Source organism: Amycolatopsis sp. NPDC051903 (assembly GCF_044452505.1).
Lineage (GTDB): Bacteria > Actinomycetota > Actinomycetes > Mycobacteriales > Pseudonocardiaceae > Amycolatopsis.
In genome coordinates this window covers 113,822-170,974 of the sequence record NZ_JBITBT010000002.1, presented here as the reverse complement: position 1 = coordinate 170,974, position 57,153 = coordinate 113,822, and the positions used below count along the sequence as shown (strand labels likewise).

Here is a 57,153-nt window from a genome sequence, read left to right as displayed (position 1 = left end):
CACCGGCTCGTGTTCGACCTGCCCGCGGACTGGCCGGACGAGCCGGCGGTGCTGCGGTTCGACGGCATCGACTCCTGCGGGCGCGTGTGGCTCAACGGCGAAGAGCTCGGCGTGACGCGCGGGAGCCGGCTGCCGGCCGAGTTCGCGGCCGGGCACCTGCTGCGCCCGCGCGGCAACGTGCTCGCGGTCCGGGTGCACCAGTGGTCGTCGGGCAGCTACCTCGAAGACCAGGACATGTGGTGGCTGTCGGGGATCTTCCGCGGCGTGACGCTGCTGGCGCGCCCCGCCGGCGGCGTCGAGGACTACCAGCTGCACGCGGACTACGACCACCGCAGCGGGCTCGGCACGCTCTCGGTCACCGCGGCCGAAGGCGTGCTGCTCACCGTGCCCGAGCTCGGCGTCGCGGACCTGCCCGCGGGGGAATCCGTCGCCGCGGCGGTGGAGCCGTGGAGTGCCGAGTCGCCGCGGCTCTACGACGGCGAGGTGCACACCGCGGCCGAACGCGTCCCGGTGCGGATCGGCTTCCGGACCGTGGTCGTCGAGGACGGCCTCGTCAAGGTCAACGGCCGGCGCGTGGCCTTCCGCGGCGTCAACCGCCACGAGCACCACCCGCGGTTCGGGCGGGCGCTGCCGCGCGAGTTCGCGCTGGCGGACGTGCTGCTGATGAAGCGGCACAACGTGAACGCCGTGCGCACCAGCCACTACCCGCCCGACCCGTACTTCCTGGAACTGTGTGACGTCCACGGGCTGTGGGTGATCGACGAGTGCGACCTGGAGACCCACGGCTTCGGCGTGCTCGGCTGGGCCGGCAACCCGAGCGACGACCCGCAGTGGGCCGAGGCGTACCTCGACCGCATGCGCCGCACGGTCGAACGGGACAAGAACCACCCGTCGATCGTGCTGTGGTCGCTGGGCAACGAGGCCTACACCGGCCGCAACCTCGCGGCGACGGCGGCGTGGACCCGGGAACGCGATCCGTCCCGTCCGGTGCACTACGAGGGCGACTTCGAGTGCGAGTACGTGGATGTCTACAGCCGGATGTACGCCGACCACGCCGAAGTCGACCGCATCGGACGGCGCGACGACGGCAACGAGCGCCGCCGGTCGCTGCCGTTCCTGCTGTGCGAATTCGCCCACGCGATGGGCAACGGCCCGGGCGGGCTGCTGGAGTACCGCGAGCTGTTCGAGCGGTACCCGCACGTGCAGGGCGGGTTCGTGTGGGAGTGGCTCGACCACGGCCTCGCCCGGCGCGACGCGCGGGGCCGCGAATACTTCGCCTACGGCGGCGACTTCGGCGAGCCCATCCACGACGGCAACTTCGTGATCGACGGCGTGGTCCACCCCGACCGGACGCCTTCGCCCGCGCTGGCGGAGTTCGCCAAGGTCTTCGAGCCGGTGCGGATCGGGCCGAGCGCCGGCGGCCTGCGGATCGAGAACCACTACGACGTGGTCGATCTGGCGCAGCTCGCCTTCCACTGGGTGTACGAGGACGACGGCGTCGAAGTCGCGGCCGGGGACCTGGCCGTGCCCGAAGTCCACTCCGGACGGAGTGCCGAAGTGGCGCTCCCGGCGTTGCCCGGCGTGCGCGGTGAAGGCGTGCTGACCGTGCGGGCGGTGCTGCCGGCCGGCACCGCGTGGGCGCCCGCGGGGCACGTCGTGGCGTGGGGACAGCTTCCCGTCACCCCGGCGGCCGAGCCCCCGCCGCCGGCCGCCGGCGCTCCCCTGGTTCGCGACGGCACGGTGCTGCGGCTCGGGCCGGGGGTCTTCGACGCCGGGTCCGGGCGGCTCGTCGCGCTCGGCGACCACCGCGTCGACGGGCCGCGGCTCGACCTCTGGCGCGCGCCGACCGACAACGACCGGGGCTCCGACCAGCCCGAGGAGGCGCAGTGGCGGGCGGCGGGCCTGCACCGGCTGCAGCACCGCGCGGCCGAGGTCGTCGAACGGGCGGCCGGGCTCGTGGTGCACACGCGCGTCGCGCCGCCCGGCCTCGGCTTCGGCATGCGCGCCGACTACCACTGGACCGCGGACGGCGACCGGCTGCGGCTGCGCGTCGACGTCGAACCCGAGGGCGAGTGGCCGTGCACGCTCCCCCGGCTCGGGGTCCGGATGGCCGTGCCGGGAGCGCTCGGGTCCGTCGAGTGGTTCGGCGCCGGTCCCGGAGAGGCCTACGCCGACAGCTGCCAAGCCGCCCGGCTCGGCCGGTTCTCCTCCACTGTGGACGGTTTGCAGACGCCGTACGTGTTCCCGCAGGAGAACGGCAACCGCGCCGACGCCCGCTGGTTGCGCCTGACGGCGGCCGGCGGCGCCGGGCTCCGCATCGACGGCGAGCCGGTGTTCGACTTCACGGCGCGGCGCTGGACCAGCGAGGACCTCGACGAGGCGCGCCACACCGTCGACCTGGTGCCGGGTGAACTCGTGCACCTCACCCTCGACCTGGCCCAGCACGGGCTCGGCACCGCCTCGTGCGGGCCCGGGGTGCTGCCCCGGTACCGGCTGCACGCCCAGAAGGCGACCCTCACCCTGACCTTCACCCCGCTGGTCCCTTGAGCGAAGGCGAGGAACCCGGCCGATGACCCGTGTGCCCGAAATCCGGCTCGTCCCCCACACGCACTGGGACCGCGAGTGGTACGAGCCGTTCCAGCGGTTCCGCCTGCGCCTGGTCGACCTGCTCGACGAGGTCCTCGACCGCGCCGAGGCCGACCCGCGGTTCAAGTTCACGCTCGACGGGCAGGTGGCCGCCGTCGACGACTACCTCGAAGTCCGCGGCGAGAACCGCGAGCGGGTGGCCGCGCTCGTCGCGTCCGGGCAGCTCGCGGTCGGACCGTGGCAGATCCTGCTCGACGAGTTCCTGGTGTCGGGCGAGAACATCGTCCGCAACCTGGAGCTCGGCTGGGTGCGGGCGACGGAGCTCGGCGAGGCGATGCGCGTGGGCTACCTGCCCGACGAATTCGGCCACTGTGCCCAGATGCCGCAGATCCTCGCGGCCGCGGGGTTCGAGCACGCGTGCCTGTGGCGCGGGGTGCCGTCCGGAGTGGACGGTCACGCGTTCCGCTGGACGGCGCCCGACGGCAGCTCCGTGCGCGTCGAGTACCTCGCGCACGGCTACGGCAACGCGGCCTACGTGTTCTCCGACCCGGGCTTCTTCGCCGCGCGCATGGCGGACCTGGGCCGCCGTTCGCAGCCGGATTTCGGCGCCGATCCGGTGCTCGCGATGTACGGCACGGACCACTCCGCACCCGTCGGGTCGCTGGTGAAGCTCGTCGCGGGCCTGGATCCCGCGCTGGTGGACGTGCGGATCAGCACGCTCGCGGAGTACGTCGGCGCGCGCGACGCCGCGGACCCGGATCTGCCCGTCGTGCGCGGTGAGCTCCGCAGCCACGCCGCGGCGAACATCCTGCCGGGCGTGCTGTCGGTGCGCCCGCACCTGAAGCAGGCGATGGCGCGCGCGGAACGGCTCGTAGAGCGCTACGCCGAGCCGTTCGCGGCGCTCTTCTCGGCCGAGTCGCCCCAGCGGTTCCTGGACCTGGCGTGGTGGCGGCTCGTCGACGCGTCGGGCCACGACTCCGTGACCGGCTGCGGAGTCGACGAGACCGCGACGCAGGTGTTCGCGCGGATCAGCGAAGCGGGTCACCTCGGGCAGGCCGTGCGGGACCGGGTCGCCGGGCGGCTCGCGCGGTCGGTCGCCCGGGACGCGCTACTGGTGCTGAACCCGACGCCCGCGCCGCGGCGCGATCTGGTGACCGTGGACGTCGAGGTGCCGGCCGAGTGGCCCGGGGTGGCGTTCGAGCTGCCCGGCGGTGCGCGCCTGCCGGCGCAGGTCGAAGCCCGCAGCGGGCAGTTGCTGCACGAGGAAGCCACTGCGGGCGCCGATCTGCCGTTGTTCCTGCCACGCATCCACGGACGGGAGCTCTTCGGCAGTGAGATCACGGGCTGGCGGTGTGACCGTTCCGCCCGGCGGCTGGAGTTCTCCGTCGCGCGGCACGGGGGCGACGAGCCGTTCGACGTCGAGGCCGTGCGGACCGCGCTCACCGGGGCGACGGGCGACTGGACCGTCCGCATCGTCCAGGCCGAGCGCCGCACGGTCACAGGGCTGGTGGACGTGCCGGCGCTGGGCTGGACCTCGGCGCGGGTGGTCCAGGGCGAGGTGCCGGTCGAGTCGCCCGTCCGGCCAGGATCGTTGGTGAGCAACGGACTGGTGAGTGTCGAAGTGCGTGACGACGGCACGCTGCGCATCGCCTCGGCCGGCGGCACGGTGCTCGACGGCGTCGGCCGCATCGTCGACGGCGGCGACCGCGGCGATTCGTACAACTACGCGCCGCCCGGCGCGGACACCGTGGTGGCGGAACCGGAGTCGGTGCGGGTGGTGCCGGGCGTCGAAGGCCCGCTGCGGACCACGTTCACCGTCGAGCGGACCTACGCTTGGCCGGCCGAAATGGACTGGACCCGCGACCGCCGTAGCGCCGAAACCGCCCGCGGCACCGTGACGATGGCCGTAGAGGTCCGCTCGGGCGAACCGTTCGTGCGGCTGGATCTCACGATCGACAACGCTTCGCGCGACCACCGCGTGCGCTGCCACGTGCCGCTCGCCCGCCCGGCGGAGACGTCCCACGCCGAAGGGCAGTTCGCCGTCGTGGCGCGCGGGCGCACGGCCGAGGGCGGGTGCGGCGAGTACCCGATCCCGACGTTCCCGGCCCACGGGTTCGCCGACGCGGGCGGCGCCGGGCTGCTGCTCACGCAGGCGTGCGAGTACGAGCTGCTCGACGACGCGCTGGCCCTGACCGTGCTGCGCACGAGCGGGCGGCTGAGCCGCAACGTCCACCCGTACCGCGAAGAGCCCGCCGGGCCGCAGATCCCGACGCCGCTCGCGCAGCGGATCGGGACCACGACGGTGCAGTTCGCCGTGGTGCCGCACGCGGGCGACTGGCGCGCCGGCGGGCTGCTCGAGGCCGCCGAGCGGTATCGGCACGGCCTGCACGCCACACTGGGCGCCGGTCCGCTCGACGCGCCCGCGGCCGCCCGCTTCGGGCTGGCGGTCGACGGCGCCGTCCTGACGAGCGTGCGGCGGCGCGAGGGTGAACTGGAGATCCGGCTCGTCGCCCAGACTCCCGACGCGACTACGGCGGTGGTGCGCGGGTCGTTCACCTCGGCGCGCCGGACCGACCTCCTCGGGCGGCCGGGTGAAGCGGTCGCCGTGGCCGAGGGCACCGCGCGGCTTTCCTTGCGCCCGTGGGAGATCGCGACGCTGCGGCTCGGGTGACCGTCAGCCGCGGGTGCGCAGCATCGGCGGCGACAGCAGTTCGGCCGGCCCCCGCCGGTACAGGCGCGCGGGCCGGCCGCCGTCGCGGGTCGTGGTGGTGCCGACGGGGTCGAGCAGGCCGTCCGCGCCCGTGACCTTGCGGTGGAAGTTGCGCGGGTCCAGCCGGGTGTCCCACACGAGCTCGTAGACGCGGCGCAGTTCGGCGACGGTGAACTCCGGCGGGCAGAACGCCGTGGCGAGCGGGGTGTACTCGAGTTTCGCCCTGGCGCGCTCGAGCCCGTCGGCGAGGATCTTCGCGTGGTCGAAGGCCAGCGTCGCCGGGTCGAACCCGGCGAGCGGCGTCCACCGGGCTTCGGCCGCGTCCGTGCCGGCCCGCGGCACGGGGAGGTCGGGTGCGAGCGCCAGGTAGGCGATGGTGACCACGCGCAGCCGCGGGTCGCGGCCCGGGTCGCCGTAGCCCGCGAGCTGTTCGATGTGGACGGTGCCCGCCGGGAGGCCCGTCTCCTCCGCCAGCTCGCGCCGCGCCGCCGTGTCGAGGTCCTCGTCGGCGAGCACGAAGCCGCCGGGCAGCGCCCAGGAGCCGCGGAACGGCTCCACCCCCCGGCGCACCAGCAGCACGCACAGCTGCTCGCCGGTGATCGTGAGCACCACGAGGTCGACGGTGACGGCGCTGGGCGGGAACTCTTCCATGTGCTTCACGCTACACCTTAATCGTCAGCTTGACGAAAAGAGTCCGGCGCCCATATCGTCACAGCGACGATAAGGAGGTCCCCATGGCGGACATCAAGCGGCTGTTCGGTTTCCGGCACCTGCGGGGCGTGCCGACCGCCCACATCCGGCACCTGCGCGGGGGCAAGCTCGGGCACGACGGCACCGGGCTGTCGTTCTGGTACCGGCCGCTCACCGCGGCGCTGTCGGAGATCCCGGTGGACGACCGCGAGCTGCCGCTGCTGTGCCACGCCCGCACGGCCGACTACCAGAACGTGACGGTGCAGCTCGCGCTCACCTTCCGCATCGTCGACCCGGCGCTCGCGGCGCAGCGGATCGACTTCTCCGTGCACCCGGACACGGGCCGCTGGCGGGGTGACCCGCTCGCGCAGATCAGCGGGCTGCTCACCGAGAACGTGCAGCAGTACGCCCTCGAGGTGCTCGCGCGCACGCAGCTCGAGCACGCGCTGGTCGACGGCGTGAGCGCCGTGCGCGACCGCATCCGCGCCGGGCTCGCGGAGGAGGACACGCGGCTGGCGCAGACGGGTTCGGCGGTGCTCGACGTGCGCGTGGTCGCGATCCGGGCCGAGCCGGAGGTGGAGAAGGCGCTGCAGACGACCGCACGCGAGAAGGTGCAGCAGGAGGCCGACCGCGCGACGTACGAACGGCGCGCGCTGGCCGTCGAACGCGAACGCGCGATCGGCGAGAACGAGCTGCAGAACAAGATCGCGCTGGCCCGCCGGGAGGAGGAGCTGCTGGCCCAGCGGGGCGCCAACACCCGACGGCAGGCCGAGGAAGCCGCCGCGGCGGACCACATCGAGACCGAGGCGAAGGCGAGCCGCGAGCAACGGCTGGCCCAGGTCAAGGCGGAGGCCACCCGCACGTTCGGCGAAGCGGAAGCGGCGGGCGAGGCCGCGCGCCTGGCGGCGTACCGCGACCTGCCGGAGCCGGTGCTGCAGGCGCTCGCGCTCAAGGAGCTCGCGGGCAACTTGCCGAAGATCGACAACCTCGTGCTCACGCCCGATCTGCTCGCGCCGCTGCTGACCCGGCTGGGGATCGGGTCGTGAGCCTCGCCCCGCGCGCCGTGCTCGTGCACCGGCGCACCGAGCTCACGGAACTGCTGGCGCGGCACGGCACGCTCGGCCAGGCGGAGTTCTTCCTCGCGACGCGCGGCCGGTCGCTCGACGACGTGGTCGAGCAGGACGCCGCCGTCCGGCGGGCGCTGGCCGAGGTGTCGGCCGCCGTGCCGTGGGACTGGCGCCGCGGCAGCGTGGAGCGGGCGGACCTGGCGCGGTTCCTGTTCACCCCGGAGGACGTCGTCCTGGTCGTCGGGCAGGACGGGCTGGTGGCGAACGTCGCGAAGTACCTCACCGGCCAGCCGGTCGTCGGCATCACGCCCGGATCCCCGGGGGTGCTGGTCCGCCACCCGGCCTCGGCGACGCCCGATCTGGTGCGGTCACTGGACTCCGTCGAGCGGCGCACGATGGTGCGGCTCTCGGCCGACGACGGTCAGACCCTGCTCGCGCTCAACGAGATCTACCTCGGCCACCCGGGTCACCAGACCGCCCGCTACCGCCTGGGCCCGGAACGCCAGGCGTCGTCGGGGATCCTCGTCGGCACGGGTACCGGCGCGACCGGCTGGTGCCGGTCGGTGTGGCAGGAACGGCACAGCGCCCTGCGGCTCCCGGCCGCCGGCGAGCGGCGGCTGGTGTGGTTCGTGCGCGAGGCGTGGCCGTCTCCGGACACCGGCACCTCGCTGACCGAAGGCGAGCTCACCACGGCGCCGCTGACGGTGACCGTCGAATCCGACCACCTCACCGCGTTCGGCGACGGGCTGGAGTCCGACGCCGTCACCCTCACGCGGGGGCAGTCGGTGACGTTCCGCCCGGCCGAGCGGGCGTTCCACCTCGTGCGCTGAGCCGGGCCAGCGCTTCGGCCGACGGCGTGCCCGGTTCGGCGTGGTAGATCACCATCAGCTGGTCCTCGGCGCCGGTGACGGCGAACTTGTCGTAGTGCAGGGCGAGCTCGCCGACGCGGGGGTGGCACACGTGGTGCACCCCGTCCCCGGGCTGCGGGCGCACGTCGTGGCGGGCCCACAGCTCGCGGAACAGCTCGCTGCCGGCCGAAAGTTCGCTCACGAGCTCGGTCAGGCGCGGATCGTCCACTTCGGCCCCCACCGCCGCGCGCAGGCTCGCGACGAGCCCGCCGACGCGGGATTCCCAGCCGGTGAAGAAGCTCTGCGCGTGCGGTTGCGTCAGGATCGCCCGCAGCAGGTTGGTGCCCGGCGTGTACACGGGCGAGAGCGCGACCGCGATGTCGTTGGACGCGAGGACGTCGAGGTAGCGGCCCTGGACGTACGCCGGGGTCAGCTCCCACGACCCGATCAGGCGGGCGACGCTCGGGCGCACCTGCTCGCTGCGGCCGGGGTCGCGGCGCCGGCGCGGGGCGGGGTCGGCGAGGTCGTGCAGGTGCGCGGTGGCTTCCCGGTCGAGGCCGAGCGCGCGGGCCACCGCGTCGAGCACCTGCGCCGACGGGTTGCGGTCACGGCCCTGTTCCAGCCGCGTGTAGTACTCCGTGCTGATGCCGGCCCGCAGCGCCAGCTCGTCACGGCGCAGCCCGGGCACGCGCCGGTGGCTGTTCACGACGATCCCGGCGTCCTCGGGCCGCACCTGCTCACGCCGGGCGCGCAGGTACTCGCCGATCAGGTTTCCCGCCATGCCCCCACGATAATTCGGCGAAGGTGGCCCTGGCGGCACCCCTCTCACGGGGAGCCTGGCCGCTCCGGCCCGGCCGGGTGATCGTTGCGGCATGACACGAACCTGGCTCATCACGGGCGTGAGCACCGGCTTCGGCCGGCACCTCACCGAAGCACTGCTGGCGGCCGGCGAGCAGGTGGCGGGCACCGTCCGCCACCTCGACGCCGTGGCCGACCTGACCGAGAAGTACGGCTCGGCGTTCCACGTCGCGCTCCTGGAGATGACCGACACCGCGCGCATCCGCGAAGTCGTCGACGCCACGCACGCGCGCTTCGGCCGGCTCGACGTGGTCGTGAGCAACGCCGGCTACGGCCTGATGGGCGCGGCCGAAGAACTCACCGACGAGCAGGTGCGCCACCAGCTGGACACCAACCTCCTCGGCTCGATCCAGCTGATCCGCGCGGCGCTGCCGCACCTGCGCGCGGCCGGCGGTGGGCGCATCCTGCAGCTCTCCTCGGTCGGCGGCCAGGTCGCCTGGCCGGGCGGCTCGCTCTACCACGCCACCAAGTGGGGCGTCGAAGGCTTCGCCGACGCCCTCGCCGACGAAGTGGCCCCCCTCGGCATCGGCGTCACGATCGTCGAACCGGGCGGCGCCCGCACGGAATTCCGCTACGACGGCTCCCGCCTCGCCCCGAAGATCGACGCCTACTCGATCTCCCCCGCGGCCCGCATCCGCCGCGTACTGGAAGAACGCACCTCCCTCGCCCTCGGCGACCCGGTCCGCATGGCGCAGCTCATGATCGCGACCGCGGACCAGTCCCCGGCCCCCCGCCGCCTCGTCCTGGGCAGCGACGCGTGGACCGCCATGACCGCGGCGCTGGAAGCCCGCTTGGAGGACGTGCGGGGGCAGAAGGAGGTCGCCTTCTCCACCGACCTCCCCTGACGGCACCGGGGCTCCGCCTCCCTCCCGGCGCGCCCCGGGCACATCGCTGCGGTCGCCCGCCCGGTCTCGCGGGCCGCGCGGGCGGCGCACCCAGCACTCAGGCAGCGGCGCCGACGGCCTCGAACGACAACCGAGCGGGCTCCACGGCGCGACGTGGAACGCGATCGCCACGGGGCACCTCGTTGCCACCGCCCCATCCGGTTCACCGAGCATGACTCCAGTCAGCGCTCCGAGCTCTCGGGCCACCGGCCTCGAACGACGGCGAAGGGGCCTGCTGTGTGGGGCGAACGGCGATTGCCGCGCCGGGTGCCGCATCGTCGCGAACGCCTGCGCAGGCCACCTGCGCGAGAACGGGCAAATGCCAAGCCATCGGACCGTGAAGGCCACCGGCCTCGAACGGCGAAGCGGCGTCTTTCCACGCGAACCGCGATCACCGCCGCGGTGCCGCATCACCGCGACCGACGGTGCCGTCCACTGCACGGGAATAGGCAGAAGCGCCAAACTCGTGGGCCGCGAAGGCCACCGGCCTCGAACGACGGCGAAGCGGGCCCTGATTCCGGTGGCGGTCTGCCGTTGCCGCCCCGGTGCCGCATCGCGGCGATCGTCCGTCCGGTTCCGCCGCCGAGACCGGGCGGCGCGCAGGCCGCGAGAACAGCTTGCGTCGAAGTCACCCGCTACGGTCGAACCGGCAGTTTCCGCGCACCGAGGTGGCGCGGACCGACCACAGCCGGGAGGGGCGAGGTGAACTGGTCGACGGGCGTGCTGGCGTTCGCCGCGGGGTTGGTCATCTCCGTGGTGACGACGCCCGTCGGGGTGTCCGGCGCGGTTTTCCTGCTTCCCGTGCAGGTCAGCGTCCTCGGTGTGCCCAGCCCCGCGGTCACGCCGACCAACCTGCTGTTCAACGTCGTGGCGGTGCCCGGCGCGCTGCTGCGGCACCGCCGCGACGGGAACCTGCGCGGCCCGCTGACCCGGCTGATGCTCGCGGGCACCGTGCCCGGGGTGGTGATCGGCGCGGTCATCCGCGTGTTCGCCGTGCCGAGCCCCAGCGTGTTCCGGCTCCTCGTCGCGGCCTTCCTGCTGCCGCTCGGTGGCTGGCTGTGCGTCCGGGCGCGGCGTCCTGGCCGGCCCCACACCGGCGCGGAGCCGGCGCCACGCTCGATCGTCGCGCTGGCGCTCACCGTCGGGGTGGTCGGCGGGATCTACGGGATCGGTGGCGGTTCGCTGCTGAGCCCGATCCTGGTCAACCGCGGACTGCCCGTCGCCACCGTCACTCCGGCCGCGCTGGCGTCCACGTTCGTCACCTCCCTCGCGGGCGCCGCTTCCTTCGCCCTGCTGGCGATGACCGCGCCCGGCGACATCGCGCCCGACTGGTTCGTCGGGCTGGCCTGTGGTCTCGGCGGGCTCTGCGGCGGCTACCTCGGCACCCGCCTCCAGCCCCGGCTGCCCGAAGCCGGCCTGCGGCTGCTGCTCGGTCTCCTGGCCATCGGGGTCGGCTCGCTGTACGTCGTCCAAGCCGCGCTGGCCTGAGCCCTCAGCTGCCGTAGCGGTCCTTCACCACCGAAGGCGTGTCGAGGTCGTGCCCGGCGTCCATGCTCTGCGCCAGCCGCAGGTACTGCCCCTCCGCCCACATCAGCGGCCCGGCGCTGCCGGTCGGCCGGCCGAGGCCGAAGCAGCCGCTCGAGTGGTCCCACACCTGTTCGGGGATGAAGTACCCGGCGTTGGCGGCGTCGGCCATGGACTTGAGGTAGACCGCGGCCGAGCGGCCGTTCGCGAGTTCGTACTCACCCCGCTCCCCCGACAGCACCGGCCACAGCCGCCCGAAGCGTTGCGGGCCGCCGGCGGGCCAGCCGGTGCAGGCCGAAGTGCTTTCGCCGTAGTTGTCGTGCGGGTAGCGGTGGAAGTAGACGTCCCCGTTCGGCAGTGTGACCTGCACGGGCGAGTTGCCGTCGGCCGCGGCCGCCGTCGGGGCCAGCGAGGCCGCGATCGTCGGGTCAGCGGGTCCCCGCACCCCAAGGCGGGCGAGGTCGAGGAACCCGAAGTCGGTCACGTCGTGTTCGTAGAAACAACCTTCGTCGAAGCAGATCTGGCCGCCGTCGTTCGGGTCGGTGCCCTTGTCCAGCCGCTCGAAGTACGTGTGGCCGCCCCAGTAGCCGGACGTCGTGACCGTCCACGAGTCCAGCGACGCGCGCCACGAGTCCGCTGTGGACTCCCACGCCGCCGCACTCGCGGTGTCGCCGTTCGCGCGGGCGATCACGCCGGCCGTCACCAGCCCCGCGATCTCGGCGGCGATCGACGACGGCGACCGGCCGTACTGCTCCTCCCAGCGTTCGGTCGTCGCGGGACCACTCGTGCGGAGGTGCTCGGCCGTGACCTTGATCTTCGCGTACGTCGCGGAGTCGGTCAGACCGGTGAGCCACGCGAGGACGATCGCGTCGGCGTCCTGGTCGAGCTGTTCGCAGCACCCGAGCAGCTGGGCGCTCGCGCCGGCGACGCCGCTCACCGGGCTGTAGCGCGGGAACGCGCCGGCCGGGTACGTCGTGCCGTCGCCCGGCGTCGGCGATCCGATCCACTGCGAGTTCCACAGGAACTGCGCCATCCGCTTCGGCTGCGCGATGTCGCCGGCGGCGAGGAGACCGGTGGCCTGCTGGTAGAGGTCGCGGCCCCAGACGCGGTGGTAACCGTCGTTGAGCGCGTCGCCGTTGACGACGTCACCCCACGGGGTCGCCAGACTCGCCACGCTCGCGCCGCGGAACGTCTTGTCCTCCGCGGCGTGCAGCGCCATCGCGGCGACGTAATACGCGCGGCGCCGCTGCACGTCACCCGAAACGCTGGCGGGCACGGGTTTCAGGCTGCCGGCGTAGGAGTTCCAGCCGGTGCGGTAAGAGCTCTCCAGCGCGCTGAAGCCGCTGCCCAGTGACCCGGTCGCCGCGCCGGTCGCCGCCGCGGCCGTGGCGCCGTACCCGAGGGCGACGGTGAACGTGGTGTCCCCGGCGACCGGGATCTGTCCACACTGGACAACGTTGCCGGCTCCCGAGATGGTGTCGAACCCGCTGTCGAGCCGGTGATCGGCGCGCAGGTCGGTGAGACAATCGCTGCCCGCTCCGGAGTAGCCGTTGTCGTGCGCGGAAAACCCGGTCGAGGCCCGCAGCGAGGACACCACGGTGGTCGCCTTGCCGAACAGGTTCTCGGTGCCGCTCGCGACCAGCCCGGTGCCGTCCCAGGACGCCGTGTCGTTCGCGGCACCACCGGCCATCGACGGGTTGGCCAGCAGGTACAGCCGGTACGAACCGCCGTCGAGCGACTGGAACCGGGTGCGGGTGACGAGCGACGCGCGGGAAGGATCGGTGACGTACGTGGTGGTGATGCGGTAGCGGCCGTTCTTCGCGGTGTTCGTGACGGTGTACTCGAGCGACTTCTCGTCGGGCATGGTGACGACGTGGTTCGTCGCGTCCCGCTCGAGGTCGGTGAAGGACGACCCGTCGGTCACGACGTACTGCAGGTCCTGCATCTCCGGGGTGTCCGCGCGCGGGTAGAAGACCTCCGACGTCACGCCGTTCGCGACGGTGAACCACACCGGGCTCGCCGTCGCCGCGGCCGTGCCGAGCGCGTCCTTGTTCCCGGTGGTCCACGACGACGGGCCGCCGCAGCAGTCGGTGGCCGTGCCGCTCGCGGGTGCGCCGGCGCTCACCACCGCGCCCGCGGCCATGATTGCCGGCAGGACCGCGCGGGCCTTCCTCCACGTCCTCATCCGCTCCCCCTTCGTCCGGCCGCCCATGGTGCCGCCTCGGCGGGCGCGCGGATACGGCCGAAGGAAGGGTTCACGCCCGCCACCCGATGGAGTGACGGCCTTCGCCGGCGAAACTGTCGTACCCGGATGGTCTCCTGAAACCCGGAAGCGGCCCCACCCCGGAGCCGCCCGGAACAGAGGAGAACCACCGTGGCCGGAGATACCGTCGTGACCGTCGTCGGCAACCTCACCGCCGACCCCGAATTGCGCTTCACCGCCAACGGCGCCGCGGTCGCCAACTTCACCGTCGCGTCCACCCCGCGCACGTTCGACCGCGAATCGGGTGAGTGGAAGGACGGCGAGGCGCTTTTCCTGCGCTGCAGCGTGTGGCGCCAGCCCGCGGAGAACGTCGCCGAGTCGCTGGCGAGAGGCGCCCGCGTCATCGTGCAGGGCCGGCTGGTGCAGCGCTCGTTCGAAACCAAGGAGGGCGAACGCCGGACGGTCGTGGAACTCCAGGTCGACGAGATCGGCCCGTCACTGCGCTACGCCACCGCGAAGGTCAACCGCGCCAACCGTTCGGGGCCGCCGCCCGCGGATTCCTCAGACGGGCCGTGGTCACCCGCGCCGTCGCCGGTCGCCGCAGGCGCGGGTGATCCGCCGTTCTGACGTGCGGATCCGTCCACATCGGACGGTTCTTCGCGGGCGACAGCCGAGCGAAGTCGCCGGTGTGCCTTGGCGTTCCGGCGGCGCTGGGTGGCCCGCGGCCGTTGCCGGCTCTGGCTCAGCGCGGCCGAGGGATCGCCGGGGATCGGGTGCCCTGTCGCACCGCTGTCCGGATCCGCGGGCGGCACGGATCCGCCGGCTGCGTTGAGGTTCCGGCGGCCCCGGCCGGGCCGCGGGCGCGCGCGGTTCCCGGTCAGCTCAGCTCGGCCAGCATGTCCTTGAGGATGCGGCTCAACGTCGCCGCGTCTTCCGGCACCGTCGCGGACGAAAGGAGGGTCGCGAGGCCGGCCGCGTGGTCGGTCAGGGTGGCGTCGATGACGTCGCGGCCCGCGGTGGTGAGCGTGATGCGGAAGCTGCGGCGGTCGGCCGGGTCCAGGCTGCGCTCGACGTACCCCGCGGTCTCCAGGCGGTCGAGCCGGTTCGTCATGCCCGCGCGCGACGTCATCAGCACCGCGGACAGCTCCGACGGTGTCAGCGCGTAGGGCGGGCCGGTGCGGCGCAGGGCCGCGAGCACGTCGAATTCACCGGGCCGCAGGCCGTGCTCGGTGAAAACCTGCTCGACGGCCGCCTCGACCACGCGGGTCAACCGGGCGAGGCGCCCGAAGACGTCCATCGCGGACACGTCCAGGTCCGGTCGTTCCTGCCGCCATTGCGCGATGACCTCGTCGACGGCATCGCAAGACTCACTCACACCCCGGATTCTAGGCGAACGAAAGGAGTTCCGTTTCGCCCGAGACGTCCGCCGCCCGCGGCGCGGCCCTTCGCCCGGCCGGCGGACGACGTCAACGTCGGCGGCGTGGCCGTCAAGGAAGCGTGAGAACCGGCGGCGCGCGCGGCGCCGAGATCGCACTCTGACGGGGTCGGGGATCCCCATCGGAAGAAGGCACGTGGTGAGTGATCTAGGCGGTTCGGTGCTGCTGATCGGTGTGTTCGTCGCGCTGGCGGTGGTGCTGCGCAGCCTGCAGTGGTGGCTCGGTCGCGACCGCGGGCTCGTGCGCGCCCAGCACCAGTGCGCACGGCAGGAGCCGCGGCGCTCCTCCGGCGCGACGGCGGCGATGACGGGCGCGGCGACCGGGCCGGCCCCGTACGGGCCGAACGACGTGGTGAGCAGCAGCCCGGCCAACCGCGTCGCTGAGCGGTAACCGCGTCGGCTTCGGGCCGGCCCACGCGCTCACGGCCGGTCCTGCGCGGTGTCGTCGGGACGACGGCACCGACCACCTTCGTGAGCTCAGCCCGCGCGTGCCAGCTCCGGCTCAGCGCGGGCCGGCGACGACTCGCGAGGAGTTCGGGTCAGGATCAGCCGAACAATTCAGTCGACACTGAGCTGTCCGGCAAAAAGCCGGTCCGAGATGCCCGGCACCCGCCCCGACGCCCACCGGTACGGTTTCGCCGAAGCGGTTCTGCCCGGCGGACACCCGGGCGGAACCACCGCACGAGCGGGGGGAGCGCTGCCCGATGTCGTCGACCGTGGTGCCGTCCGGTGGGGTCCGCCGGAAAGCGGCGAGGGCCGCCACCGAGGTGCTCGCGCCGTGGGTGTGGGTGCTCGGCCTGCCGCTCGCCGTGGCGTGGCAGGTCACCGGCCACCGGCCCGGGGCGACGGTGTTGTGGGGGCTGGTCGTCGGCGTCACGGGGTCGCTCATCCCGATGGCGGTGATCGTGCGCGGGGCGAAGCGCGGCAAGTGGGACGGGCACCACGTGACCAACCGCGCCGGGCGCCTCGTGCCGTTCACGGTGTGCTTGCTCTCGCTGGCCGCGGGCTTCCTCGTGCTCATCTTCGGCGGTGCGCCACGGGAGCTGATCGCGCTCACCGCGACGGAGCTGGCGTGCCTGGTGGTGGCGCTGGCCGTGACGTTCGGCCTCAAGTTCAAGATCTCGATCCACACCGAGGTCGCCGCGGGTGCCACGGTGATGCTCATCTGGGTGTACGGGCCGTGGCTGCTCCTGCTGGTGCCGTTCGTCGGGTGGGTGGCGTGGTCGCGCGTCGAACTCGGCGACCACACGGCCCGGGAGGTCGTCAGCGGCGCGTTCGCCGGCGCGGTGGTCGGCGGCGCCGTCTACTTCGGACTGCTGGCGCTGCTCTCGTAGACTGGCCCGCGTGGAGAACCTCCTCGGCGACTACCTGCGGGCGCGGCGCGAGCTCGTCGCGCCCGAGGACGTCGGCCTGCCCGCCGGCGGCCGGCGGCGCGTGCGCGGCCTGCGGCGCGAAGAACTGGCTCTGCTGGCGGGTATCAGCAGCGACTACTACATGCGCCTCGAACAGGGCCGCGACCAGAACCCGTCCGCGCAGGTGCTCGACGCGCTGGCCCGCGTGCTCGGCCTCGACGCCGCCGCCACGGCCCACCTCCACAGCCTCGCCGCTCCCCCGCCGGCCGTCGCGGTCGGGCCGGTGCCGGCGGTGCCCCCAAGCATCGCAGAGCTGATCGGCACGTGGCCGACGACGCCCGCGTACGTTCAGGACCGGCTCACCAACGTCCTCGCCGCCAACGCCATCGCCACCGCCGTCTCACCCAAGTACGCGCCGGGCCACAACCTGCTCCGCGAGGTCTTCCTCGACCCCGCCGAACGCGACTTCCGCGTCGAGTGGGAACAGACCACGGCCGACGGCGTGGGCGGCCTGCGCGCTTCCCTCGGCGCGAACGTCGGCGACCCCGCCGCGACCGAGCTCGTCACCGAACTCGCCGCGAAGAGCGAGCGCTTCCGCGAACTCTGGGCCCGCCACGACATCAAGCCGCGCACCGCCCACCTCGCCCACTTCCGCCACCCCGTCGCCGGCCCGCTCGGCCTCCACAGCGACAAGCTCACCCTTCCCGGCGCCGACGCCCTGCAGCTCGTGGTCTTCCACGCCGCCCCCGGCACCCGCGACGCCGAAGCGCTCGCCTCGCTCGCGAACCTCGTCCGCTCCGAGTAGCGCCGTGGCCCGCGGCGAAACCCGGCGGACGCCACCCACGCGTGCGCCGGTGGGCGGGTCCCGCACTCCCGGACCCGCCCACCGGTACCTTCACCACCACCGCGAAGCGGAACTCAGCTCGCGCTCTCGAACTCCTTCACCGCGTCCAGCGCCGCACCCATCGCCGCGTTGGCTTCGCGTTCGATCATGATCTCGACGAGGACCGGGCGGCGCGTGCGTTCGGCTTCCTTGCGCGCCCACTCGAGCGACGAGCGGATCTCGCCCGGCTCGACGACCCGCGTGCCCGAGCAGCCGTAGGCCTCCATGATCTTCACGTTGTCCGCGCCGTGGTCGTCGTAGTGGATGTCGACCTGGTAGTTCATGTCGTAGCCGGTCTCGGCCTGCCGGATCAGGCCCAGGTACTCGTTGTTGAGCATGATCAGCACGAACCCGACGTCGTACTGGGCCGCGACCGCGAGCTCCTCCACGAGGAACTGGAACGAGTAGTCGCCGACGACACCGACGACCTCCGCGTCCGGGCGGGCCTTCTTGACGCCGATGGCCGCGGGGATCTCCCAGCCGAGCGGGCCGGCCTGACCGCAGACCTGGTAGTGGCGCGGCAGGTGCGCGCGCTGGAACTGGCCCGACCAGATCTGGTACAGCCCGATCGCCGTGACGAAGTACGTCTCGGGGCCGTAGAACTCGTTGATCTCCTTGAACACCCGGGGCGCCTTGATCGGCAGGTCGTCGAAGTCCTCCCGCCGCGGCAGTTCCGCCTTGAGGTCACCGAGGCGCTTGACCCACGCCCGGTCGCGCGCCGCGACCTCTCGCCGGTCCAGTGCCGCCGTCAGCGCGTCGAGGAACGCGCCGGTGTCGGAGACGACGCCGAGGTCCGGGCCGAACACCTTGCCCAGCTGCGTCGGTTCGATGTCGACGTGGATGAACTTGCGCTCGCCCCGGTACACCGACAGCTCGCCGGTGTGCCGGTCGCCGAAGCGCGCGCCCAGCGCCAGCACCAGGTCGGCTTCCAGGAACGCCGCGTTGGCCCACCGCTGCGACGTCTGGATGCCCGCCATGCCGGCGAACAGCTCGTGGTCCTCGGGGAAGCTGCCCTTGCCCATGAGCGTGACGCCGACCGGGACGCCGAGCCGCTCGGCGACGGCGCGCAGCCGGTCGCTCGCCTCGCCGAGCACGACCCCGCCACCGGCGAGGATCAGCGGGCGTTCGGCGGCCAGCAGCAGGTCGAGGGCCCGCTCGACGCGCGCGGGCGCGGGTGTGACCGCCGCGACCGGCAGCGCCGAGTCGATGCTCGAATCCCACTCGATCTCCTGCTTCTGCACGTCGATCGGCAGGTCGATCAGCACGGGTCCGGGCCGGCCGGAACGCGCGATGCGGAAGGCCTCGCGGAACACCCACGGCAGCTGCGCCGCCTCCTTCACCTGCACCGCCCACTTCGTGACCGGCTTGGCGATTTCGACGATGTCGACGGCCTGGAACGCCTCCTGGTGCAGCTTCGACGACGCCGCCTGCCCGGTGATGCACAGGATCGGGATCGAGTCGGCGTGCGCGGTGTAGAGGCCGGTGATCATGTTGGTGCCCGCGGGACCGGAGGTGCCGATCGCGACGCCGACCTTGCCGGTCGTCCGCGACCAGCCGTCGGCCATGTGCGTGGCGCCCTCTTCGTGGCGGACGACCAGGTGGTCGATGCCGCGGCCCTGCATGGCCTGGTACAGCGGCAGGATCGCCGCGCCGGGGCAGCCGAAGGCGACGTCGACGCCCTCGTCGGCCAGCACGTCGACGACCGCCTGCATGGCGGGGACTCGGGCCACGGTCAGACCTCCTCAGACGGGCGTCCGGAGACGCCTTCGACGACCTTGAGCAGCGCGGAGTGGTCGAGGGAGCCGTAGCCCATCGCCCGGCCCGCGGCCACGAGCTGGGCGACCAGCCCGGTCAGCGGCAGCGCCACGTCGGCCTGCCGCGCCGCGGCCAGCGCGATGCCCATGTCCTTGTGGTGCAGGTCGATCCGGAAGCCCGGCGCGAACTGCCGCTCGACCATCGACTTGCGCTTGAGCTCGAGGATCCGGCTGCCGGCGAGCCCGCCCGCGAGCACGTCGAGCCCGACGCCGGCGTCCACACCGGACGCTTCCAGCAGCACGATCGCCTCGGCGACCAGCCCGTAGATCCCGCCGACCACGAGCTGGTTGGCCGCCTTCACGACCTGGCCCGCGCCGTGGGGTCCCACGTGGACGATCGTCTTGCCCAGCAGCTCGAAGATCGGCTTCGCCGCTTCGAAGTCCTCGGCCGGGCCGCCGACCATGATGGACAGCGACGCCTGCTCGGCGCCGGCCTGACCACCGGAGACCGGCGCGTCGAGCACCCGGATCCCCTTCTCCGCCCCGGCCCGCGCCACGGCGATCGAGGTCTCCGGCCGGATGGTGCTCATGTCCGCCAGGAGCGTGCCCGGCCCGGCGACGTCCAGCACGCCCCCCGGCGCCAGCACGACCTGCTCGACCTGCGGGTGGTTCGGCAGCATCGTGATCACGACGTCCGCCCCGGCCACCGCGTCGGCCACGTCCGCGGCCGCGCGCCCGCCGGCGGCGGCGAGCTTCTCCAGCGCGTCCGGGTTCAGGTCGAACCCGCTCACCTCGTGTCCCGCACCGGCCAGGTGCGCGGCCATCGGCGTGCCCATCACGCCGAGCCCGATGAATCCGATCCTGCTCATCACTTGCCCCTTCGCTCTTCCGGCAGCCAGGCCAGGGACTCGAGCGTGGAACCGTCCGGTTTGTACTCGATCCCCACGTGCCCGCGGTAGCCCGCCGCCTGCAGCTTCTCCAGGTGTCCCTCGAGGTCCAGCTCCCCCGTGCCCGGCTGGTGCCGGCCCGGCGCGTCGGCGATCTGCACGTGACCGGTGCGCGGGGTGTACTCGGCGATCACGGAGTCGAGGTCGTCGCCGTTCACCGCCAGGTGGTAGAGGTCGGCGAGCAGCCGCACGTCGTCCAGCCCGAGCCGGTCGAGCACCGCGATGGCGTCGGCCGCCGTCTTGAGCGGGTAGGCCGGGGTGCCCGACAACGGCTCCAGCACCAGCTGCGCGCCGATCTTCGCCGCGGCCTCCGCGGCCGTGGCGAGGTGCTCGAGCGCCAGCGCGTCCTGTTCGGACGGCGTGACGCCCTCGATCCGGTTGCCGTACAGCGCGTTGAAGCTGCGGCAGCCGAGCCGCTCCGCGATCCCGATCGCGATGGTCAGGCTCACCGCGAACTCGGCCTCGCGGCCGACCCACGACACGAGCCCGCGCTCACCCGCGGCCATGTCGCCGGCGAACAGGTTCAGCCCGGTCAGCTGCACCCCGGCCCGTTCGATCGACCGGACGAACTTCTCCACCTCGACCGGCCGCGGGTCGGCACCGTCGAACGGCCACCAGTACTCGACCGCGGTGAAGCCCGCTGCCCGAGCGGCCTGCGCGCGCTCGAGCAGCGGGAGCTCGGTGAACAGGATCGACAGGTTGGCGGTGTAGGGCAGCGCGTGCCGCACCCCGGCGGGACCGGTCATCGGATACCTCGGCTCATCGGATCGCTCGTACCTCTGATTTCGCATTGCGGAAGCTTTCTTCCGTAGTTCGAGAATAGCGACCCAACCTGGACTCGGTCAACGGGCGAGCGGCAGTTCGCCGAACGCCGGACCGGCGGCGGCTTCCGTGCCGGAGCGGGCCGCAAGATCGACCACGGTGTCCACGGTCGGCTCCAGCGAGCAGTGCGCCCGCGCGTCGCGGAAGCAGCGTTCGAGCGCCGTGTCACCCGCGAACGCCGCGCCCGCGCACAGCCGCAGCGACTGCTCGGTGATCGCGGTGACGGCCTCCGCGGAGGCCAGCCAGAGGTGGAACAGCTTCGGCAGCGCGTGCGCCGGATCCCAGCTGTAGGTGGCGAACGCGTCGCCGGTCAGCACTCGCACGGCCGCCGCGCGCAGCCGCATCCGCGCCAGCTCAGCCCGCGGATCCCCGGACGCGCAGGCGCCCGCCGCCGCGTGGGCCGCCGTCCGCTCGATCGCCGATTCCGCGATGCCCAGCGCGACGGCCGCGCCGAGCCCGAGGAACCACGGCAGCGCCAGATCGAGCACCACGTCGGCGCCCGCGCCGTCACCGCCGAGGACGGTGTTTTCGGGCAGCTGCACGGGATCCGCCCGTACGGTCGTGGCCGCGCACGCCCGCAGCCCCAGGCCGCCGGGCGGCAGCGCCGGCACGAACAGGCCCGGCGCGTGACCGGGCACGAACCACAGCGTCGCGGCCCCGCGGCCACCCGCGGGCCGGCTCGAGAACACGTAGCTGTCGGCCTCACCCGCCGCGACCACACCCGCCTTGTCGCCGCGCAAGTCGACCACGCCGTCGTGCGCGCACGCCACGCTGTCCGGCGCGAGCAGGCGAGAGCCCGGTCCGGCGTCGAACAACGCCAGCGTGCTCAGGTGCCGGCCGGCCGCGAGCTCCGCGCGCACCGCCTGGTCCCCGTGCGCCTCCAGCACGGCGGCGGCGGCGAAGTGCGACCGCAGCACGGTCGCGGTGCTCGCGCACGCCCGCGCGACCAGTTCGACGACCCGCGCCGCTTCGGCGAGCCCGTGGCCGCCTCCGCCGAGCCGCCGCGATGAGGTCAAGGCGAGCACCCCCTTGCGGCTCAACGTGGTCAGCGCCGCGCGCGGGAAGCGGGCCAGCCGGTCGGCGTCGGCGGCGGCCGGGGCCACCGCGGAGGCCACCACCCGGGACAGTTCTTCGACGGAAGGCACCGTTGCCCCCTTGGATTCGGTTGTTCTCCTGGTTCCTGAACGGAAGAAGAGCGCACGGGACCCGCCGTCCGGCACGTCGGCGGCCGGGGGCGGGGACGGCGGGTCCGCTCGGGCGAGGCGGGCCGGGGCCGCCGTCAGGTGTTCTGCACGTGCTGCCAGCCGAAGCGGCCCTTGATGCAGAGGTTGCCGTGGGTCACGGAGCTCTCGTGCGGGCTGGTGACTTTCACGATCTCGTTGTCCTGCACGTGAAGCGTCAGGTTGCAGCCCACGCCGCAGAACGTGCACACGGTCGTGGTCTGCGTCTGGCGGGCTTCGTCCCAGGTGCCGTCTTCGCGCTTGTCGTGCTCGCGCTTGAAGCTCAGCGCCCCCGTGGGGCACACCTCGACGCAGTTTCCACAGTAGACACACGCGCTGTCCGGCAGCGGCGTCGCGAACTCCGTGGAGATGCGGGCGTCGAACCCGCGCCCCGCCACCGAGATGGCGAAGGAGTTCTGCCACTGGTCACCGCACGCGTCGACGCATTTGTAACACAGGATGCACTTGCCGTAATCGCGCACGTAGAGCGCGTTGTCCACTTTGACCGGCTGCCGCACGGTCGCCGCGGTGAGGCCGTCGACCGGTTCGTGCTCGCCCGCAAGGGCGTCATCCCGTTCGGAAGACGGCGGCGCCGGCGGACCGAACCGCTCCGGATCGGCGCCCGTCTCGGCCATCCACTCCGCGACACCCGGCGTGGTCGACAGGTCCGTGGCCGAGCCCAGCAGCTCCAGCACGACCTTGCGGCTCGTGCGCGTCCGTTCGGAGTCGGTGTGCACCACCATGCCCGCTTCCGCCTTGCGCGAGCACGACGGCACCAGCGTCCGCGAGCCCTCGACCTCCACCATGCACACCCGGCACGCGTTGGCGGGCTTGAGGGTGTCGCCGTAGCAGAGCGTCGGGATCGCTTTCCCGGCCGCCGTGCACGCGTCCAGGATGGTCGCACCTTCCGGCACCAGCACCGGCTCGCCGTCCAGGGTGAACTCGACGAGCCGCTTCGGCAGTCCGATGTCGACGATCGTCATTCCTGTCCTCCGTTCAACGCGCCCAGCCGGGTCACGGCCGATTCGATGGCGTTCCAGGCGGTCTGGCCGAGGCCGCAGATCGACGAATCGCGCATCACCTGCCCGACCTCGCGCAGCAGCGCCAGGTCGTCGGCCCCGGTACCGAGCTTGCGGCCGCCGACGATGCGGCTCACCGCCTCCTCCTGCCGCACCGTGCCGATGCGGCAGGGCACGCACTGCCCGCACGACTCGTCGCGGAAGAACGACGCGATGCGCAGCAGGAACTTCCCCAGGTCGGCCTGGTCGTCGAGGGCCAGCACCACGCCGGAGCCGAGCGTGGTGCCGGCCGCGCGGGCGTCTTCGAGCGTGAGCGGCAGGTCCAGTTCGTCCGGCCGGACGAACCCGCCCGCCGCCCCGCCGAGGAGCACGGCCCGCAGCTCACGGCCCTCACCGACTCCCCCGGCCAGCTCGAGCAGCTCGCGCAAGGTGGTGCCGAACGGCACCTCGTACACCCCGGGCTTGCGCACGTTGCCCGACAGGCAGAACAGCTTGGGCCCCGTGGACTTCTCCGTGCCGATCGCCCGGAACGCGGCGTGCCCGGCCGTGAGGATGAGCGGCACGTTGTAGAGGGTCTCGACGTTGTTCACCACCGTCGGCTTGCCGAAGAGCCCCTGCTCGGTCGGGAACGGCGGCTTCGACCGGGGTTCGCCGCGGAACCCCTCGATCGAGTTGAAGATCGCCGTCTCCTCGCCGCAGATGTAGGCGCCGGCGCCGCGCCGGATCTCGAGGTCGAAGCAGAACCCCTCGTGACCCATGATGTCCACGCCGAGGAACCCGCGTTCGCGAGCGGCGTCGATCGCGTTCTGCACCAGCCGCCGCGCCCGCGGGTACTCACCGCGCAGGTACAGGAACCCGTGCGTCGCACCGATCGCGTAGGCGGCGATCGTCATCGACTCGACCATGGCGAACGGGTCGCCCTCCAGCAGCACCCGGTCCTTGAACGTGCCGGGCTCGCTCTCGTCCGCGTTGCACACCAGGTAGTGCGGCAGCTCGGGCTGGCGCGCCGCGCCGTCCCACTTGCGCCCGGTCGGGAACGCGGCGCCGCCGCGGCCCATCAGCCCGGAGTCGGTGACCTCGCGGATGACCCCCGCGGGCCCGAGCTGCAACGCGTTGCGCAGCGCCGCGTACCCACCGGTGGCGCGGTAGTCGTCGAGGCTCTCCGGGTCGACCGCCCCGACCCGGCGCAGCAGCCGCAGCGACTCGCGGTCCGGTTGGTGCAGCACCGGCGCGGCACCGTCCGCCGTGGACGGTGACCGCCGCGCCGCCAGCACCACCGACGCGCCGGTGGCCGGCGCGACCAGTTCGGTGCCCGGCGGGTCGCCGGCCTCGAACGCCAGCGCCGCCGGCGCCTTCTCGCACACGCCCAGGCACGGGCTGCGCAGCCACGTCACGCCTCCGCGCGCCTTGCCCGCGGGCCCGAGGTGCTCGGTGAGCGTCTCGCACACCGTGTCGGCGCCGTTGACCCGGCACGCGAGGTCGGTGCACACGTGCACCACGCGCTCGGGCCGCTCGGTGAGCGAGAACAGCGAGTAGAAGCTCGCGACGCCGTACGCGTCGGCCGGCGGCACGTGCAGCTTCTCGCAGATGTAGTTCAGCGCGCCCTGGCTGATCCAGCCGACGCGGTCGTTCACCGCGTGCAGCGCCGGCAGCAGCTGATCGCGGCCCGCGCCGGCCGGCAGCGCGTCGACCGCCGCGCGTTCTTCCGCCGAGGCGGCGAGGTCCAGGAACTGGAGGTCCATGCCCGCCCCCCTCAGCCCGCGACCGCGCGCTCTTGAACCTGGGACCGAGCCCCAGACCCCAGCCGGGGGGCGAGCCCCCCTGGACCCCCCGGTGGGAGCTTGTCCACCCGGATCGCCGCGGCCTTGTACTCGGCCGTGCCCGCGACCGGGTCCGTCGCCTCGATGGTGATCACGTTGACGTCGACCTCGTCCGGGAAGTGGAACGTCATGAACGCCAGGCCGGGCCGCAGCCCCTCGTCGATCCGGACCGGGGCGACGATCGCGCCGCGCCGGGACGAGATCTGCACCAGCTCGTCTTCCACGACGCCCAGCTGCGCCGCGTCGGCCGCGCAGAGGTCGAGCGTCTCACCGCGCCGCCGCGGCGACGGGAACCCGCCGGACTGCACGCCGGTGTTGTACGAGTCGAGCCGGCGACCCGTGGTGAGGCGCAGCGGGAACTCCTCGTCGAGGACGTCGACCGGCGGACTGTGGCGCAGCACCGTGAACGGTGCCGGCCGGCCGCGTTCGGCCGGGTCCTCGGCCCACAGCCGGGCGTGGAGGAACGACGGCTCCAGCGCATCTTCGCGGTAGCACGGCCACTGGATCCCGCCGAGCTCCTCGAGCCGCTGGTAGCTCATCCCGGCGTGGATCGGCGACAGGGAGCGCAGCTCGTCCCACACCTCGCTCCCGTCGGCGCCGCTGTAGTGCCAGTCGTGACCGAGGCGGCGGGCCAGCTCGCAGATCAGCTCGATGTCGTCGCGCGCGCCGGCCGGCGGGTCCACCGCCTTGCGCACGCGCTGCACCCGCCGCTCGCTGTTGGTGAAGGTGCCGTCGCTCTCGCACCACGCGGCGGAGGCGGGCAGGACGACGTCGGCCAGCTGCGCCGTCTTCGTGAGGAAGATGTCCTGCACCACCAGGTGGTCGACGTTGGACAGCCGCTTGATCGTGTGCTCGCAGTCCGCTTCGGACTGCACGGGGTTCTCCCCCACCACGTACACGCAGGTGAGCGTGCCGTCCTCCATCGCGTCGAGCATCTGCGTGAGGTTCTTGCCCTTGTACGGCGGGATGTGCGAGCCGTAGACGGCGTCGAACTTCTCCCGCACCGCCGGGTCCAGCACGTCCTGGAAACCGGGCAGCCGGTCCGGGATCGCGCCCATGTCGCCGCCGCCCTGCACGTTGTTCTGCCCGCGCAACGGGTTCAGCCCGGCGCCGTAGCGCCCGACCTGCCCGGCCAGCAGCGACAGGTTGATCAGCGACAGCACGTTGTCGGTGCCGTTGTGGTGCTCGGTGATCCCGAGCGTCCACGACATCTGCCCGCGGTCGGCGCGCGCGTAGGCGTGCGCCAGCTCCTTGATCAGCTCGGCCGGCACCTTCGTCACCTGCTCGGCGACCTCGAGCGTCCACGGCTCGACCGACGCCGCGAACTCCTCGTAGCCCTCGGTGGCGCGCTCGATGAACGTGGTGTTGGCGAGTCCGGAGTGGATGATCTCGCGGGCGATCGCGTTGGCCAGCGGGATGTCGGTGCCGACCTCCAGCTGCAGCAGCCGGTGCGCCCACTCCGCCGTGCTCGTGCGCCGCGGGTCCACGACGAACAGCTTCGCTCCCTTGTGGACCGCCTTGAGCACGTGCTGGAAGAAGATCGGGTGGGCCTCGCGCGGGTTGCCACCCCAGATCACGATGACGTCGGCGTCTTCGATCTCCTGGTACGACGACGTTCCGCCGCCGCTGTCGAACACGCGCGCCAGGCCCGCCACGCTCGGGGCGTGGCAGGTCCGGTTGCACGAGTCCACGTTGTTGGTGCCCATCACGGCGCGGGTGAACTTCTGGGCCACGTAGTTCATCTCGTTGGTGGCCCGGGCGCAGGAGAACATGCCGAAGGCCTCGGGGCCCTTCGTCTCCAGCGTGCGCCGGAATCCCTCCGCGGCGCGGTCGAGCGCCTCTTCCCAGGTCGCCGGTCGCAGCACGCCCGAGTCCCGCACGAGGGGTTCGGTCAGCCGGGCGTACGGCGTCGTGCTCTGCCTGCGCTTCATCCTCTTGCCTCCGGGTGGTGGGTGGTGGTTCTAGCCGACCGGCACGGCGGTGGCCGTGCGGTTCAGCAAGCCGATGGCCGCGTGCACGTGCCGCAACGCGGGCGCGGGCACCCCGGTGAGCTCGGCCAGCTCGACGACGGCGCCGATGATGGCGTCGATCTCCAGCGGCTTGCCGGCTTCCAGGTCTTGCAGCATCGACGTCTTGTGGTGACCGACGCGCCAGGCGCCGTCGATCCGCTTCTCCACGGAGACCCGCGGATCCGCCCCGGCCGCGCGGGCGATCGCGAGGGTTTCGGTCATCATCGTGGCGACGAGGTCGCGCGTCTCGTCGTGCTCGCAGATCTCGGCCATCGTCGCCCGCGTCAGCGCGCTCAGCGGGTTGAAGGCGACGTTGCCCATGAGCTTGACCCAGATGTCGTCGCGCAGGTTCGGTTCCACGGGGGCCTTGAGCCCGCCGGTGATCATCGCCTCGGACAGCGCGCCGCAGCGGGGCGAAATCCCGCCCGCGGGCTCGCCGAGGGAGAAGCGCGTGCCCTCCAGGTGCCGGATCACGCCCGGCTCCTCGATCACGGTCGAGCAGTAGACGACGCAGCCGATGGCGCGCTCGACGGCCATGACCCGGCTCGTCGCGCCGCCGGGGTCCACGGTCTCGACGCGGTGGCCCTCCAGGGGGTGCCCGGCCAGGCCGTGGAAGTACCACCACGGGATGCCGTTCTGCGCCGCGACGAGCGCGGTGTCCGGTCCCAGCAGCGGTTCGAGCAGCTCACCGCTGCTCGGGTAGGAGTGGGCCTTGAGCCCGAGGAAGACGAAGTCGACCGGGCCGACCTCGGCCGGGTCGTCGGTGACGTGGGGACGTGCGGTGAAGTCGCCCCGGGGGCTCAGCACCCGCACTCCGTGTTCGCGCATCGCCTCGAGGTGGGCTTTGCGCGCGACCAGATGGACCTCGGTGCCGCCTCGGTGCAACGCCGCACCCACGTAGGCGCCGATCGCGCCCGCGCCCAGAACAGCAACCCGCATGGTGTGCCTCCCGCTCGGTCGAACACAGCGATTGCATACAGTATCCCGTGATGTGCCCCAGCGCCAGGCTCCGGTCATGGAATCCGCCGATGACACCCGGCCGGAGCAGGGATTCGAGCCGAAACGCCAGGTCGGGCGATCCGCTCGGGCTGAGATCCAGCCCACAGAGTGAAGAGTTGGGATTTTGCATACCAAAACCTGTATCCTCGAATTCGCAGGGCATCGGACCCCGCCTTCCCACTCCCTTTTTCCACATCCGAGCCGAGGTGCACCGTGAGCCAGACCGCCTCTCCCCTGCCCGATCGCGGACCTACCGGCCGCCGGGCCAAGGGTTCCCTCGCGGACGCCTCCGCCAAGCGCGTCGAACGCCCGGCCCCGTTGCGCCAGGTCGTGTACGAAGCACTCGCCGAGCTGATCATCAACCGCACGCTCGAACCGGGACAGCACCTGGTCGAAGCCGACCTCGCCGAATACCTCGGCGTCAGCCGCCAGCCGGTGCGCGAAGCACTGCAGCGCCTCCAGACCGAGGGCTGGGTCGACCTGCGGCCCGCGCAGGGCGCGTTCGTGCACCTGCCCACCGACGAGGAAGCCGACCAGCTGCTCGGAGTCCGTGCCGTGCTGGAAACGCACTCCGCGCGCCTGGCCGCCACCTGCGCGTCCGACGAGCACATCGCCCGGCTGTGGGAGCTGCAGAACGCCGGCCTCGCCGCCCTCGCCGACGACGACAGCGAAGCGCTCGTCTCGGCCAACGCCGACCTGCACTCCTACATCACCGAGCTCACCGGCAACGCCGTGCTCTCCGAGCTGATCGGGCTCGTCGACCGCCGGGTGCGCTGGTACTACACGCCGATCGCCCGCCCGCGCGGGCGCGACGCGTGGCACGAGCACGCCGAGCTGATCGAATCCATCGCCGCCCACGACGCCGAGAAGGCGGAGAAGATCATGGCCCAGCACACGGAGCGCACGCGGCAGGCGTTCCACGAGCGGCCCGAAGCAGCCCGGGAGTGAAGGGGGCGGGCGTCAGCCGCCCCCTTCACTCCCGGGCCCCGTTCCCGGATCCCCGGCAGGCGTCAGCTGCCGGCGGTTCCGGTGGCCGGTGAGGCCTGCGCGATGACGTCGGACTCGCTCTGTTCCGACGCGTTCGGCCCGTGGCGACGGCCCGGCTGGCGCAGGAACAGCACCATCACGGCCGAGAGCAGCGCGATGCAGCCGGCCAGCACGTAGGCGCCGGTGTAGCCCCACGCCACGATCACGCCCGCGGCGAGACCACCACCGCCGACACCGCCGATGAGCTTGGCGCTGTAGACGATGCCGTAGTTCGTCGCGTTGTGGTTCTCACCGAAGTAGTCCGGCACGAGCGCGGCGAACATCGGGTAGAACGCACCACTGCCGAATCCGGTCACGATCGCGAACACCATGAACCAGAACAGGCTGTGGGAGTTGCCCGACCACATCACGCCGAACTGCGCGATACCCGCGATCACGAGCACCCAGAACAGCGTCTGCTTCCGGCCGATGCGGTCCGACGCCCAGCCGACGAGCGCCCGGCCGGTGCCGTTCACGATGGCCAGCAGACCCGCCGACGACGCGACGACGAACGCGCCGAAGCCGCTTTCCTTGGCGAAGTCCACCTGGAAGTTGATGCCGAACAGCGAGACACCGCCGATCACGATCAGCGTGACCCACATCAGCGGGAGCATGCCGGTCCTGATCGCTTCCATCGGGGTGAACTGCCGGACGGCCGGCGGGTTCTTCTCGAGGCTCTTGGCCTTGCCCGAGGACTTGCCCTTCAGCCACGCGATCGGGTCGACCTCCGACGGCCACCAGTTCTTCGGCGGGTCCTTGAAGAGGAACCCGCAGATCCCGACGACGAGCAGCATGTAGAGGCCGATCGCGTCGAGGGTGATCGTCAGGTTCTCGTGCCCGAGAAACGCGCTGAACAGGTAGATGAACGGCACCGAACCGTAGGCGAAGCCGCCGTTCACGAAACCGGTGCGCGCACCGCGCTTCTCCGGGTACCACTTGCCGACCATGTTGATACAGGTGGCGTAGACCAGACCGGCACCGGTGCCGCCGAGCACCGAGTACCCGATGAAGGCCAGCACCAGGTTCCCGCTGTGGGCGATGGTGAAGTAGCCGATCCCGGCACAGACCGCACCCACGAGCATGGCGGTCTTCGCCGAGACGATGTTCTTCTCACGCAGGCGCCCGGCCGGAAAGGCCACCGCGGCCTGGAAAACGGCCCAGATGCTGGCCAGCCAGAACGCGTCCGTGAGCGACCAGCCGTATTTTTCCTCCAGTGTTCCTTCGACGGCTCCCCAGCCGTACTCGAACACACTCACCGCCATCATGGCGACCCACGGCAACCAGACCATGAAAGCCCGGGAGCGGCCCATGATGTCGTGGGGGCTTTCACCGATGCGGTAGGTGCGTCCGTTGGCGTCGACGATCTCCTGGTACGTCGGTTGGGCTGCGGTCATGAGAGTTCTCTTTCGTCAACAGTGACTTCGGTTCCCTCTGAGTGGGGTTGGCTCCTGTCCCCCGCCGGGCGCGACCGCGCGCGCCCGGCGCTTCTTGTGCTGGTGTCCCGTCCCCCGCTTCACCGACGGCTAGGTGTCCGGCAAGATACGCCTCCTTCCCTCTCGCCGGAAGTGATCAGCCGAGCAGACCGGCCGACCGCGCCCAGCGGTACTTGGCACCGAGTACCGCCACCGGCTTCTCGGTCGTGTACGGGTAGGCGACGACGCCGTGGGCGTAGAGGTGGTCGCTCGCCTGCTCCACCTCGACGTCCCCGGACAGCGACGCCACCACGGGCTTGTGGATCCCCTTCTTGCGGTACTCCTCGACGACGTCGACCACGAGCTCCGCGAAGACCATCGGCGGCGTGACGATCGTGTGCCAGTAGCCGAGAATCAGGGAGTGGATGCGGTCGTCCTCGAGCCCGAGGGCGATCGTGTTCCGGTACGTCGACGGCGGCTCGCCACCCGTGATGTCCACCGGGTTGCCGGCCGCGCCGAACGGCGGGATGAACTTCCGGAACGCCTCGTCGAGGTCACCGGGGATCTCCATGAGCGTGAGGCCGTTGTCCACGCAGGCGTCCGACAGCAGCACGCCCGAGCCGCCGGCACCGGTGATGATCACGACGTTCTCGCCCTTCGGCGTGGGCAGCAGCGGGATGCCGCGGGCGTACTCGAGCATGTCGTTGAGCCCCGGCGCCCGGATCACGCCGCTCTGGCGCAGGATGTCGTCGTAGACCTTGTCGTTGCCGGCCAGCGCGCCGGTGTGCGAGCTCGCCGCCTTGGCGCCCTGCGAGGTGCGCCCGGCCTTGAGCACGACCACCGGCTTCTTCGCCGAGACACGCTTGGCGGTCTCCGCGAAGGAGCGGCCGTCCTTGAGGTCTTCGAGGTGCATCGCGACGAGCTGGGTGTTGTCGTCGTGCTCGAAGAACGTGAGCAGGTCGTCCTCGTCGATGTCCGCCTTGTTGCCCACGCCCACGATGGACGACACGCCCATGCCGGCCGACCGGCTGAAGCCCAGGATCGCCATGCCGATGCCACCGCTCTGCGAGGAGAGCGCGACACCGCCCTTGACGTCGTACGGGGTGCAGAACGTCGCCGAGAGGTTCTCCGGGGTGTAGTAGTAGCCGTAGATGTTGGGGCCGAGGATGCGCACGCCGTGCTTGCGCGCGATCGCGACGACCTCGTTCTGCAGCTCGATGTTCCCGGTCTCGCCGAACCCCGACGGGATCAGGATCGCCCCGGCCACGCCCTTCTTGCCGGCCTCTTCCAGCGCCGCGGGCACGAACTTCGCCGGGATCGCGAACACCGCCACGTCCACGTCACCGGGCACGTCGCTGATGCTCGCGTACGCCTTGCGGTCCAGGATCTCCGTTGCCTTGGGGTTGATCGGGTGGATCTCCCCCGCGTAGCCACCGTTGACGAGGTTCTTCATCACCGAGTTGCCGATCTTGCCGGTCTCGGCCGAAGCCCCGATCACCGCGATCGCGGCCGGCTTCATGATCCGGTTCATCGCCGCGAGGATCTCCTCCTGCGTGAACCGCAGTGGCTCCTTCGCCGCCTCGGGGTCGACGAGGATGCGCACGTCGACGGCGGTCGCGCCCTCGGCCGTGGCGAGCACCGGGTTGAGGTCGACCTCCGCCAGCTGCGGGAAGTCGGTGACCAGGCGCGAGAGGTCGTGCACGACGGTGGCGAGCGCCTTCTTGTCCACCGCCTCACCACCGCGGACGCCGTTGAGCACCTCGGCCGCCGCGATACCGTCCACCATGGACAGTGCCTCGTCCTCCGACGTCGGCGCCAGGCGGAAGGTCACGTCCTTCAGCACCTCGACGAGCACCCCGCCGAGGCCGAAGGCGACGATCTTGCCGAAGGTCTGGTCGGTGACCGACCCGATGATGACCTCCTGGCCGCTGGTCAGCATCTGCTGCACCTGAACGCCGACGATCGCCGCGTTCTCGTCGTAGGCCTTGGCGTTGGCCAGGATCGTGGCGTAGCCCTCGGCGACCTCCTTCGGGGTGCGCAGGCCGACGAGCACGCCGCCGGCCTCGGTTTTGTGCAGGATGTCGGGCGACACGATCTTCAGCACCACCGGCAGGCCGATCTCCTGCGCCTGCGCGACCGCCTCGTCGGCCGAGGTCGCCAGCCGCTCCTGCGGGGTGGGGATGCCGTAGGCCTCGCACACGGCGCGGCCTTCGGGGGCGGTCAGGGACGAGCGTCCCTCCGCCGCCGCCTTCGCCAGGATCTGCTCGACCGCTTCGCGGCCGGTTTCCGTGGTCATCCGGTCCTCTCCTCAGATCACGCCGGCGGTGCGCAGCCGCTCGAGTTCGTCGGTGCCGTAGCCGAGTTCGCCCAGCACCTGGTCGTTGTGCTCGCCCAGCAGCGGGGAACGGCCCACCTCGACCGGGGAGTCGGACAGCTTGAGCGGGCAGCCCACCGTCTTGAACTTCCCGCGCTCGGGGTGGTCGACCTCGACCACGGAGCCCAGCGTGGCGAGCGTCTCGTCCTCGATGAGTTCCTTCGTGGACAGGATCGGTCCGCACGGGATGTTGTGGGCGTTGAGCTTCTCCATGACCTCCCACTTGGTGTGGCGCTCGGTCCACTGCTCCACGAGCGCGAACACCTTGTCCAATTTGGACAGCCGGGCCTCGGGCGTGGCCCACTCCGGGTCCTCGGAAAGCTCGGGCTGCCCGATCAGCTGGGTCAGCGGAGCCCAGCCCACCGGCTGGACGATCACGTAGATGTAGTCGTTCGGACCGCCGGGTGCGCAGCGCACCGCCCAGCCGGGCTGGCCGCCACCGGAGGCGTTGCCCGAGCGCGGGACCTCTTCGCCGAACACGTCGTTGGGGTACTCGCCGAGCGGCCCGTGGGCCAGCCGCTGCTGGTCGCGCAGCTTGACGCGGCAGAGGTTGAGCACCGCGTCCTGCATGGCGACCTGCACCCGCTGCCCGCGGCCGGTGTTCGTGCGCTGGTACAGCGCGGCGAGCATCGCGGCGACGAGGTGGATGCCGGTGCCGGAGTCGCCGATCTGCGCGCCGGTGGCGGTGGGCGGGCCCTCTTCGAAACCGGTGGTGCTCATGGAGCCGCCCATGGCCTGCGCGATCACCTCGTAGGCCTTGAAGTCGGCGTAGCGGCCCGGGCCGAAGCCCTTGATCGAGGCGTAGATCAGCCGCTCGTTGATCTCCTGCAGCTTCTCCCACGAGAACCCGAAGCGGTCCACCACACCGGGGCCGAAGTTCTCGACCAGGATGTCCACTGAGGACACCAGCTTGGTGAAGATCTCCTTGCCCTCGTCGCTCTTCATGTTCAGCGTGATGCTGCGCTTGTTGCCGTTGAGCATCGTGAAGTAGAGACTGTCCACTCCGGGCAGGTCGCGCAGCTGGCCGCGGGTGATGTCACCGCGCCCCGGGGTCTCCAGCTTGATCACGTCCGCGCCCAGCCAGGCGAGGATCTGGGTCGACGACGGTCCCGACTGGACGTGGGTCATGTCGAGGACGCGGACGCCATCGAGTGCCTTTCCCATTTCTCGTGCCTCCCGACTACTTGTACATCGTCTGGTTCATGGTTCCGGGGGCGTACGCGTCCGGGTCGACCCAGACGTTGATCAGCGACGGCTTGCCCGACTCTCGGGCGCGCTGCAGCGCCGGCGCGATGTCGGCGGGGTCGCGGACCTCTTCGCCGTAGCCGCCCAGCATGCGGGCGAACTCGTCGTAGCGGACGTCGCCGAGCGTGTTGCCGATGCGCTCGCGCGCCAGGCCGTACTTCTGCGCCTGGCCGTAGCGGATCTGGTTCATCGACGAGTTGTTGCCGACGATCCCGACGAAGGGCAGGTTGAACCGCACCAGCGTCTCGAAGTCCCAGCCGGTCAGCGAGAACGCGCCGTCGCCGAAGAGCGCGACGACTTCCTTGTCCGGGCGGGCGTGCTTGGCAGCCATCACGAACGGGATGCCGACGCCGAGCGTGCCGAGCGGACCCGGGTCCATCCAGTGCCCCGGCGACTTCGGCTGCACGACCTGACCGGAGAAGGTGACGATGTCGCCGCCGTCGCCGATGTAGATCGAGTCCTCGGTGAGGAACTCGTTGATCTCGTGCACCAGCCGGTACGGGTGGATCGGGTTCGCGTCGGAGTGCTGCTGCGGCAGCCGCTTCTCCTTGGCCTGCTCCTCCACCGCGCGCAGTTCCTCGAGCCACGGCTTGCGCGCCACCGCGCCGTTGTCGACGCGCCCGGAAGCCGCCGCCGACACCGCGGCGAGGATCTGGCCGGCGTCGCCGACGATGCCGAGGTCGATGTCGCGGTTCTTGCCGACGGTGCGGTAGTCCAGGTCGATCTGCACCACCGTGGCGTCGGGCGAGAGGCGCTTGCCGTAGCCCATGCGGAAGTCGAACGGCGTGCCGACGATCACGATCAGGTCCGCGTTGTTGAACGCGTACCTGCGCGCCAGCTGGAAGTGGTGCGGGTCGCCCGGCGGCAGCGTGCCGCGGCCCGCGCCGTTCATGAACGCGGGGACGTTCAGCGAGCGCACGAGTTCCGTCGCCGGTTCGGTCGCCCGCGTGGTCCAGACCTGACTGCCGAGCAGGATCGCCGGCTTCTTGGCGTGCACGAGCAGATCGGCGAGACGCTCGATGTCGGCGGGATCGCCGGCGTTGCGCGTCGAAGCGCGGTAGCGGCCGGCTTCGGGGATGCGGGCCGCGGACAGCGGGACCCGCGCGTCGAGTACGTCGCGCGGGATCTCGAGGAACGACGGCCCGGGGGCGCCGGCGAAGGCCTCGCGGAACGCCATCGACACCAGGTCGGCCGCGCGGGCGGTCGACGGCACGGTCGCGGCGAACTTGGTGATCGGGCTCATCATGTCGACGTGCGGGAGGTCCTGCAGCGACCCCATCTTGTGCTGGCTCAGCGCGCCCTGGCCGCCGATCAGCAGCATCGGGCTCTCCGCGCGCAGCGCGTTGGCGACGCCGGTGACCGCGTCCGTCGTGCCCGGGCCGGCGGTGACGACCGCGCAGCCGGGACGGCCGGTGATGCGCGCGTAGCCGTCGGCCGCGTGCGCGGCCACCTGCTCGTGGCGTACGTCGATGACGTTGATGCCCTCGTCGACGCAGCCGTCGTAGATGTCGATGATGTGCCCGCCGCACAGGGTGAAGATCGTGTCGACGCCCTCGGCCTTGAGCGCCTTGGCCACCAGGTGCCCACCGGAGATCGTGTCCGGAGCCGGCTCGCCGCCGTTCGTCGAAGGGGCGGCCCGGTCCTTGTCGACGTTCTGGCCGGTCGTGGTTGGCGCCATTGCTCAACTCCTCTTGTCTCACGCCGGACCTCTCTGATCCGCGCGCTCGTTCCGGTGCGCTTGCCGTCGGTCCACAGCCCGCGGCGAAGGACATCTCTCCAGGTCAGCGGCACCTTCGTCGGAAACTGTAGATTGCATACCGTATGAGGTAGGCATTAGGATTACTCTCCGAGCGACCCGCTGTCCAGGGCCATCCGCAGGTTTTGCCGAAGGTTTTTCACCTCGCGCGGCGCGCGATCACCGCGTGCCCGGCGCCGGGTGGCCCTGTCGTCCCACGTCCCGTTCGTGGCCGGAAAAGGCCCAGCAGGAAGGACTCCGATGGATCTGTTCGAACACGAAGCGCGTGAGCTGTTCTCCGCGCACGGCGTCCCGGTCCCCCGCGGCCGCGTCGCCACGAGTCCGGAGGAAGCCCGCGCCGCGGCGGTGCTCGTCGGCGGGCCCGTGGTGGTCAAGGCCCAGGTGAAGACCGGCGGGCGCGGCAAGGCGGGCGGCGTGAAGCTCGCCAAGACGCCCGACGACGCCGAGCAGGTCGCCGACGACATCCTCGGCATGGACATCAAGGGCCACACCGTGCACAAGGTGCTGGTGACCGAGGCCAGCGACATCGCCGAGGAGTACTACGTCTCCTACCTGCTCGACCGCGCCGGCCGCACGTTCCTCGCCATGGCGTCGGTCGCCGGCGGCGTGGAGATCGAGGAGGTCGCGGCGACGCGGCCCGAGGCCTTGGCGAAGGTGCCGGTCGACGCGCTCACCGGCGTGGACCCGGCCAAGGCGCGCGAGATCGTTGCGGCGGCGCGGTTCCCCGCCGAGGTCGCGGACGAGATCGCGGGCGTGCTGGTGCGCCTGTGGGAGGTGTTCGTCGCCGAGGACGCCACGCTCGTGGAGGTGAACCCGCTGGCGCGCACGGGCGACGGCTCGGTGATCGCGCTCGACGGCAAGGTCACCCTCGACGCCAACGCCGAGTTCCGCCACCCCGCCCACGCCGACTTCGCCGACCCGAGTGCGGGCGACCCGCTCGAGCGCACCGCGAAGGAGCTCGGGCTCAACTACGTGAAGCTCGACGGCGACATCGGCGTCATCGGGAACGGCGCCGGACTCGTCATGTCCACTTTGGACGTCGTCGCCGCCGCGGCCGCCGAGGTCGGCGCGCGGGGCCCGGCGAACTTCCTCGACATCGGCGGCGGCGCGTCGGCGGCCGTGATGTCGGCCGGGCTCGGCGTGATCCTCGGCGACCCGGCCGTGCGCAGCGTGTTCGTGAACGTCTTCGGCGGCATCACCGCGTGCGACGCCGTGGCCGACGGCATCGTGCAGGCGCTGGGCATCCTGGGCGACGCGGCGGCGAAACCGCTGGTGGTCCGGCTCGACGGCAACAACGTGGCCGAGGGCAGGCGGATCCTCGCCGAAGCCGCCCACCCGCTCGTGACCGTGGTCGAGACCATGGACGACGCCGCCCGCGAGGCGGCCAAGCTCGCGACCGTCCCAGCTAGCACGGAGGCCTGAGAAGTGGCGATCTTCCTGGACCAGACCAGCCGTGTCGTCGTGTCGGGCATGACCGGCGCCGAGGGCACCAAGCACACCGGGCGGATGCTCGCCGCCGGCACGAACGTCGTCGGCGGGGTGAACCCGCGCAAGGCGGGGACGAAGGTGGCGATCGGCGAGCACGAGCTGCCGGTGTTCGGCAGCGTCGCCGACGCGATGACCGCGACCGGCGCCGACGTCGTGGTGCTGTTCGTGCCGCCGCCGTTCGTCAAGGACGCCGTGCTCGAAGCGATCGACGCGGAGATCGATCTGGCCGTGGTGATCACCGAGGGCGTGCCGGTGCACGACTCCGCGGTCTTCTGGGCGCACGCGGTGGCCAAGGGCGGCAAAACGCGCATCGTCGGGCCGAACTGCCCCGGGCTCATCTCCCCCGGGCTGTCCAACGCGGGCATCATCCCCGCGGACATCACCGGCCCCGGCCGGATCGGGCTCGTGTCCAAGTCGGGCACGCTGACCTACCAGCTGATGCACGAACTGCGGGACATCGGGTTCTCCACGTGCGTCGGCATCGGCGGCGATCCGGTCATCGGGACCACGCACATCGACGCGATCGAGGCGTTCGAGAAGGACCCCGACACCGACGTGATCGTGCTGATCGGCGAGATCGGCGGCGACGCGGAGGAACGCGCGGCCGCCTACGTCCGGGCGAACGTGAGCAAGCCCGTCGTCGGCTACGTCGCCGGGTTCACCGCGCCGGAGGGCAAGACGATGGGCCACGCCGGCGCGATCGTCTCCGGCTCGGCCGGCACCGCCGCCGCGAAGAAGGAAGCGCTGGAGGCGGCGGGCATCCGGGTCGGCCGGACCCCGAGCGAGACCGCGCGGCTGGTGCGCGAGGTCCTGGCGGGGACGGCGTAGCCGTGGGCGACATCGACGAACTCGTCGCGAACGCCCGGCGCTACCACCGCGGTCTCGACCACAGCCGGCTGGCGAAGCGGCCGCGGCGGCGCGTGGCGGTGGTGGCGTGCATGGACGCGCGCATCAGCGTGTACCGCCTGCTGGGACTGGAAGAAGGCGACGCTCACGTGATCCGCAACGCCGGCGGCGCAGTGACCGAGGACGCGATCCGCTCGCTCGCGGTGAGCCAGCGGCTGCTGGGTACCCGGGAGATCGTCCTGGTCCACCACGAGGACTGCGGCATGCGAACCTTCACGGACACGGAGTTCGCGCGGCAGGTCGAGGAAGGCACCGGCATCCGGCCGCCCTGGTCGGCCGAAGCGTTCACCGACGCGGAGCAGGACGTGCGGCAGTGCCTGAGACGGGTGCGCAGCAGCCCGTTCCTGCCCCACACTTCGTCCGTGCGAGGGTTCGTGTACGACGAGCGGACCGGGGCGATGACGGAGGTCGGGGCCGCGATCCGGCCGGATTAGGAGGGACGCCATGCACCGGGGATGGGCCGAAGCCCGCCGGATCGCCCGCGACGCGGTGAAGCCGCTCGAGGCGGTGGAGCTGCCGCTGGCCGAAGCGCTGGGCGGGGCTTTGGCGAGCCCGGTCCGGGCCCTCACGGCGATGCCGGCGTATGACAACTCCGCGATGGACGGGTACGCCGTCGCCGGGCCCGGGCCGTGGACCGTGGTGGGCGCGGTCCGGGCCGGCGGCGAGCCGTACCCGCGGACGCTCGCGCCCGGCACGGCGATCGAGATCGCCACGGGCGCTCCCGTGCCGCCGGGCACGCGGGCGGTGCTGCCGGTCGAGCTCGCCGTCCACAGTGGACGGCGAGTGTCCGGCGAAGCGGTGACCGGCAAGCACGTGCGGCGCCGCGGCGAGGACTGTCCCGAAGGTGAGGAGCTGCTGGCCACCTCGACGACGGTGACCGCCGCCGTGCTGGGCGCGGCGGCGGCCGCCGGGCACGACACGCTGCTGGTGCACCGCCGGCCGCGCGTGGCGGTGGTCGTGACCGGCGACGAGGTCCAGACCTCGGGCGTGCCCGCGCCGGGACGGGTGCGGGACGCCATCGGCCCGATGCTGCCCGGCCTGCTGGCGGCCGCGGGCGCCGACGAACACGGGCTGGTACGGCTGGCCGATCAGCCCTCGGCGCTCACCGCCGCCCTGACCGAGGGCGACGCCGACGTGGTGGTGGTGTGCGGGGCGACGTCGAAGGGCCCGGCGGACCACCTGCGCGGCGTGCTGCGGGCGTTGCTGGCCGACGTGCGCGTGGACGGCGTCGCGTGCCGGCCGGGGCACCCGCAGCTGCTCGCGGTCCTGCCGGACGGGCGGTGCGTGGCGGGGCTGCCCGGCAACCCGTTCGCGGCGCTGGCGGCGGGGCTGACGCTGCTGTCGCCGTTGCTGCTGCGGCTGGGCGGGCACCGCGCACCACCGCCGGTGACGGCGCGAGCCGCCGCGGCGCTGCCGGTGCACGAGAAGGACACGCGGCTCGTGCCGGTCGCGTGGTCAGGCGGGTCGGTGACGCCGGTGGGCCACGATCGGCCCGGGTCGCTGTGGGGCGCGGCGCTCGCCGACGCGCTCGCGGTGGTGCCGCCGGGGTTCACGGGCGGCGCCGTCGAACTGCTGCCGCTGCCGGGCGGGCGGCGCTGAGACTGGAGGGTGCATGGACCTGCGTCAGCTGGAGATCGTCGTCGCGGTCGCCGAGGAGGGCGGTTTCACCGCCGCGGCGCACCGGTTGCACACCGTGCAGTCGACGGTGTCGACGGTGGTCCGCGCCCTCGAACGCGATCTCGGCACGTCGCTGTTCGAACGCACCACGCACCGCGTCGCGCTCACCCCGGCCGGGCGCGCGTTCCTGCCCGCCGCGCGTGCGGCGCTGCAAGCCGCGGAGTACGCCCGTGCCACCGTCGACGGTGCGCGCTGGAAGCTCGGCGGGCGCGTCCGCATCGGCGTGATGCCCGGCGCGTGGCCCGATCCGCACCGCGCCCTGGCCGCGCTGCGGCGCGAGCACCCGGGCGTGCAGGTCCAGGTGCGGATGGCCCCTCCGCGGCAGCTGCTCGCCGCGCTCCGGGAGTCCGCAGTGGACGTTCTGGTGGCGGTCGAGAACTGCGTGGTGGCCGAAGGCCTGGTCGCGCGGCCGCTGCGCCGCGAGGCGATGCTGTTCGTGAGCGGCTCGGACGACCGGGCCGCCGACCGCCCGATCACCGCCGCCGACGCGGCGACGGCAGCGGTGGTGGACTTCGCGCCCGGCTGGGCCAACCGCGAGGCCACCGACCGCGCCTTCCAGACGGCTCAGGTGCGCCGCGTCGTCGCCCACGAGGTGACGGACGCGGAGGCGGCCGCCGAACTCGTCCGCCACGATCTGGGCGCCTGCATCCTGCCCGCGTCGGTCGCCGCGCGGTTCCCGGATCTCACCACCCGCCCGTTCACCCGCGGCGGGCCGACCTGGCACATCTGCGTGACGCGTCCAGCGGGTGATCCCGCGCCGGCGGTCGCCGCGGTGCTGCGGCACCTGACCTGACCCGGCTAGCCGCGGCGCACCGAATACCGCAGGTGCAGCACCCCGTCGCCGCGCACGACGACGTCCGGATCCCCGAGCAGCAGGTGGCCGCCGGCGACCGCGCCGAAGTACGGTTTGCCCCGGCCGAAGACGACCGGCACGACGTCGATGGCGACGTGGTCGACGAGGCCCAGCGCCAGCGCCTGCCCGCCGACGTCACCCGCGCCCACGCCGATGTCGCCGTCGCCGGCCAGCTCGCGCGCCAAGGCGAGGCCGTGGGCCACCGAACCGGCGAAGTGGTACGGCGCTTCCGGGTGCCAGTCCGCGGGCCGCGGCCGGTGCGAGACGACCACGACGTGGTCGCTCGCCGGTGGGTGGCCCTCCCAGCCGTTGGTCAGGTCGAACTGGTGCCGCCCGACGACCAGCACCTTCTGGCGCGCCCACAGGCCCCGCACGTACTCGGCCGAAGCCGCCGAGACGCGGAAGGGCGCGCCGCCGTGCACTTCCGCGTGATCGTCGTCGACGAGCGGGTGATCGCCGCGGAAGTACCACTCGTGCAGCGGCCCCACGTCGTCGTGCTCGTCGGCGATGTAGCCGTCGAGTGATGCCACCGCGTGCAGGTACGTCGTCCCCATGGCTGCCCCTCCTCCGGACCGGGTGACCAGCCTCCGCCCGAACCGCGTGGCGGGCAACCGGATCGTCCGGATCGATCTGTCCCGGCCGGGTCCGCCTGCGGGAGGATGAACTGTGCTGCTGCGCCAACTGGAGTACCTCGTCGCCCTCGCGCGGGAACGGCACTTCGCCCGGGCCGCCGACGCGTGTCACGTCTCGCAGCCCTCGCTGTCGGCCGCGATCCGCAAGCTCGAACACGAACTGGGCGCGCCCGTCGTGCGCCGGGGCCGGCGGTTCGAAGGCCTCACGCCCGAAGGCGAGCGGGTGCTGCTGTGGGCGCACCGCATCCTCGCCGAGTGCGACGCGCTGCGCCAAGACCTCTCGACGATGCGCAGCAGCCTCTCGGGGGTGCTGCGGGTCGGCACGATCCCGACGTCGCTGACGGCCGCGACGTTGCTGACGACGCCGTTCTGCGAACGCCACCCGCACGCGCGCGTCACACTGGAATCGCTGCCCTCACGGGAGATCACGCGCCGGCTGGCGGAGTACGAACTGGACATCGCGCTGACCTACGTGGACGACGAGGAACTGGGCGCCGTCCGGACGGTCCCGCTCTACGAAGAGCGCTACCTGCTCCTGACGCCCGAGGACGGCGAGCTCGCCGACCGGCCGAGCGTGCGGTGGGCCGAGGTGGCGACCGTGCCGCTGTGCCTGCTGGGCCCGCAGATGCGCAACCGCCGGATCCTCGACGGGTTCTTCGCCGCCGCCGGCGGGTCGGTGGTCCCGGCGATCGAGACCGACACGGTGTCGGGGCTGTACGCGCACGTGGCGTCCCGCCGGTGGTCCGGCGTGATCTCGCACGCTTGGCTGCACATGTTCGGGGTCCCGCCGGGCATGCGCGTGGTGCCCCTGGCGAACCCGGCCCGGCCGCCGCAGATCGGGCTCGTGCTCGCCGACCGGGATCCCGAGCCGCTGCTGGCGCGGGCGCTGCTCGGGCTCGCGCCGCAGGCCGACGTCCGGGGGACGCTCGAGCGCGTGCTGGCGGGTTTCCTGAGGCCTGCCCGATAGCCGGGGTCGATGGCGGCATAGAGAACAACGTTTTGACCGTCCCCGCACGCCAGAGGAGGGTGAAAGTCGTTGGCACTCAACGAAAATCCTCGGGAGACACACCATGGCAAAGGTGCTCTGCGTGCTGTACGACGACCCGGTCGGCGGGTACCCCAAGACCTACGCGCGCGACGATCTGCCCCACCTCGACGGCTACCCCGGCGGCCAGACCCTCCCGTCCCCGAAGGCGCTCGACTTCACCCCGGGCGCGCTGCTCGGCAGCGTCTCGGGTGAACTCGGCCTGCGCGAGTTCCTGGAGAGCCAGGGCCACCAGCTGGTCGTCACCTCCGACAAGGACCGCGAAGGCTCGGTGTTCGACCGGGAGCTGCCCGACGCGGACGTCGTGGTCTCCCAGCCGTTCTGGCCGGCCTACCTCACGGCGGAACGCTTCGAGAAGGCGAAGAACCTCGAGCTCGTGATCACCGCCGGCATCGGTTCGGACCACACGGACCTCGACGCCGCCATCGCACACGGCGTGACCGTCGCGGAAGTCACCTACTCCAACAGCATCAGCGTCGCCGAGCACGTCGTGATGATGATCCTCTCGCAGGTGCGCAACTACCTGCCCGCGTACCGGACGGTGCTCGACGGCGGGTGGCACATCGCCGATTGCGTCGCCCGCTCCTACGACCTGGAGGGCATGCACGTGGGCACGGTCGGAGCCGGGCGCATCGGCACCGCGGTGCTGCGCCGGCTCAAGCCGTTCGACGTCCACCTGCACTACACCGACCGCCACCGGCTGCCGGCCGAGGTCGAGCGGGAGCTGGGCCTGACCTACCACGAAAACGCCGCGGACCTGGTGCCGCACTGCGACGTCGTGACGATCAACGCGCCGCTGCACCCGGAGACCGAAGGCCTGTTCGGCGACGAGCTGATCGCGACGATGAAGCGCGGCGCGTACCTGATCAACACCGCGCGCGCCCGCATCGCTGACCGGGACGCCGTCGTCCGCGCGCTGGAGAGCGGCCGGCTGGCCGGGTACGCCGGCGACGTCTGGTTCCCGCAGCCCGCGCCGGCCGACCACCCGTGGCGCACCATGCCCCACCACGGCATGACGCCCCACACCTCGGGCTCCACGCTCTCGGCGCAGACCCGCTACGCCGCGGGCACGCGGGAGATCCTCGAGGCGTGGTTCGCCGGCGCGCCGATCCGCGACGAGTACCTGATCGTCGCCGGCGGCACGCTGGCGGGCGCCGGGGCGCACGCGTACTCCACGAACCGCTGAGCCCAGGCCCCCTTCGCCACGACTGCCCCGTGGCGAAGGGGGTTTCCCCGTGCGCGCGTGCCCGCCGCGGTGCGGGCACCCGAGCGGGCTCAGTGGCCGACGAGCCGCAGCGGGTCGTGCAGGCCCAGCCGGTCGGCGCGCGTGTAGACGTTCATCGAGGAGCCGCGCAGGAACCCGACGAGGGTCAGGCCGATCTCCTCCGCCAGCTCCACGGCGAGCGACGACGGTGCGGAAACCGCCGCCAGCAACGGGATCCCCGCCATCGCGGCCTTCTGCACCAGCTCGAACGACGCCCGTCCGCTCACCATCAGCACCGTGCCGGTGAGCGGCAGCCGGCCTTCGCGCGCGGCCCAGCCCACGACCTTGTCCACGGCGTTGTGGCGCCCGACGTCCTCACGCACGCACAGCAGCCGTCCCGCGCCGTCGAACAGCCCGGCCGCGTGCAGGCCGCCCGTGCGGTCGAAGACCTTCTGAGCCGCCCGCAGCGCGCCGGGGAGCTCGGCCAGGGTCCCGGGGCTCACCGAGAGCGGGTCGGCCCGGACCGGCCACGGCACCGTGGTGCGCACGGCGTCGAGGCTCGCCTTGCCGCACAGGCCGCACGAGGACGTGGTGTAGAAGTTGCGCTCGATCGAGGGGTCGGGCAGTGGCACCCCCTCGCGCAGGAGCACGTCGACGATGTTGTAGGTGTTCGAACCGTCCACTGTGGCCCCGGCGCAGTACCGGATCCCGGCGATGTCGGCGCCCTGGCTCACGATGCCCTCGCCGACGAGAAAACCCGCCGCCAGGTCGAAGTCGCTGCCGGGCGTGCGCATGGTGATGGTGAGCGCGCGCCCGGCCACGCGGATCTCCAGCGGTTCCTCAGCGCTGAGCGTGTCGGGCCGCATCGTCAGGTCTCCGTCGACGACGCGGAACACCCGGCGTCGGCTGGTCATCCGGCCCACGGGGCCACCTCCGGGTTCAGCGCGCGGGGAGCAGGGACTTGGGCCGGCCCGGCTGCGTGAGCCGGCCGGTGAGGACAGCGCCGGCCAGGCTGAGCGCGCCGGCGGCGGCGAAGGCGCCGAAGTAGCCGTGGTCGGCCACCACCAGCGCGGCGAGCCCGATGCCGAGCAGCGCGCCGACGGCCTTGGCACTGTAGAGGACGCCGAAGTTCTGCAGGGCCGAGTCTTCGCCGAAGTACTCGCGCACGAGCCCGGTGAGCAGCGTGTAGCAGCAGCCGTTGCCCAGGCCCGCCAGCGCGGCGCCGAGCACGAGGCCGAAAGCGTGGCGGTGCTCGCCGGAGTAGAACAGCACGAACTGCCCGACGGCGCCGGCGATCAGGGCCAGCTGCAGGATCCGGCGCCGGCCCAGCCGGTCGGAGAGCCACCCGAGCAGCACGCGCCCGGTGCCGGTGATGCCGGCCAGCACCGCGAGCGCGACCGCCGCGAGGCCGGTGCCACCCCCGCGTTCGGCGACGAACGTGGCGAGGTAAGCCAGGTCGAACAGCAACACCGCGGCCGCCAGCACCACCGTGAGGTAAAGGGCCAAGGTGGTGCCGCAGCGCAGCAGTTCGGCCGGGCGGTAGTGGCGCACGGCGGGACGGTTGGCGGACACGCTGCGGTTGCGCACCTTGTCGCGCGCCCACTCCCGCGGGTCCGGCGCACCGGCGGGCCACCAGTGCCGCGGCGGGTAGCGCAGCAGCACGCCCGAGCCGGCGACCACGAGGAGCACGACAGCCGCCGTGACGTCGAGCAGCACCCCGCGGTTGCCGACGGTGAGCCCGAACCCGGCGACGAGCACGAACGGCACGCTCCCGTAGGCGAACGCGCCGCTCACCGCGCCCACGCGCGTGGCCGTGCGGTCGGGGAACCAGCGCATCACGGCGCCCACGCACGTGCCGTAGACGAGCCCGGTGCCGATGCCGCCGAGCAGCGAATAGCCGGCGAACACGACCGCGAGGCTCGTCGCGTGCCCGAGCGTCACGAGCCCGACCGCGCACAACACGCCGCCGAGCACCACCGCCGCCTGCGGCGACAGCCGGCCCCGGTCACGCAGCCACGCGACCGGGAACACGACGCTGGCCTGCGCCACCGCCCAGATCGCCAGCGAAACCACGACTTCGGTGAACGTCCAGCCGTGCGCGCCCGTCAGCACGGGTGCGATGGCGCCGAACCCGTACTGCTGCAGCCCGGCCGCGAACATGGCCGCACCGCTGAGCCAGAGCATCCAGCTCCGCGGGCGGCCCAGCAGATCCAGATCGCTCTCACCGACCCGGTAGCGGCGTCCGTAGACGTCCAGCAGTTCCCGCACGGCGGGCGTGGTCAGGGGCTCGGACATGGCGTCACCCACTCGACTGGATGTTGTATGCAGTATGGAGTAGTCCGGTTATAGCACCCGTGCTCTCCCCTGTCCACGGCCGTGCCCCGACCGACGCAACACTCCCCCGGCGTGATCAAAGCTTGATCGCGCCCGGCGCTCGAAGCACCGCCTCGACCAGCTCAGGGCCGCAGTCGAACCAGCACGCCCCCGTCAGTCCGCCAGCAGCCGCGGCGCCGGCAGCACCGCTTCCGCCTCGACCGGCTGCCAGTACCGCAGCCCGTCTGCGCCCCGGACGACGCGGCCGAAGGCCTGGTCCCCGAAGTGGAACGCGAAGCCGATCGTCCCCGGCTGCTCGAGTTCGGCGACGACGCGGCGGCGGGCCGCCAGCACGCCCGCCGCGTCGACGTCCGGGCGCGACGGCCAGTCGGGGTGGGTGATCTGGGCCGGGAGGTGGAAGACGTCGCCGACGGCGAGGACGCGCTGGGCGCCGGCCTCGACGAGGTAGGAGGTGTGGCCCGGGCTGTGGCCGGGCGTCACGAGCGCGCGCACGCCCGGGAACACCTCCTCGCCGTCGGCGATGAGGCGGTGCGAGGCGGCCAGCGGCTCGATGACGTCGGCGCGCGCCGGGGCGCCCGGGATCAGCTCGCCCCGTTCGTGCGGCGCCCACTCGGCGCGCGCGACCAGGTAGGCCGCGGACGGGAAGAACTTGCGGCCGCCGGAAAAGGCCCAGCCGGTGTGGTCGACGTGGATGTGCGTGAACGCGACCGCCTCGACGTCTTCGGGCCGGTGCCCAAGCGCCGCAAGCGTTTCTGGCAGCGCGCCGGAGTTGCAGTACCCGACCGTCTCCCCCGCGACGAGCACCGGGCCGCGGACGTCCCCGAGCCCGGCGTCGACCAGGAGCACCCGGCCCTCGCGTTCGACGAGCAGGCCACCGGCCGACATCGCGACGCGGCCCTGCGCGTCGAGCGCCTCCGGGTGTTCCGTCCAGTACGCCGCCGGCACCCCGCCGAAGAACGCCTTGCGCACCATGGCCATCGCGCCGTCCACCACGTACGTGAACCGCACGCCGGCGATCTCCAGCACCCGCACCGCCGACTGCTCGTTCAGCGCACCCGCCATCGGCCTCTCCCGTCCTCGGCTGGAGATGATCATGCCGCGCTCAGCCGCCGACGAGCGAGCGGATGCCCGCCGGGAGGTGACCGAGCCCACTTTCGGCCCGGAGGAACCGGACAATCGCCTCCTGCAACGCCCGCGCGGCCCGGGGCGGCTCGACGTCGCGGCGGTAGGCCAGCCGCACGACGCGGCTCAGGCCGGGTTCGGTGAACTGCGTCATCCGGAACCGCTCGCCCACCACCGTGCTCGGCACCACGGCCAGTCCGATACCCGCCTGCACGAGCTCCAGCACGGCGTCCATCTCGCCGCCCTCGATCGCGAAGACCGGGTCGAACCCTTCGGCGCGGCAGGCGTTCACCGTCGCCTCCCGCAGGTCGTAGCCGCGCCGGAACATCACCAGCGGGCGGTCCGCCAGCTCGCGGATCGGGAGCCGGCCGCGGACCGGGGCCGGCGCGTCCTTCGGCGAGATCACGACCAGCTCTTCGACGAACAGCGGCGTGCTTTCGAGGTGGCGGTCGTCTCGCACCCGGCTGTCGACGATCATCGCGAGGTCGAGCGCGCCCTCCGACAGCTCGGTCTGCAGGTTGCGCGAACCGCTTTCGTGCAGCACGAGTTCGATGCCGGGGTAGGCGCGCCGGAAGGCCGCGAGCATCACGGGCAGCAGGCCCGTGCACAAGCTCGGGGTCGCGCCGAGCCGGACCCGGCCGCGGCCGAGCTCGTCGAGCTCCCGGATCGCGCGGTAGGCCGCCTCGGTCTCGGCCAGGATGCGCCGCGCGATCGGCAGCAGCGTTTCCCCGGCCTCGGTAAGGGTCACGTTTCCGCGGACGCGGTGGAAGAGGGTGGCCCCCACGTCCCGCTCGAGCGCGCGGATCTGTTGTGACAGCGACGGTTGCGCGACCCGGGCCTGTTCGGCCGCTCGGGTGAAGTGGCGGGTCTCCGCCACCGCGACGAAGTACGACAGCTGCTGGAACTGCATGAATGCATCATAGGCACAGGCTCTCGTGACGAGAGGAAGCATGTGTTTGCCCTCTCGTCGGTGCGGCCTTAACGTCGAAGCCGTGGCAAGTCAACTCGCCACCGCGCGGCGAAAACGCCCAGCGGTGCGGATCTTCTGGGAATCGACGATCGGCAAGAAGGTCGTGATGGCGGCGACCGGGCTGCTGTTCGTCGTCTTCTTGCTCGCGCACATGGCGGGCAACCTGAAGATCTTCTTCGGCCCCGAGGACTTCAACCACTACGCGGCGTGGCTCCGCACCATCGGCGAACCGGCGCTGCACAGCTCCTGGTACCTGTGGGTGCAGCGCACCGTCCTGATCGCCGCCTTGGTGCTGCACGTCACAGCCGCGGTGCAACTGTCCAAACGCGACCGTCGCGCCCGCCCCGTGCGCTACGTCCACGGGCAGCGCCCGCGCGCGAGCTTCGCGACCCACACGATGCGGTGGGGCGGCGCGACGCTCGCCGTGTACATCGTGTGGCACATCCTGGACCTGACGGTCGGCGTGGCCAACCAGGACTTCGTGCGCGACGAGCCGTACCACAACGTCGTCGCCGACTTCCAGGTGTGGTGGGTCAACGTCATCTACATCGTGGCCCTGCTGATGCTCGGGCTGCACATCAACCACGGCTTCTGGAGCGCCGCGCAGACGCTCGGCATCAGGAGCGCGACCAAGGACCACACGATCAAAACCGTCGGCACGGTGCTGGCCGTGGTGATCACCGCCGGGTTCCTGATCGTGCCGATTTCCGTCATGACCGGATGGGTGGGCTGAGGATGCTCGAGTACACCATCGGCGACCCGATCGCCGACGCCACCGCCCCGGGCGGGCCGATCGAACGGCGCTGGGACGAGCGCAAGTTCGCGGCGAAGCTGGTGAACCCCGCCAACCGGCGCAAGCACCGCGTGATCGTGGTCGGCACCGGCCTCGCGGGCGGCTCGGCCGGCGCGACACTGGCCGAGCAGGGTTACCACGTCGTGCAGTTCTGCTTCCAGGACTCCCCGCGGCGCGCCCACTCCGTGGCTGCGCAGGGCGGGATCAACGCCGCGAAGAACTACCGCAACGACGGCGACTCCGTGTACCGCCTGTTCTACGACACCGTCAAGGGCGGCGACTTCCGCTCCCGCGAGTCCAATGTGTACCGGCTCGCACAGGTGTCGGCGCAGATCATCGACCAGGCCGTCGCCCAGGGCGTGCCCTTCGCCCGCGAGTACGGCGGCCTGCTCGACACCCGCTCCTTCGGCGGCGTGCAGGTGCAGCGCACCTTCTACGCCCGCGGCCAGACCGGCCAGCAGCTGCTCATCGGCGCCTACCAGGCCCTGTCGCGGCAGATCGACGCCGGCAACGTCGAACTGCACCCGCGCACCGAAATGCTCGACCTCATCGTGGTCGACGGCCGGGCCCGCGGCATCGTCGCCCGCGACCTGGTCACCGGCGAGGTCACCACTCACCTCGCCGACGCCGTCGTCCTCGCCACCGGCGGCTACGGCAACGTGTTCTACCTGTCCACCAACGCCAAGGGCTCCAACGCCACCGCGATCTGGCGCGCCCACAAGCGCGGCGCCTACTTCGCCAACCCCTGCTTCACCCAGATCCACCCGACCTGCATCCCCCGCTCGGGCGAGCACCAGTCCAAGCTCACGCTGATGAGCGAATCGCTGCGCAACGACGGCCGCATCTGGGTGCCGAAGGAGAAGGGCGATCCGCGGCCGCCGGCCGAGATCCCCGAAGCCGAGCGCGACTACTACCTCGAACGCCTCTACCCCAGCTTCGGCAACCTCGTCCCCCGCGACATCGCCTCCCGCGCCGCCAAGAACATCTGCGACGCCGGCTACGGCGTCGGCCCCGGCGGGCTCGGCGTCTACCTCGACTTCGCCGACGCCATCACCCGCATGGGCCGCGCGGCCGTGGAAGCCAAGTACGGCAACCTGTTCGACATGTACCAGCGCATCACCGCGGAAAACCCCTACGAGGTCCCGATGCGCATCTACCCCGCCATCCACTACACCATGGGCGGGCTGTGGGTCGACTACGACCTGCAGAGCACCATCCCCGGCCTGTTCGTGATCGGCGAAGCCAACTTCTCCGACCACGGCGCCAACCGGCTCGGCGCGTCCGCGCTCATGCAAGGCCTGGCCGACGGCTACTTCGTGCTCCCGGCCACCCTCAACGACTACCTCGGCCAGGGCCGCCTCGACGACGTCGCGGTCGACGACCCCGCCGTCACCCAGGCCCAGACCGCGGTCGCGGACCGCATCACCCGCCTGCTCGCGGTCAACGGCACCCGCAGCGTCGACTCCTTCCACCGCGAGCTCGGCCTGATGATGTGGGACCACTGCGGCATGGCCCGCACCGCCGAAGGCCTGCGCAAGGCCCTCGAACGGATCCCCGAACTGCGCGACGAGTTCTGGCGCGACGTGCGCATCCCCGGCACCGGCGCCGAACTCAACCAGGAACTCGAAAAGGCCGGCCGCGTCGCCGACTTCCTCGAACTGGCCGAGCTGCTCCTGCTCGACGCCCTCGTGCGCGAAGAATCCTGCGGCGGGCACTTCCGCGAAGAACACCAGACCCCCGACGGCGAAGCCCAGCGCGACGACGAGCACTTCGCCCACGTCTCCGCCTGGGAATACGGCGAGAAACCCGTGCTGCACGAAGAACCCCTGAACTTCGACTACGTCCACCCCACCCAGCGGAGCTACACGTGAAACTCACCGTGCGCGTCTGGCGCCAGCCCGGCCCCGACACCGACGGGCACCTCGTCGACTACCCGATCGAGGGCATCAGCCCCGACATGTCGTTCCTCGAACTGCTCGACACCCTCAACCAGCAGCTCATCGAGACCGGCGAACAGCCCGTCGCCTTCGACCACGACTGCCGCGAAGGCATCTGCGGCTCCTGCGGCGTCGTCATCAACGGCCAGGCCCACGGCCCCGAAACCACCACCACCTGCCAGCTGCACATGCGCTCGTTCTCCGACGGCGACGTCATCGACGTCGAACCCTGGCGCTCGGAAGGCTTCCCCGTCATCAAGGACCTCGTCGTCGACCGCTCGGCCTTCGACCGCATCGTCCAGGCCGGCGGCTACATCACCGCCCCCACCGGCGCCGCCCCTGACGCCCACGCCACCCCCGTGCCCAAACCCGACGCCGACCTCGCCTTCGACAACGCCACCTGCATCGGCTGCGGCGCGTGCGTCGCCGCCTGCCCCAACGGCTCGGCCATGCTCTTCACCGCCGCCAAGGTCAGCCACCTCAACGCGCTGCCCCAAGGCCAGCCCGAACGCGAACAACGCGTGCTCGACATGGTCGACACCATGGACGCCGAAGGCTTCGGCGGCTGCACCAACACCGGCGAATGCACCCTCGCCTGCCCCAAGGGCATCCCGCTCACCAGCATCACGACGCTGAACCGGGAATTCCTGCGGGCGGCGCGGAAAGCCCGCCGGTGATCACTCGGCCAGCGTGCGCCGCAGCCAGTTGACGCGGCTCGCCCGGGCCTCGCGCGCCATCGGGGCGTGCGGGACGACCTCGTCGAACCCGTGGCAGCCGCCGGGCCACACGTGCAGCTCGGCCTGCCCGCCCGCCTGCCACAGCCGCGAAGCGTAGGCGACGGCCTCGTCGCGGAAGGTCTCGACGGAACCCACTTCGACGAACGCCGGCGGCAGCCCGGACAGGTCGGTGGCCCGGGCCGGGGCCGCGTAGGGCGAAACGTCCGGCCCGCCGGCCGCGGCGCCCAGCAGGGCCGACCAGCCGGTGGCGTTGGAGACGCTGTCCCACACACCTTCGCCGACCAGCTCCGTGCTCGACGGGGTGCTCGCGCGGTCGTCGAGCATCGGGCACACCAGCAGCTGGCCGCGCAACCGCGGACCGCCGCGGTCGCGCGCGAGCAGCGCGGTTCCGGCCGCGAGCCCGCCGCCGGCGCTGCCGCCCGCGATCACGAGCCGGTCCGGATCGATGCCCAGCTCGGCGAGGTGGCCGCCGACCCACGTCAGCCCGGTGTAGCAGTCCTCGACGGGCGCGGGGTGCGGATGCTCCGGCGCGAGCCGGTAATCGGCGCTCACCACCACGATCGGGAGCTCCGCCAGCCAGGCCAGCGCCCAGTCGGCGCCGGTGCGGTTGTTCCCGGCCATCATGCCGCCGCCGTGCAGGTAGTACACGCCCGGCAGCCGCACGGCCGGATCACTGCCCTTCGGCCGCACCACGAGCAGAGGCACGCCGTTGCCGTCGATCTCCTCGGCGTCGGCGTGTTCGCGGATCTCGGCCAGGCTCATCGTGTGACCCGCCACCGTCAGCTCGCGCAGCCGTCCGATGAGGTCCGGCGTGATCGACGAGGGCAGGGCCGAGTTCACGGCCACGAGCGCCGCGGCGATCTCCGGGTCGAACGGCGGGTGCACCTTCGTCATCACTGCCTGCTTCCTGCGTCGGCCGGTTCGTCGACGACGACGGTAGAGCCCGATCGGCTCGCCGCGGCAGCCGTCAGGCGGCGGCCGCGCCCCGCCACGTGGCGGGTCAGCGGGTGCGGCGGAACCGGCGCAGCGCCAGCGCGATCGTCAGCCGCGTCCGGCCGGCGGGGGTGGCGGGGCCGTAGCCCAGCTCCGCGGTGAGCAGGTCGACCCGGCTCTGCAGCGTGGAGTGGTGCACGGGCACGACGGCCGCGGCCGCCCGCAGGCTCGGTTCCGCCGCGACCGCGGCCAGGGTTTCGAGCGCCCACGGGTGTGCGGCCAGCACGCGCTCGAGCAGCGCCACCTCCGCGACGGCTGACCGGGTGTCGCACCCCGGCGCGAGGGCGAGCAGGCCGCCCAGCGCGGCGGCGTCCACATGAGACGGTCCCGGCTCGCCGTCCGCGGTCAGCCGGAACGCGAGCCGCGCCTGGTCGTAGGACCACGGCAGGTCGCGTACCCCGGCGGCCGGTCCGGCGGCCGAGCGTGCGCCGGTGGGCGAGGCGGACGGCGTGATGCCGACGTCGAGGTCGCCCAGCCGGGCCGACCCGGGCGGACGGGAACCGCCGGTGCTGACCGTGACGGTGAAGACCCCGTCGACCGCCAATCCCAGGCGGCGCGCCGCATCGAGGCGGGTGTCCTCGTCGGCGCCGGCGTCGACGAGGACCTCCACCGCGGCCGGATCCCCGTTCGCCGCGCCGGGTCCCGTGCGGTCCAGCACGATCCGGACGGTCGTGGCCAGCCGCTCGGCGAGCACCCGGTCGAACTCCGCCTGGTCGGGGTCCGGCGCGGACCGTTCCACCCAGGCGAGCGCACCCGGATACCCGGGCAGCGGCACCGAAAACCCGCTCGGCTCACCCGCCACGCGCCGGCCATCCGGCTCCACGCGCACCCGTAACCGCCGGCCGGGCACGACGAGCCCGGCGGCGCAGCCGGCGAGCACGGCGGCGGCCCGCACCGTCGCTTCCAGCCCGGCGCGGGCCTCCACCAGGGCGTCGAAGTGGGCGATCACCTGCAACGCGGCCCCGGCCCCGGGGTCGACCGCCCGCATCCGCCCGGCCAGCTCACGCACCGGGCCAGCCTACGGCCGTCAGAACCCCGGCGTGTTGCGCAGGTTCGTGCGGGCCAGCTCGATCATCTTGCCGACCCCGCCGTTGAGCACCGTTTTGCTCGCGCCGAGCGCGAAGCCGCGCACCTGTGCGCCGGTGATGTGCGGCGGGATCGACAGCGCGTTCGGGTCGGTCACCAGCTCGACCACGGCGGGTCCGGGGTGGACGAACGCCTTGGCCAGCGCCTCCCGGACCTCACGCGGGTCCTCGACGCGCGTCGCGTGGATGCCGCACGCCTCCGCGATCGCGGCGAAGTTCACCGCCGCGTGGTCGGTGCCGAAGTCGGGCAGCCCGTCGACGAGCATCTCCAGCTTCACCATGCCGAGGGTCGCGTTGTTGAACACCACGACCTTCACCGGCAAGTCGTAGGCCGACAGGGTGAGCAGGTCACCCATGAGCATCGCCAGCCCGCCGTCACCGGAGATCGACACGACCTGGCGGCCCGGTTCGGCGAACTGGGCCCCGATCGCGTGCGGCAGCGCGTTGGCCATGCTGCCGTGGCGGAACGAACCGAGCACGCGCCGCCGGCCGTTGGGCGTGAGGTACCGCGCGGCCCAGACGTTGCCCATGCCGGTGTCCACGGTGAACACCGCGTCGTCGGCGGCGACCTCGTCGAGGACCGACGCCGCGAACTCCGGGTGGATCGGACGGCGGTGCTCGATGTTCGTGGTGTAGGCCGCGACCCGCTTCTCCAGCTTGCGCACGTGCTCGCGCAGCATGCGGTCCAGGTAGGACCGGTCGGTGCGCGGGTGCAGCAGCGGCAGCACGGCCTTGATGGTCTCCTTCACGTCGCCGTGCACCGCCAGCTCGAGCGGCGTCCGGCGGCCCAGCCGCGCCACGTCGGTGTCGACCTGGATGGTGCGCGCCTGCGGGAGGAATTCGTCGTACGGGAAGTCGGTGCCCAGCAACACGATCCGGTCGGCGGCGTGCATCGCGTCGTAGCAGGCGCCGTAACCGAGCAGGCCGCTCATGCCGACGTCGAACGGGTTGTCGTGCTGGATCCACTCCTTGCCGCCCAGCGAGTGGCCGACGGGCGCGTTGAGCCGTCCGGCCAGCGCCATGACCTCGTCGTGGGCACCCCGCGTGCCGGCGCCGGCGAAGAGCATGACCTTCGCACCGGAGTTGAGCAGGCGGGCCAGCTCCTCGATCGTCTCGGCGGGCGGCACCGCGGGCGACGGCTTGACGAGCTGGACCTTCTCCACCCCTGGGTGCACGGCCTTGCGGTCGGCGACGTCACCGGGGATGGTCAGCACCGACACGCCGCCCTTGCCGTACGCCGTCTGCATCGCGATGCGCAGCATCCGCGGCATCTGCTCCGGCTGCGACACGAGCTCGCTGTAGTGGCTGCACTCGGTGAACAGCTGCTCCGGGTGCGTCTCCTGGAAGAAGCCGGTGCCGATCTGCGCCGACGGGATGTGGGAGGCGATCGCGAGCACCGGCGCGCCGCTGCGGTGGGCGTCGAAGAGACCGTTGATCAGGTGCAGGTTGCCCGGACCGCAGCTGCCGGCGCACACGGCGAGCTTGCCGGTCGTCTGGGCTTCGGCCGCGGCCGCGAACGCCGCGGCTTCCTCGTGGCGCACGTGCACCCACTCGATGCCGTCGGTGCGGCGCACCGCGTCGACGATCGGGTTCAGGCTGTCGCCGACGATCCCGTAGATCCGTTCGACACCCGCGTCCCGCAGGGTCCGCACGAGCTGTTCGGCCACAGTGGGCATGGCCCGCTCCTCTCTCGAAAAACGTCGGAACACCGGAAACCCGGTTGACCTGCTTCCAGCATGTGCCGCCAGCTCGTATGCGTCCAATGCCTGTTTTTCCTCGAACCCATGCCGTGGCAGTATGGATGACATGGACCTGCACGTGCTGCGGCTCTTCCAGGAGGTGGCGCGCGGCGCGACGGTCACCGACACCGCGGCCCGCGCGCGGCTCACCCAGCCCGCGCTCTCCCGTGCGCTGCACCGGATCGAGCGCGAGGCGGGGGCGGCGCTGTTCCAGCGTGCGGGCCGCGCGCTGCGGCTCACGCCGGCCGGGCACGCGTTCGCCGCGCACGTCGACGCGATCCTGGAGCGTTACGACGAGGGGCTGCGGGCCGTCGCGGAGGCGGTCGATCCCGAGGCGGGCGTGATCCCGCTGGCGTTCCTGCACACGTTCGGCACGTGGCTCGTGCCGCCCGTGGTCAGCAGCTTCCGCGCGGCGCACCCGCGGACGCGGTTCGAGCTGCGGCAGCACGGCGAGGAGGGCCTGGTCCGCGAACTCCTCGACGGCACCGCGGATCTCGTGCTCACCAGCGGTGATCCGGGTGATCCGCTGATCAGCTGGGTGCGGCTGCTGGAGGAACCGCTGCTGCTGGCCGTGCCGCCCCGCCACCGGCTCGCGCGCCGCAAGCAGGCACGCCTGGCCGACGTGGCAGAAGAAGAGTTCATCGTGCTGCGGCCCGGTTACGCGCTGCGCGAGACCACCGTGCGGCTCTGCGCGCAGGCCGGGTTCACCCCGCGCATCGGCTTCGAGGGCGAAGAAGTCGAAACGCTACGGGGGCTCGTGACCGCGGGCCTCGGTGTTGCCCTGCTGCCGCTGCCCCACACCGCGACGTTCCCGCCGGAGCCCGCGCAGCCGGCGACGCCGCACCTGCGGGTCACGGACGTCTCCTCGGCCCGCGACATCGGGCTCGCCCAGCTCGCGGGCCGGGACCTGCCGCCGGCGACCGCGCGGTTCCGCGAGCACGTCCTCGCGACCGCGCCGCGCACCCTGCCGGCGTAAGTTCCGTTCGGGCACACGAGAAATCCCCGGCACCGCGCGGATGCCGGGGACTCTTCGTCAACGCTGGATCAACGCTTGCGGCCGACCACACCCGCGACGCACTTGGCGGAGTCGGACAGCTCCATGAGGCGCGGGCCGTCCGGCCACCACTCGTCGCAGACGGAGAGACCGGGGCCGGAGGTCGCGTTGGGCGGCAGCAGTTCCAGGCCCGGCAGCATCGCTTCGATCTCCGCGCGCGTGCGGAAGCGACCGGCGCCGAGCGGGCCCGACACGAGGATCTCCTCGATGCGCTTCGCGACCGCGGTCAGCTCCGGCACCTCGGGGTCGTAGAAGTGCGCGAGCGCCACGAACGAACCCGGGGCGAGGGCGTCGAGGTACCGGCGCATCACGTCGATCGCGCCGTCGCCCTCGAAGTGGTGCATGGTGGCGATGTGCAGCAGGCCCAGCGGCTGGTCGAAGTCGATGTACTCGCGCACGGTTTCGTTCTCGAGCACGTTCTCCGGCTGGAAGATGTCGGCGTCGACCATGTGCGTGTAGTCGTTCTCGGCCAGCAGCGCGCGGCCGTGGGCGAGCACGACCGGGTCGTTGTCGACGTACACCACGTGGGCGTCGCGGTGGGCGCGCTGCACAATCTGGTGCGTGTTCTCGGCCGTCGGGAGGCCGGAGCCGCAGTCGAGGAACTGGCGGATGCCGGTCTGGTTCGCGAGCATCCGCAGCGCGCGGTTGTGGAAGCCGCGGTTGCCCTTCGCGATGTGCACCGCCTCGGGCACCGCCTTGCTGATCTTCTCCATGACCGCGCGGTCGACCTCGTAGTAGTGGCTCCCGCCGAGGAATCCGTCGTAGATGCGCGCGATGCTCGGCCGGTTCGGATCGACTCCCACCGGGACCTGGCTGGGCGACAGCGTGGACGGCGGAGCGCTGGGCATGGGCACCTCGCAAGGCGGCTCGGGGCGGCATTGGCCCACTCAGAGTAGTACCCCGACCCCCTCCGGTTACGCCAGGTCGCCCGTTCAGCGGCACGTCGGCGGGACCTGCGCCTTCGAAGATCGGCTAGGAGGTGTCCAGTAATTCATCGGAGCCACCGGATGATGGCGGCGATGGTGAGTTCGGCGTGGTAGTAGGCAGCGCGTTGGGCGTTGGGTGGCGAGGTCCCGGAACTGGTTGAGCCGGTTGAAGCAGCGTTCTACGAGGTTGCGCTGCTTGTAGACCTCGGGATCGA

Annotated in this window: 48 protein-coding genes (2 of these 48 only partly in view); 22 read left to right on the top strand and 26 right to left on the bottom strand. The window is 72.2% G+C overall.

All coding sequences use genetic code 11. The features are described 5' to 3' along the window. Together ACIA77_RS05045 and ACIA77_RS05040 are read left to right on the top strand one after the other, a co-directional pair. Positions 1-2,547, top strand: partial view of a glycoside hydrolase family 2 TIM barrel-domain containing protein gene (locus ACIA77_RS05045; protein ID WP_395884491.1) — the 3' portion only. The gene continues 300 nt to the left of window position 1, outside the view; only the last 2,547 of its 2,847 coding nucleotides appear in the window; the start codon falls outside the window, past its left edge; the stop codon is at positions 2,545-2,547. Between the two features lie 22 nt (positions 2,548-2,569). Then, positions 2,570-5,257 (top strand): hypothetical protein, encoded by a 2,688-nt coding sequence (locus ACIA77_RS05040; protein ID WP_395884490.1) that lies wholly within the window; start codon positions 2,570-2,572, stop codon positions 5,255-5,257. A 3-nt stretch (positions 5,258-5,260) separates the two neighbouring features. Here the strand turns inward: ACIA77_RS05040 and ACIA77_RS05035 are convergent, their stop codons facing one another. After that, positions 5,261-5,947 (bottom strand): NUDIX hydrolase, encoded by a 687-nt coding sequence (locus tag ACIA77_RS05035; RefSeq protein WP_395884981.1) that lies wholly within the window; start codon positions 5,945-5,947, stop codon positions 5,261-5,263. 83 nt (positions 5,948-6,030) lie between these two features. On the opposite strand from ACIA77_RS05035, the gene ACIA77_RS05030 reads away from it, so the two are divergent. Together ACIA77_RS05030 and ACIA77_RS05025 are read left to right on the top strand one after the other, a co-directional pair. Then, positions 6,031-7,032, top strand: a complete 1,002-nt coding sequence (locus ACIA77_RS05030) for an SPFH domain-containing protein (RefSeq protein WP_395884489.1) — start codon at positions 6,031-6,033, stop codon at positions 7,030-7,032. After that, on the top strand, positions 7,029-7,883 hold the full coding sequence (locus ACIA77_RS05025) for a hypothetical protein (protein ID WP_395884488.1): 855 nt from the start codon (positions 7,029-7,031) through the stop codon (positions 7,881-7,883). The genes ACIA77_RS05030 and ACIA77_RS05025 overlap by 4 nt, the downstream gene beginning before the upstream one ends. Here the strand turns inward: ACIA77_RS05025 and ACIA77_RS05020 are convergent. Further along, positions 7,822-8,682, bottom strand: coding sequence for a helix-turn-helix domain-containing protein (locus ACIA77_RS05020; RefSeq protein WP_395884487.1), 861 nt, complete (start codon positions 8,680-8,682; stop codon positions 7,822-7,824). The two genes, ACIA77_RS05025 and ACIA77_RS05020, sit on opposite strands and share 62 nt — an antisense overlap. Positions 8,683-8,773: 91 nt before the next feature. On the opposite strand from ACIA77_RS05020, the gene ACIA77_RS05015 reads away from it, so the two are divergent. Beyond that, entirely contained in the window at positions 8,774-9,604 is an 831-nt protein-coding gene (locus ACIA77_RS05015) for an SDR family oxidoreductase (RefSeq protein WP_395884486.1), read from the top strand. A gap of 741 nt (positions 9,605-10,345) precedes the next feature. Further along, a complete protein-coding gene (locus ACIA77_RS05010; protein ID WP_395884485.1) occupies positions 10,346-11,131 on the top strand; it encodes a sulfite exporter TauE/SafE family protein in 786 nt (261 codons plus the stop codon). 4 nt (positions 11,132-11,135) lie between these two features. Here the strand turns inward: ACIA77_RS05010 and ACIA77_RS05005 are convergent, their stop codons facing one another. Next, entirely contained in the window at positions 11,136-13,352 is a 2,217-nt protein-coding gene (locus ACIA77_RS05005) for a glycoside hydrolase family 15 protein (protein ID WP_395884484.1), read from the bottom strand. Between the two features lie 189 nt (positions 13,353-13,541). On the opposite strand from ACIA77_RS05005, the gene ACIA77_RS05000 reads away from it, so the two are divergent. Next, entirely contained in the window at positions 13,542-13,997 is a 456-nt protein-coding gene (locus ACIA77_RS05000; protein WP_395884483.1) for a single-stranded DNA-binding protein, read from the top strand. A 250-nt stretch (positions 13,998-14,247) separates the two neighbouring features. On the opposite strand, the gene ACIA77_RS04995 is transcribed toward ACIA77_RS05000, so the two are convergent. Next, a complete protein-coding gene (locus ACIA77_RS04995) occupies positions 14,248-14,745 on the bottom strand; it encodes a MarR family winged helix-turn-helix transcriptional regulator (protein WP_395884482.1) in 498 nt (165 codons plus the stop codon). Between the two features lie 199 nt (positions 14,746-14,944). Here ACIA77_RS04995 and ACIA77_RS04990 point away from each other — a divergent pair, with 199 nt between their 5' ends. From ACIA77_RS04990 to ACIA77_RS04980, 3 genes are all read left to right on the top strand, one after another. After that, positions 14,945-15,196 carry a hypothetical protein gene (locus ACIA77_RS04990; protein WP_395884481.1) on the top strand — a complete coding sequence of 84 codons (252 nt, stop codon included), beginning with the start codon at positions 14,945-14,947 and terminating at the stop codon, positions 15,194-15,196. Between the two features lie 313 nt (positions 15,197-15,509). Next, on the top strand, positions 15,510-16,139 hold the full coding sequence (locus ACIA77_RS04985; RefSeq protein WP_395884480.1) for a hypothetical protein: 630 nt from the start codon (positions 15,510-15,512) through the stop codon (positions 16,137-16,139). Positions 16,140-16,149: 10 nt separating this feature from the next. Continuing rightward, a complete protein-coding gene (locus tag ACIA77_RS04980; protein ID WP_395884479.1) occupies positions 16,150-16,962 on the top strand; it encodes a helix-turn-helix transcriptional regulator in 813 nt (270 codons plus the stop codon). 113 nt (positions 16,963-17,075) lie between these two features. Here ACIA77_RS04980 and gcl read toward each other — a convergent pair whose 3' ends face one another. The 8 genes from gcl to ACIA77_RS04940 all read right to left on the bottom strand — a co-directional run bounded on the left by gcl (position 17,076) and on the right by ACIA77_RS04940 (position 27,570). Then, complete coding sequence (gcl, locus tag ACIA77_RS04975) at positions 17,076-18,770, bottom strand: glyoxylate carboligase (protein ID WP_395884478.1); 1,695 nt, start codon at positions 18,768-18,770, stop codon at positions 17,076-17,078. Between the two features lie 2 nt (positions 18,771-18,772). Further along, positions 18,773-19,663, bottom strand: coding sequence for a 2-hydroxy-3-oxopropionate reductase (locus ACIA77_RS04970; RefSeq protein WP_395884477.1), 891 nt, complete (start codon positions 19,661-19,663; stop codon positions 18,773-18,775). After that, positions 19,663-20,487 (bottom strand): hydroxypyruvate isomerase family protein, encoded by an 825-nt coding sequence (locus tag ACIA77_RS04965; protein WP_395884476.1) that lies wholly within the window; start codon positions 20,485-20,487, stop codon positions 19,663-19,665. Before ACIA77_RS04965 ends, ACIA77_RS04970 begins: the two co-directional genes overlap by 1 nt. 96 nt (positions 20,488-20,583) lie before the next feature. Beyond that, entirely contained in the window at positions 20,584-21,708 is a 1,125-nt protein-coding gene (locus ACIA77_RS04960; RefSeq protein WP_395884475.1) for an acyl-CoA dehydrogenase family protein, read from the bottom strand. 134 nt (positions 21,709-21,842) lie between these two features. Continuing rightward, positions 21,843-22,766 (bottom strand): 2Fe-2S iron-sulfur cluster-binding protein, encoded by a 924-nt coding sequence (locus ACIA77_RS04955; protein WP_395884474.1) that lies wholly within the window; start codon positions 22,764-22,766, stop codon positions 21,843-21,845. Continuing rightward, entirely contained in the window at positions 22,763-24,544 is a 1,782-nt protein-coding gene (locus ACIA77_RS04950; protein WP_395884473.1) for an NAD(P)H-dependent oxidoreductase subunit E, read from the bottom strand. Before ACIA77_RS04950 ends, ACIA77_RS04955 begins: the two co-directional genes overlap by 4 nt. An 11-nt stretch (positions 24,545-24,555) precedes the next feature. Then, positions 24,556-26,553 (bottom strand): molybdopterin oxidoreductase family protein, encoded by a 1,998-nt coding sequence (locus ACIA77_RS04945; protein WP_395884472.1) that lies wholly within the window; start codon positions 26,551-26,553, stop codon positions 24,556-24,558. Between the two features lie 30 nt (positions 26,554-26,583). After that, positions 26,584-27,570 (bottom strand): 2-dehydropantoate 2-reductase, encoded by a 987-nt coding sequence (locus ACIA77_RS04940; RefSeq protein ID WP_395884471.1) that lies wholly within the window; start codon positions 27,568-27,570, stop codon positions 26,584-26,586. 273 nt (positions 27,571-27,843) lie between these two features. Between ACIA77_RS04940 and ACIA77_RS04935 the strand changes: the two genes are divergently transcribed. Continuing rightward, entirely contained in the window at positions 27,844-28,578 is a 735-nt protein-coding gene (locus ACIA77_RS04935) for a GntR family transcriptional regulator (RefSeq protein WP_395884470.1), read from the top strand. Positions 28,579-28,640: 62 nt separating this feature from the next. On the opposite strand, the gene ACIA77_RS04930 is transcribed toward ACIA77_RS04935, so the two are convergent. The 4 genes from ACIA77_RS04930 to ACIA77_RS04915 form a co-directional block, all read right to left on the bottom strand. Next, positions 28,641-30,050 carry an OFA family MFS transporter gene (locus tag ACIA77_RS04930; RefSeq protein WP_395884469.1) on the bottom strand — a complete coding sequence of 470 codons (1,410 nt, stop codon included), beginning with the start codon at positions 30,048-30,050 and terminating at the stop codon, positions 28,641-28,643. Positions 30,051-30,225: 175 nt separating this feature from the next. Continuing rightward, positions 30,226-32,364: an acetate--CoA ligase family protein gene (locus ACIA77_RS04925; RefSeq protein WP_395884468.1), complete on the bottom strand. Its 2,139-nt coding sequence runs from the start codon at positions 32,362-32,364 to the stop codon at positions 30,226-30,228. 12 nt (positions 32,365-32,376) lie between these two features. After that, positions 32,377-33,606, bottom strand: coding sequence for a formyl-CoA transferase (gene frc, locus ACIA77_RS04920; RefSeq protein ID WP_395884467.1), 1,230 nt, complete (start codon positions 33,604-33,606; stop codon positions 32,377-32,379). A gap of 16 nt (positions 33,607-33,622) precedes the next feature. Continuing rightward, entirely contained in the window at positions 33,623-35,365 is a 1,743-nt protein-coding gene (locus tag ACIA77_RS04915; protein WP_395884466.1) for a thiamine pyrophosphate-binding protein, read from the bottom strand. Positions 35,366-35,683: 318 nt separating this feature from the next. Here ACIA77_RS04915 and sucC point away from each other — a divergent pair, with 318 nt between their 5' ends. The 5 genes from sucC to ACIA77_RS04890 are packed head-to-tail and all read left to right on the top strand — an operon-like array spanning position 35,684 to position 40,307. Further along, on the top strand, positions 35,684-36,865 hold the full coding sequence (gene sucC / locus ACIA77_RS04910; RefSeq protein WP_395884465.1) for an ADP-forming succinate--CoA ligase subunit beta: 1,182 nt from the start codon (positions 35,684-35,686) through the stop codon (positions 36,863-36,865). Between the two features lie 3 nt (positions 36,866-36,868). Further along, positions 36,869-37,759, top strand: a complete 891-nt coding sequence (gene sucD / locus ACIA77_RS04905; RefSeq protein WP_395884464.1) for a succinate--CoA ligase subunit alpha — start codon at positions 36,869-36,871, stop codon at positions 37,757-37,759. A 2-nt stretch (positions 37,760-37,761) separates the two neighbouring features. Then, entirely contained in the window at positions 37,762-38,271 is a 510-nt protein-coding gene (locus ACIA77_RS04900) for a beta-class carbonic anhydrase (protein ID WP_395884463.1), read from the top strand. A gap of 10 nt (positions 38,272-38,281) precedes the next feature. Beyond that, complete coding sequence (locus ACIA77_RS04895; RefSeq protein WP_395884462.1) at positions 38,282-39,436, top strand: molybdopterin molybdotransferase MoeA; 1,155 nt, start codon at positions 38,282-38,284, stop codon at positions 39,434-39,436. 13 nt (positions 39,437-39,449) lie between these two features. Next, positions 39,450-40,307 carry a LysR family transcriptional regulator gene (locus ACIA77_RS04890; RefSeq protein WP_395884461.1) on the top strand — a complete coding sequence of 286 codons (858 nt, stop codon included), beginning with the start codon at positions 39,450-39,452 and terminating at the stop codon, positions 40,305-40,307. 5 nt (positions 40,308-40,312) lie between these two features. Here ACIA77_RS04890 and ACIA77_RS04885 read toward each other — a convergent pair whose 3' ends face one another. After that, positions 40,313-40,921 (bottom strand): dihydrofolate reductase family protein, encoded by a 609-nt coding sequence (locus ACIA77_RS04885; protein WP_395884460.1) that lies wholly within the window; start codon positions 40,919-40,921, stop codon positions 40,313-40,315. A gap of 112 nt (positions 40,922-41,033) precedes the next feature. On the opposite strand from ACIA77_RS04885, the gene ACIA77_RS04880 reads away from it, so the two are divergent. Together ACIA77_RS04880 and ACIA77_RS04875 are read left to right on the top strand one after the other, a co-directional pair. Beyond that, positions 41,034-41,966, top strand: coding sequence for a LysR substrate-binding domain-containing protein (locus ACIA77_RS04880; protein ID WP_395884459.1), 933 nt, complete (start codon positions 41,034-41,036; stop codon positions 41,964-41,966). Between the two features lie 103 nt (positions 41,967-42,069). Further along, on the top strand, positions 42,070-43,230 hold the full coding sequence (locus tag ACIA77_RS04875; RefSeq protein WP_395884458.1) for an NAD-dependent formate dehydrogenase: 1,161 nt from the start codon (positions 42,070-42,072) through the stop codon (positions 43,228-43,230). A gap of 89 nt (positions 43,231-43,319) precedes the next feature. On the opposite strand, the gene fdhD is transcribed toward ACIA77_RS04875, so the two are convergent. From fdhD to ACIA77_RS04855, 4 genes are all read right to left on the bottom strand, one after another. Beyond that, the gene (gene fdhD, locus ACIA77_RS04870; protein ID WP_395884457.1) at positions 43,320-44,171 is read right to left on the bottom strand and encodes a formate dehydrogenase accessory sulfurtransferase FdhD; all 852 of its coding nucleotides are present in this window, start codon (positions 44,169-44,171) and stop codon (positions 43,320-43,322) included. A gap of 16 nt (positions 44,172-44,187) precedes the next feature. Further along, the gene (locus ACIA77_RS04865) at positions 44,188-45,543 is read right to left on the bottom strand and encodes an OFA family MFS transporter (RefSeq protein ID WP_395884456.1); all 1,356 of its coding nucleotides are present in this window, start codon (positions 45,541-45,543) and stop codon (positions 44,188-44,190) included. A gap of 192 nt (positions 45,544-45,735) precedes the next feature. Beyond that, positions 45,736-46,644 (bottom strand): MBL fold metallo-hydrolase, encoded by a 909-nt coding sequence (locus ACIA77_RS04860; protein WP_395884455.1) that lies wholly within the window; start codon positions 46,642-46,644, stop codon positions 45,736-45,738. A 40-nt stretch (positions 46,645-46,684) separates the two neighbouring features. Next, positions 46,685-47,614, bottom strand: coding sequence for a LysR family transcriptional regulator (locus ACIA77_RS04855; protein WP_395884454.1), 930 nt, complete (start codon positions 47,612-47,614; stop codon positions 46,685-46,687). An 82-nt stretch (positions 47,615-47,696) separates the two neighbouring features. On the opposite strand from ACIA77_RS04855, the gene ACIA77_RS04850 reads away from it, so the two are divergent. The 3 genes from ACIA77_RS04850 to ACIA77_RS04840 are packed head-to-tail and all read left to right on the top strand — an operon-like array spanning position 47,697 to position 51,081. Then, positions 47,697-48,407, top strand: a complete 711-nt coding sequence (locus ACIA77_RS04850) for a succinate dehydrogenase cytochrome b subunit (RefSeq protein ID WP_395884453.1) — start codon at positions 47,697-47,699, stop codon at positions 48,405-48,407. A 2-nt stretch (positions 48,408-48,409) separates the two neighbouring features. Then, positions 48,410-50,338, top strand: a complete 1,929-nt coding sequence (locus ACIA77_RS04845) for a fumarate reductase/succinate dehydrogenase flavoprotein subunit (protein ID WP_395884452.1) — start codon at positions 48,410-48,412, stop codon at positions 50,336-50,338. Continuing rightward, entirely contained in the window at positions 50,335-51,081 is a 747-nt protein-coding gene (locus tag ACIA77_RS04840) for a succinate dehydrogenase/fumarate reductase iron-sulfur subunit (RefSeq protein WP_395884451.1), read from the top strand. Before ACIA77_RS04845 ends, ACIA77_RS04840 begins: the two co-directional genes overlap by 4 nt. Here ACIA77_RS04840 and ACIA77_RS04835 read toward each other — a convergent pair whose 3' ends face one another. The 3 genes from ACIA77_RS04835 to ACIA77_RS04825 all read right to left on the bottom strand — a co-directional run bounded on the left by ACIA77_RS04835 (position 51,082) and on the right by ACIA77_RS04825 (position 54,895). Beyond that, on the bottom strand, positions 51,082-52,035 hold the full coding sequence (locus ACIA77_RS04835; RefSeq protein ID WP_395884450.1) for an alpha/beta hydrolase: 954 nt from the start codon (positions 52,033-52,035) through the stop codon (positions 51,082-51,084). Between the two features lie 106 nt (positions 52,036-52,141). Then, the gene (locus tag ACIA77_RS04830) at positions 52,142-53,143 is read right to left on the bottom strand and encodes a helix-turn-helix domain-containing protein (RefSeq protein WP_395884449.1); all 1,002 of its coding nucleotides are present in this window, start codon (positions 53,141-53,143) and stop codon (positions 52,142-52,144) included. An 18-nt stretch (positions 53,144-53,161) separates the two neighbouring features. Then, positions 53,162-54,895 (bottom strand): pyruvate dehydrogenase, encoded by a 1,734-nt coding sequence (locus ACIA77_RS04825; RefSeq protein WP_395884448.1) that lies wholly within the window; start codon positions 54,893-54,895, stop codon positions 53,162-53,164. A gap of 121 nt (positions 54,896-55,016) precedes the next feature. On the opposite strand from ACIA77_RS04825, the gene ACIA77_RS04820 reads away from it, so the two are divergent. Continuing rightward, positions 55,017-55,934 (top strand): LysR family transcriptional regulator, encoded by a 918-nt coding sequence (locus ACIA77_RS04820; protein WP_395884447.1) that lies wholly within the window; start codon positions 55,017-55,019, stop codon positions 55,932-55,934. A gap of 68 nt (positions 55,935-56,002) precedes the next feature. Here ACIA77_RS04820 and ACIA77_RS04815 read toward each other — a convergent pair whose 3' ends face one another. Next, a complete protein-coding gene (locus ACIA77_RS04815) occupies positions 56,003-56,860 on the bottom strand; it encodes an SAM-dependent methyltransferase (RefSeq protein ID WP_395884446.1) in 858 nt (285 codons plus the stop codon). Positions 56,861-56,944: 84 nt separating this feature from the next. Continuing rightward, a protein-coding gene (locus tag ACIA77_RS04810; RefSeq protein WP_395884445.1) for a hypothetical protein crosses the window boundary here: on the bottom strand, positions 56,945-57,153 show its 3' portion. Its footprint extends 277 nt past the window's final position; only the last 209 of its 486 coding nucleotides appear in the window; its start codon lies beyond the right edge, outside the window; it ends in the stop codon at positions 56,945-56,947.

What these genes read in the sequence shown, in the direction of transcription:
- ACIA77_RS04815 (WP_395884446.1), bottom strand. Translation starts at nt 56,860, where the DNA reads ATGCCCAGCGCTCCGCCGTCCACGCTGTCGCCCAGCCAGGTCCCGGTG.
- ACIA77_RS05030 (WP_395884489.1), top strand. Translation starts at nt 6,031, where the DNA reads ATGGCGGACATCAAGCGGCTGTTCGGTTTCCGGCACCTGCGGGGCGTG.
- frc (WP_395884467.1), bottom strand. Translation starts at nt 33,606, where the DNA reads ATGGGAAAGGCACTCGATGGCGTCCGCGTCCTCGACATGACCCACGTC.
- ACIA77_RS04885 (WP_395884460.1), bottom strand. Translation starts at nt 40,921, where the DNA reads ATGGGGACGACGTACCTGCACGCGGTGGCATCACTCGACGGCTACATC.
- ACIA77_RS04835 (WP_395884450.1), bottom strand. Translation starts at nt 52,035, where the DNA reads ATGACGAAGGTGCACCCGCCGTTCGACCCGGAGATCGCCGCGGCGCTC.
- ACIA77_RS05005 (WP_395884484.1), bottom strand. Translation starts at nt 13,352, where the DNA reads ATGAGGACGTGGAGGAAGGCCCGCGCGGTCCTGCCGGCAATCATGGCC.
- sucC (WP_395884465.1), top strand. Translation starts at nt 35,684, where the DNA reads ATGGATCTGTTCGAACACGAAGCGCGTGAGCTGTTCTCCGCGCACGGC.
- ACIA77_RS04855 (WP_395884454.1), bottom strand. Translation starts at nt 47,614, where the DNA reads ATGCAGTTCCAGCAGCTGTCGTACTTCGTCGCGGTGGCGGAGACCCGC.
- ACIA77_RS04925 (WP_395884468.1), bottom strand. Translation starts at nt 32,364, where the DNA reads ATGACCACGGAAACCGGCCGCGAAGCGGTCGAGCAGATCCTGGCGAAG.
- ACIA77_RS04895 (WP_395884462.1), top strand. Translation starts at nt 38,282, where the DNA reads ATGCACCGGGGATGGGCCGAAGCCCGCCGGATCGCCCGCGACGCGGTG.
- ACIA77_RS04915 (WP_395884466.1), bottom strand. Translation starts at nt 35,365, where the DNA reads ATGGCGCCAACCACGACCGGCCAGAACGTCGACAAGGACCGGGCCGCC.
- ACIA77_RS05040 (WP_395884490.1), top strand. Translation starts at nt 2,570, where the DNA reads ATGACCCGTGTGCCCGAAATCCGGCTCGTCCCCCACACGCACTGGGAC.
- ACIA77_RS05020 (WP_395884487.1), bottom strand. Translation starts at nt 8,682, where the DNA reads ATGGCGGGAAACCTGATCGGCGAGTACCTGCGCGCCCGGCGTGAGCAG.
- ACIA77_RS04945 (WP_395884472.1), bottom strand. Translation starts at nt 26,553, where the DNA reads ATGAAGCGCAGGCAGAGCACGACGCCGTACGCCCGGCTGACCGAACCC.
- ACIA77_RS05015 (WP_395884486.1), top strand. Translation starts at nt 8,774, where the DNA reads ATGACACGAACCTGGCTCATCACGGGCGTGAGCACCGGCTTCGGCCGG.
- ACIA77_RS04950 (WP_395884473.1), bottom strand. Translation starts at nt 24,544, where the DNA reads ATGGACCTCCAGTTCCTGGACCTCGCCGCCTCGGCGGAAGAACGCGCG.
- ACIA77_RS04930 (WP_395884469.1), bottom strand. Translation starts at nt 30,050, where the DNA reads ATGACCGCAGCCCAACCGACGTACCAGGAGATCGTCGACGCCAACGGA.
- ACIA77_RS04865 (WP_395884456.1), bottom strand. Translation starts at nt 45,543, where the DNA reads ATGTCCGAGCCCCTGACCACGCCCGCCGTGCGGGAACTGCTGGACGTC.
- ACIA77_RS04890 (WP_395884461.1), top strand. Translation starts at nt 39,450, where the DNA reads ATGGACCTGCGTCAGCTGGAGATCGTCGTCGCGGTCGCCGAGGAGGGC.
- ACIA77_RS04970 (WP_395884477.1), bottom strand. Translation starts at nt 19,663, where the DNA reads ATGAGCAGGATCGGATTCATCGGGCTCGGCGTGATGGGCACGCCGATG.
- ACIA77_RS04820 (WP_395884447.1), top strand. Translation starts at nt 55,017, where the DNA reads ATGGATGACATGGACCTGCACGTGCTGCGGCTCTTCCAGGAGGTGGCG.
- ACIA77_RS04985 (WP_395884480.1), top strand. Translation starts at nt 15,510, where the DNA reads ATGTCGTCGACCGTGGTGCCGTCCGGTGGGGTCCGCCGGAAAGCGGCG.
- ACIA77_RS04955 (WP_395884474.1), bottom strand. Translation starts at nt 22,766, where the DNA reads ATGACGATCGTCGACATCGGACTGCCGAAGCGGCTCGTCGAGTTCACC.
- ACIA77_RS05035 (WP_395884981.1), bottom strand. Translation starts at nt 5,947, where the DNA reads ATGGAAGAGTTCCCGCCCAGCGCCGTCACCGTCGACCTCGTGGTGCTC.
- ACIA77_RS04845 (WP_395884452.1), top strand. Translation starts at nt 48,410, where the DNA reads ATGCTCGAGTACACCATCGGCGACCCGATCGCCGACGCCACCGCCCCG.
- ACIA77_RS04860 (WP_395884455.1), bottom strand. Translation starts at nt 46,644, where the DNA reads ATGGCGGGTGCGCTGAACGAGCAGTCGGCGGTGCGGGTGCTGGAGATC.
- ACIA77_RS04875 (WP_395884458.1), top strand. Translation starts at nt 42,070, where the DNA reads ATGGCAAAGGTGCTCTGCGTGCTGTACGACGACCCGGTCGGCGGGTAC.
- ACIA77_RS04825 (WP_395884448.1), bottom strand. Translation starts at nt 54,895, where the DNA reads ATGCCCACTGTGGCCGAACAGCTCGTGCGGACCCTGCGGGACGCGGGT.
- ACIA77_RS04940 (WP_395884471.1), bottom strand. Translation starts at nt 27,570, where the DNA reads ATGCGGGTTGCTGTTCTGGGCGCGGGCGCGATCGGCGCCTACGTGGGT.
- ACIA77_RS04965 (WP_395884476.1), bottom strand. Translation starts at nt 20,487, where the DNA reads ATGACCGGTCCCGCCGGGGTGCGGCACGCGCTGCCCTACACCGCCAAC.